The organism is Aeromonas sp. 84A, from assembly GCF_051919345.1.
Lineage (GTDB): Bacteria > Pseudomonadota > Gammaproteobacteria > Enterobacterales > Aeromonadaceae > Aeromonas > Aeromonas veronii.
In genome coordinates, this window is the sequence record NZ_JBQBEW010000001.1 from 3,384,248 (window position 1) to 3,440,830 (window position 56,583).

The following is a 56,583-nucleotide window of genomic DNA, read 5'->3' on the forward strand; positions in this document are numbered from 1 at the left end:
GTAGACCCGCTGAGCCTGAATGAGGTTCACCAGCTCTTCGGTCACGTTGACGTTGGAAGTCTCCAGCATCCCCTGCTTGATCACCCCCAAGCCATCGGCACCGGCAGTCCCCTGCGCAGCAGCGCCGCTGGATTGGGTCTCGACAAACATGTTCTCCCCCATCGGCTGCAAGCCGCTGGCATTGACGAAGTCGGAGATGTTGATCTGACCGACGACCTGAGAAGCGCCATCGCCCTTGAGCTGCACCGAGACCTGGCCATCTTCACCCACCGTAACGCTCTGGGCGTTTTCCGGGATCTGGATTTCCGGTTGCAGTGGGTAGCCATTACCCGGGGTCACTATGGTCCCTTCATCGTTGAGGGTGAACTGACCGTTACGGGTATAGGCTGCACTGCCATCCGGCAGCTGAATTTCAAAGTAGCCACGACCACTGATCATCAAATCGAGCGAGTTGTCAGTGGTTTGTACGTTACCCTGACTGTGGTTTTTCTGGGTCGCCACCACCTTGGCACCCGCCCCCAGCATCAAGCCGGAGGGGAGCTCGGTATCGGCAGAGGATCGGCCACCGGGCTGGTTGATGTTTTGATACAGCAGATCTTCAAAGATGGCCCGTGACTTTTTGAAGCCCACGGTGCTGGCGTTCGCCAGGTTGTTCGAAGTGACCGAAATATTGGTCTGCTGTGCATCCAAGCCGGTCTTGCTGATCCAGAGTGCGGGATTCATAGGTAACTCCTTGATTAGCTGATTCGCAGCAGTTGGGTTTGAGCTTCATCATTCTCTTCGGCCGTCTTCATGATTTTGACCTGGGTTTCGAACTGGCGTTGCAGCCGGATCAGGTTAGTCATCTCATCCACCACATTGACGTTGCTCCCCTCAAGGGAGCCGGCAATCAGGCCAACGTTGGCAGAGGCGGGTTCATTCTGGCCATCTTTGCGGCGAAACAGACCATCTTGCCCCTTCTCCACCGCATCGGCGGCTGGGTTGACCAACTTGATCCGCTGAAAATCTTCCGGCAAGTTGGCGGCAGCTCCCTCAGGACGACCGCTGATGGTGCCATCCCGATTGATCTCGAGTTTCTCCATCGGCATCGGCAACACGATTGGCTGACCACCGTCATCCACCACATTCAGTCCGGTCGAGGTCTGCAAGTTGCCGGTCGCATTGACCTGCAAATTCCCCATGCGGGTATAGGCCTCACCGCCCTTGGGATCCTGCACGGCAATCCAGCCCGGACCATCCACCGCCACGTCCAGATCCCGTCCGGTGGTCATCAACATGCCATGCTGCAGGTTCTGCCCCGGGCGCTCAGCCATGGCAAACACCCGGCTTGGCAAGCCCTCTCCGAACGCCTGCATGCTTCTGGCCTGCTCAAAATCGGACTTGAAGCCGGTGGTATTGGCATTGGCGAGGTTGTTGCCGCGAACAGCCAGGCTGTTCATGGTCTCTTTGGCCCCGGACATGGCGATATAAAGCAGGTGATCCATGGAATTCTCCGTCAAACAGATGACTCTGACAGGAGAAATGCAATTAGAGTGCCAATAGCAGAAATATGGGGGGGATAAGGATGGGAATGCGACAGAAACAGAGAGGGGGCCAAGCCCCCTCTCATTATCATGTATTGCGCAATTAACGGATCTGCAGGATGGTCTGCTGCAGCGAACTGTTGACCTCCAGAGAACGGGAGTTGGCTTGGAAGTTACGCTGGGCAGTGATCAAGTCCACCAGCTCCGAGGTCAAATCCACGTTGGACTGCTCCAGCGCTGATGATTTGATGGTCCCGAAAGTGCCCGAGTTCGGCGTCCCCGGCAAGGCATCGCCAGAGAGCAGGGACTGTCGCCAGGAGGTATCGCCAACCTGAGTCAATCCTTGCGAGTTGGCAAATTTTGCCATTGCCACCATGGCCACTTTGATGGTGGTTGCGTTACTGTAAGTCGCGGACACGATGCCGTCCGGAGTGATCTCCACCTTGGTCAAACGGCCGACAGTGGAACCATCCTGAGTCAACTTGTTGACTTCAAACGGTGAAGCATACTGGGTCACCGTTCCGAAGTTGATATCCACCTGCTGAGTGGGATCTGCACCATTGGTGATAATGCCAGCACCTGCCGGGGGCGCGGCTCCCAATTGCTCTGTCTTGATGGTCGCCGGTGTAGTCGGGGTAATCATCTTGCCATCAGCCCCGAAGGTCACTCTTGCACCAGCAGGCGCCTGACTCAAACCAGTTGCCATAGTGGGTGTGACACCACCGACAATATCAATAGGCTTATCACCTTGGTAGAGGTACATACGCCAAGCTGTAGGATTGGCGGGTTTGGTCAGATCTGCCGGGTCAGCCTCTTTGACAAAATATTGCGTGATGGTATGCGGCTCACCCAGTGAGTCATAAATCACCACAGAAGTTGAAGAGGAATATGTTTTCGAATCTTTGGGGTCAAAAGTAGAGGCATCACCCACCGCATTACCTGCGGGCAGGGGCGCCGCTGTCGATGGCAGGTTGAAACTGGCGTCAATCTTGGTTGTCTTGATTGGTTCACCGGCCTTGTCAGGTATCTGAATCGGCTTGGTCGCATTGATACTTACCGCCTTAGGCGTGCCATCGGCGTTGATTTCGTAACCTTGCAGATAATGGCCCTGATTGTTGACCATATAGCTGTTTTCATTGAGCTTGAAGGCACCGGCACGGGTGTAGGTGCGATCCAGATTGGTCAGACCGTCAGAGGTCACAAAGAAGCCGTTACCCTGAATAGCCAGATCCAGTGCGTTATTGGTAAATTGCAGCGCCCCTTGGTGGAACTGCTGAGCAACCGCACCTGTCGCCACACCGTTACCGACCTGGGTCTTGGCATTGACAAAAATGGAGTTGGCGTAGACATCCGCAAACTCGGCACGGGACTCTTTAAAGCCCATGGTGTTAACGTTGGCAATGTTGTTGGCGGTGACGTTCAAGTCTTTTTGTGCCGCGTTGACACCGCTCAAGGCATTGTTAAATGACATATCCAGCTCCTTAGATCGATGCTGTCGACGTGGTTTTTGACGGTGTAACCGTCTGGTTTGAATTAGTTCCTGAAATTTGCAAGATGCTACTCAACAGCGTGCTACCCAAGCCTTTCACGTTAAGCATTGTCGGATTGCTCGCATTGCCCAGCGCCACACTATCCACCTTGCCGTAAGCATAAGCAGCAATACTTTCGGATTTGCCATCCAGAGTACCGCTTGCCTTAATCACATATTTACCTGACTTGACCCGCTTTCCATCTTTGTCTGTGCCATCCCAGGCAACTTCAACGTTGCCTCGCTGCTCCCCTTCGAGAGAGAATTCCTTGATAACCTGGCCTTTTTCATCTTCGATGGTGACCTTGACGCTCGAATATTTATTCGTCGTTCCCACAGCCACAACACCGGGGAGAGAGCCCTCCTTATCCAGATAGCCGGTATTGCTCTGCAACAGCACATTTTGTCCCACCAATGCGGAGGCTTGCAGCGCCTGACTGGAGATCATCTGGTCATTAAGCTTACCCATCTGAGTGGACAAACTGCTGATCCCCTCAGATGTCGACATGGATGCCATCTGGGAGAGCATCTGGGCGTTATCAACAGGCTTGAAAGGATCCTGATACGACAGCTGCATGGTCAGCAGCTTTAGAAAGGAAGCCTGATCCAGCTCTTTCTTGGGCGTCGTGGTGGTGCCTGTCGCCTGGGTCGTGGTACGGCTTATACCGTTAGCACTGTTGGTTGTATCGACCATGCTGCATCCCTCCTATCAGGACTTGCCAAGCTGGAGCGTCTGCTGCAGCATCTTCTTGGCCGAATCTGCAACCTGTACGTTGGTCTGGTAGCTGCGCGAGGCGTTGATCATGTCGGCCATCTCTTCAACCATGTTGACGTTTGGCTTGAAGATAAAACCGTCTTTATCCGCCATCGGGTGGTTGGGATTGTACTCCTTGAGCAGTGGCGCCTTGCTCTCGACAATCCCCTTCACCTCAACCCCGACTGAGCCCTGCTTGTCAGACATCGCCTGCTCGAGCTGGGCGGCAAAGACTGGCCGCCTGGCGTGGTAAGTATTTTCCACACTGGAGCTGACGCTGTCCGCGTTGGCCATGTTGCTGGCAACCGTGTTGAGGCGCACTGACTGTGCGCTCATAGCCGAGCCTGCTATGTCAAAGACCTTGAACAAACTCATCACTGCTCTCCTTTCAGGGCCTTTAGCAGGCCACTGATCTTGCTATTCATAAATTCAAGGGAGGTTTGATACTCGAGGCTATTACGCAGAAATTCGCTGCGCTCCTGCTGCACATCGACTGTATTGCCGTCACCGGTATCCGGTTGCAGCGGGTTGCGATATTGCACGGTACCCGGGGCGTCCATATTCAAGGCAAAGTGCTTTTCGCTGGTCGTTGCCAAACCAAAACCCTGATGCGACTGAGCCTCCTGCAATGCCTGAGCAAAATTGATATCCCTGGCTTTGAAGCCCGGGGTATCTGCGTTGGCAATATTGCTGGAAAGCACCTCAGCACGCTTGGCGCGAACGCTTATGGTGTGTTGATGCACACCGAATGCCTTGTCAAATGAAAGAGCCATAGCACACCTCCTGCTTGGTTTATTTTGTCTGCAAGAGGTGTGCCATAAGCAAATCTCTCAGTTCGATGGTTTGGGTATGAGCACATTTCAGACCGAAAACAGCAGGAGCATCTCGTGCCTTGAGTCAGACGGCATCATTTGGCCACCTTAAGGTTGCAACCACTTTTACAGTGGCGAGATATGGTAGGTAAATAGAAAGACTGAGCTGTAGATTAAGAAAGAGGGAAGCTCGTAGCTTCCCTCTTTGTATGAACTGGTTAAATCCGGTAAAACCCCGAATATCGTGGCCATCAGGCCTATTTGACCTTGTAGACAATCCCCGGATTGCAGCGGATCATCTCGAACCGATCGGTTAACCCGGCCAGTGACTCCGACGCGCCCAGCATCAGATATCCACCGGGGTTGAGACTGGCAGCAAACTGGTTGAGGATCTTCGACTTCACTTCCGGCGCAAAATAGATAAGCACGTTACGGCAAAAGATAATGTCAAACTTGCCGAGCAGACTATAACTCTCCAGCAAGTTGAGTGGCCGGAAGGTGGTCAATTTTCTGACTCGCTCGGCAACCCGCATCTTGTTATCACCGTAAGGCTCAAAAAACATCTTCTTGCGCTCCGGTGACAAACCGCGCGCCAGAGCAAGGCTATCGTAAACGCCTTCCTTACACTGATTGAGCATGGTCGTCGAAATATCCGTCCCGACAATCTGCACGCCACCAGGCAAGGTCCCCGGCTTTTTCATCTGCTGTTCCAGTGCCGTCATGGCAATGGAATAGGGTTCCTGACCTGACGAGGATGCAGCCGACCAGATCTTGATGGGGCGGCCACTTTTCCCCAACTCGGGGAAAATCTTGTCGGTAAGAAGCTGAAACGGATAGGTATCACGAAACCAGAGGGTCTCGTTGGTCGTCATAGCATCCACCACGGCCATTTTCAGGTCACGCTCTCGCACACTCATTGCACGGGTAACCAGATCAGACAGACTCTCGATGCCAAACTGAGCCATCAAAGGTGAAAGACGGCTCTTCACCAGATACTGTTTGTTATCCCCCAGCACAATTCCGCTCTGTACCGCCAGAAAGTTGCTGAACTGTTTGTATAAGTCGTCCGAAAGTGTCTTCATGCAGCTGTTCTTCTTTATTAGAGTGCGTTTTGTACGGCCTTGGCCAATTCATCAGGCTGGAACTTGGCGATAAAATTGTTCGCACCAACTTTCTGCACCATTGCCTGGTTGAATACTCCACTGAGCGAGGTATGCAGAATAACATGCAAATCCTTGAGATTGGGATTATTCCGGATCTCGGCAGTGAAGGTATAGCCATCCATTTCCGGCATTTCGATATCCGAAATAACCAGCGCAACCTGATCCTTGATAGGACCATTTTTGGTCATTTCCAGCAGCATGTTCAATGCTTCGCGGCCATCTTTTGCCAACACGCACTCGACACCGATAGCCTCAAGCGCACGTTGTACCTGTTTGCGTGCCACTGAGGAGTCATCCGCAACAAGAACAGGACGCCCCAGAGTCGGGTGGTCGACGCTGGCCTGAACCAACTCCTCACTCACATCCGTTGCAACCGGCGAAATTTCGTTCAATATCCGCTCAACATCGAGGATTTCGACCAACTCGCCATCGACTTCTGTCACGGCTGTCATGTAGTTGATGCGACCCGCACCTTTAGGCGGAGGCAGGATGGATTCCCAGTTCATATTGATAATGCGCTCGACCGAATGCACCAAAAAGCCCTGAATAGAGCGGTTGTACTCGGAGATGATAATGAAGCATTTGCTCAGATCATCAATCGGGCGTTTGCCAACCGCCATGCTGAGGTCGATGACCGAGATAGTCTGGCCACGAATATGTGCGACCCCGCGGATGCAGGAGTTCAGTTTGGGCATCACGGTCAAGGGGGGACACTGCAACACTTCACGCACTTTGAATACGTTGATGCCAAATCTTTGACGTCCATTGAGACGAAACAACAACAACTCCAGCCGGTTTTGCCCCACTAGCTGGGTACGTTGGTTGACCGAGTCCAGGATACTGGCCATAAACACTCCCTAAAAACGCTTGGCATTAATCATGCATGCGTGATGGATTGCGTCAGACTATCGATGTGACAACGAACAGATTCTGAAGCAATCATAGTTAAATATGGTGATATGCGTGAACAACTTATCGACCAACGAGCGAAAATGATTAACCGACTTTTACTCATCAGCCTCTTTTTTGGCAGCATATCTTCCAGCTACGCCTCGGACGTCACTACTTATCTGCAAGAAAAGGCACAAGAGTTCGTTTACAGCCAGCTGGATATTCCGTTGGATGCCAGAGCCGAGGTTACCTCTGCCACACTGGATGAACGGCTCCCACTGACCCGCTGCGAAGACCTGCTCACTATCAGCTTACCAGCAAAAATGGAAATTCGCCGTAATACAACAGTTTACCTTAAGTGTGAGGAATACAAACCCTGGGACGTCTATCTCCCGGTGCGGGTCAGCATTCAAAAGCCCTATGTCACTGTGACCAACCCCATCGCCAAGGGGGACCTGCTGAGTGAAAGCCAGCTGGTGTTGGCCTATCAGGATCAGACCCTGATCCGCGGCGACTACCTGACTGACACAGCCCCTCTTGTCGGAGTACGCAGCAAGAGGGAGTTAAAACCGGGGCAACCCATCCGTTTGAGCCAGGTTTGTGTCGTGTGCAAAGGGGATCAGGTCACCCTGACGGCAGAAAACAGCAACTTCCAGATCAAAACCATGGCCCGAGCCTTGCAAGATGGCAGCTTCGGAGAGATCATCAAACTCGTCAATATTCGCTCCGGCAAAACCGTTGAGGGTAAAGTCAGTGCAGTAGGTGCCGTATCGGTCACTTTTTAAATCCGGATCCTTGACAACTTTTTTCTAAAGTTTTGATCTGCCGCACCGATATACAGGTAAGCAAACCTTAAAGCAGACGAAGGTAACTAAAATGGCCATCAACAATATCAACAACTTGGCGAATAATCGGTTGCAAAATACCGCTAATAGCCAGGGGACAGGCAGCAAGTCAGTCACCTCATCGCCCGAAAACAAAGCGGCTACTGTCAAGCTGGACTCCGTCTCCTTGACCAGTGAGGCGCAACAATTGCAAAAGATGCAACAAAACCTCAATACCGCCTCGACCGGCAATGAGAGCAAGGTCGAACGGCTGAAAAAAGCCGTTGCGAGTGGCGAATATCAGGTTAACAGCGACGCTGTGGCCAAGAAGATGTTCAGTTTTGAGGCCAATCTGGACAAAGTTCTGGGATGATGGACTTACCTTCGTTACTGCACACCCAAGATGATTATCTCAGCCAGATGCAAGGCATTCTGGAAGAGGAGTTCAGCTTGCTCGAACAGCATCAGGCACTGGCCCTGCCCGCACTGACCGAGCGCAAACAGCAGTTGCTTGCTGCGATAGAAACTCTGGACAAGACTCTCGCAGAGATGCCGGAACTGGCACTGCAGCTGGCAGCCTATCCCGACGAGATGGCACAGCTTCGTGCAAAACTGGATGCCTGCCAGGCACAAAATGATATCAACGGTCGCTTGCTTGAATTGAGCATCGTCTCCAACCGTCGTCTGGCAACCTTTCTGAGTCAGCTGCGCGATCGCAACAGCCTGACCTATGACGCCAAGGGTAACACTCGCTCTGGCACCCGCTCCTACGGTATCAAGGCCTGACATCTCTTATCAGGCCTTGCATTTTTGCTCTCGGTTTTAAAGCACCAGTCGCAACAACTCTCGCCCGTCCTCACACGCATTAACGCGCAGTACCCCGTCCTCATAGCTCCCGTAACTGGCAGGCAACTCGCCGCGCGGGAAACAGATCGACCCCGGGTTCATCAATACCCGCTCCCCCTGCCACTCCAGCACCGGCACATGGGTATGGCCGCTCAGGAACAGACTGCCCACAGGCAGCTGTACCTCGTCCGGGCGATAAAGATGGCCATGGCTGACAAACCAGCGCCGCTCATCGATCAGCAACTGGTTGTAGGGGGCTGTGATGGGAAAGCGCAACAGCATCTGATCCACTTCGGAATCGCAATTGCCCCGCACCGCGATGATCTGTGGCGCCAGCTCGTTGAGCCGATCGGCCACCGCGGCCGGGTTATACCCTTCCGGCAGAGGATTGCGCGGGCCATGGTTGAGCAGATCGCCGAGCAGCAGATAGTGGTCCGGCTGCCAGGGCTCAAGTTGGGTCAGCACCCGCTCCAGCGCAATGATGCTGCCGTGGATGTCGGAAATGATGGCAAGTTTCATGAAATGCTCCTCACTGCGGGCTGAAATAGAGATCCTTGGTGGCAATCGTCCCTTTCAAATTCTGGCTGGGCAGCCCTCGCAGCGCGGGATCGACCAGTCTCATCTGATTGTAATGATACACGGGGAGGATCGGCGCCTCCTCAAGCAGCAACTGTTCGGCATGCCGGTAGAGTTCAACCCGGCTCGCGCTGTCCAGCGTATTGGCTGCCTGCTCCAGCAGCAGATCAAAGTCGGGATTGCAGTAGCCGCTCTCGTTGCGCAGATCCTGACAACGGAAGCTGCCCAGCATGGCTGACGGCTCCACGTAATCGCCAAACAGGAAGCTTCTGGCCACCTGAAAATCACCGCTATCCTTGGTCACCTGATAGGCACCCCACTCCAGACTGTTGAGGGTGACCTGTACCCCCAGCTTCTGCCACATGGCGGCAATGGCCATCGCCATCTGCTTGTGGGTTTCTGCGCTGTTGTAGGTAATGCTCAGCTTGAGTGGATTGGCACTGTTATACCCTGCCGCTGACAGCAACGCTGCCGCTTTGGCCTGGCGGGTTGGCATATCTTCAAGCGCCACAGGCAATATCACCCGGGGGTAACCCGGCATCTCCGGCAACAGCGACCATGCCGCCTGTTCATCCTGCCCGCTCACCGCTCCACTGAGCTGCTGTCGATCAACCGCCATGGAGAGCGCCTGACGCACCCGCACATCCTGCAGTTCGGGGCGCTTCAGATTGAACGCATAGAGATAGGTGCCAAACAGCGGCAAGCCCCAGAGCCGCTCCGGAGATTCGCGCTTCATCTTCTGGTAATAGCCGAGGGAGACCTTGTTGGTGAGCTGGATTTCACCAGCCTCATAGCGCAGCCGTTCGGCATGTTGCGAAGTGATAGGCAGATAGGTGACCCGTCCGATACGGGTGTGAAGGTCATCCCAGTAGTGGATATTGCGCTCGGCTTCTATCCGCTCGTTTGGCGTCCAGCTTGCCAACCGATAAGCACCATTGCTCACCAGCTTGCCGGGCTTGGTCCACTGTTTGCCAAATTTGGCTATCGCCTTCTGATTGACTGGCACAAAGGGGCGCTGACTGATGAGCTGCAGGAAATAGGGAGCCGGCCGCTCCAGGGTGATTTTCAAAATCTGATCGCTTTGCGCTTCAATGCCAAGATTGCCGAGCTCCAGCGCACCGGCATAGATGGATTGCGCATTGTTGATCCCCGTGGCCAGCAGCAATCCGGCAGAAGGGGAGTTGATGGCCGGATCGAGCAGACGGCGCCATGCATAGACGAAATCAGCGGCCACCAGCGGCTCGCCATTGGACCACTTCAGTTGGGGGCGCAGGAAAAATCGCCACTCCAGCCCATCGTCACTCACCTCCCAGCGCTGGGCCTGAGCGGGGACGATATGCCCCTGACCATCTTCGCTGACCAGCCCTTCAAACAGATCGACCAGTACCGCTTCCCCCGGGAAACCGGAGCGCACCAGCGCCGGATCCAGTGACTCCGGCTCGGCACCGTTGCCCTTGACCAGGGTTTGCCGATCGGCAAGCAGAGGCTGCTGCTCAACGGTGGTGGCATGGGCCAGGGGCCCTGCCAGCACGGCAAGCAATAGCGGGGAGAGCCAGCGTTGCGCCAGCTTGGGGAAGAAACCATACCTCATGACAAAACCTCGAATAACACCACTGCAGGAGGGGAAGGCCGACGGCGCGCCTGATGAATGCCTGATGCCGCTCTTGTTATCCCCGAAAACGCCCCGTATTGTATCGGGCTTGCCCGGGAGATGGAGTCTTTCGGGTTAATTTTTTCAGGAGTTTTTATGGGTTATGAGTGGCTGGCCCTCGCGTCGGCCAGTTTATGGGCAGTTGCAGCGCTAATTTCGGTCAAACCGGCCCGTCATCTCGGCGCATTTGCCTACAGCCGCTGGCGCATGTTTCTGGTCAGCCTGATGCTCGGCACCATGAGTCTGCTCACCGGTGGCTGGCAAACCCTCACCGCAAGCGCCCTGCCCCTGCTCGCCATCTCGGGGCTGGTCGGCATCTTCGTGGGCGACACGGCGCTGTTTGCCTGCATGAACCGGTTGGGGCCAAGACGCAGTGCTCTGCTCTTCTCTTGCCATGCGCTGTTTTCCGCCCTGCTTGGGCTCTGGCTCTTTAATGAACAGCTGACAGGCTGGCGACTGCTGGGGGCCATGCTGGTCTTTGCTGGCGTGATGCTGGCGATCCTGTTTGGCAGACGCAGTAGCAGCAACGAGTGCGAGCAGATCCGTGGCAATCTGGCGCTGGGAATTGGCCTTGGCCTGACGGCGGCACTGTGTCAAAGCGTGGGAGCCATCATTGCCAAGCCGGTGATGATGAGTGGTGAGGTGGATGCGGTGAGTGCATCGGGTATCCGGATGGGCAGTGCCCTGCTGGCCCACTGCGTCCTGCGGCTGGGGCGCTTGCCGCTGGCCATGCCGCTCAAACCGGTCAATCGCCATATCCTCGCCATGATTGCCACCAACGGTTTTCTGGCGATGGGGCTGGGGATGACGCTGATCCTGATGGCGCTGCGGCAGGGCGAGGTGGGCATGGTGGCCATTCTCTCCTCTACCACGCCGGTACTGCTGCTGCCGCTGTTGTGGTGGCACTCGGGGGAGCGGCCATCCATTGCCGCCTGGGCGGGTGCACTGATTGCCACCCTGGGCACGGCGCTGGTGCTGGGTTTCAGCACTCACTGACACCCGGCACCATCCCTGATCAGAACAGGGCAATCTCCTCAGCGGTCAGCTCGCGGTATTCACCGGTGGCCAGATCTTCGTCCAGCGTCAGACCGCCCACCCGCTCGCGATGCAAGCCAACGACCTTGTTGCCGATGGAGGCAAACATCCGCTTGACCTGATGGTACTTGCCTTCGTGAATGGTCAGTCGGGCCTCGCACTCGCCGAGAATTTCCAGATGGGCAGGACGGGTTTTATCGGTCTCGTTACGCAGGTAGACCCCTTCGGCGAACAGCGCGATCGCATCCGGGCTCACCGGATCGGCCAGCCAGACGTGATAGGTCTTGGCACACTCGTGGCGCGGCGAGGTGATGCGGTGGGACCATTGACCATCGTCGGTCACCAGCACCAGCCCCGTGGTATCGAGGTCGAGGCGACCCACTACGTGCAGCTTGCCCATCGCCGGTTCATCCATCAGGAAGAAGACGGTCGGGTGATCCGGATCCTCGTTGGAGCAGACGTAACCTTCCGGCTTGTGCAGCATGAAATAGCGGTTGCGCTGCTCCAGCGTCAGCAGCACGCCGTCAAACTCGATCTGGCTCTGCTCATTGATATGAAAGGCGGGCTGCTTGACCACAATGCCATCCACCATGACCTCACCCTGACGGATCAGTTTGCCTGCCAGCGAGCGGGTCAAATCGGAACAATCGCACAGAAATTTATCAAGCCGCATTCACAACCTCGGAGTCCAACAAGTAAAGGGGCGTCATTATATCGGGCGGGGGCGACAACGCCACTGTTAAGGGGTTGCCAATTATGACGAACTGGTCATCCGATGTTACACTTCTCCGGTGTGACCCATCCGAACGATACTCATAATAATAAGAGTCAGGAAGCCCTCATGAAGTCTCAAGCATCCTATCCCGTCATTCCCGTCAACCAGCTGAAACCCGGCATGTATGTCATTGCTATCGCCAGCCAGACAGGTGGGATGGAGATCGCCCAGATGGGCTTGGTGACCAGCGTGGCGCAAATTGCCAATTTGGTGCGTCAGGGGGTGCTCACGGTACGCATCGATCTGGCCCGCAGCAAGCTGGGTAGTGCCGAAAGTGACGCCGTTACCTCCCCCGATCTCAATGCCAACAGCGCCCAGGTAGGGCGCAGGGCCAGTGCCAACGGCGAAGGACGGGAGCTCAAAATCCGCCGCCTTTATCAGGAAGCGCGCGAGCTGCAAGGCAAGTTCATTCGCCACCTCAAGGCGGGTGAACCCATCGACATCACCCCGCTGGCCGAAGTCGCCGAAGAGATGGTGGACACCATGTTCACCCACGGCGATGCCATGCTCTGTCTAGCCCGCATTCGCGCCAAGGATGCCTACCTGATGGAGCACTCCATGAACGTCGCCATTCTGCTGGCCAACTTCGGCCGCTATCTGGGGCTTGAGCGCAGCGTGCTCAAGGAGCTGACCCTGGGTGGCCTGCTGCACGACGTGGGCAAGATCATGACCCCGGACGAGGTGCTCCACAAACCGGGCAAGCTGACCGACGAGGAGTTCGCCATCATGCGCCAGCATGTGGTGCACAGTTACGAGATCCTCAGCAATACCCCTGGCATTACCCCCACCATGCTGGAGGTGGCCGCCAACCACCACGAGCGGCTCGATGGCTCCGGCTACCCGCAGCGACTCAAGGGGGAGCAGCTCTCTCTCTATACCCGGATGAGCGGCATCGTCGATGTCTATGATGCCATCACCGCGGATCGGGTCTACAAAGCAGGTATGCAGCCGACCCAGGCCTTCCGCATTCTGCTCAAGGGGATCAATCAGCACTTTGATGCCGAACTGGTCACCAAGTTCATCAAGTGCATGGGAGTCTATCCGGTGGGCACTCTGGTACAGCTCTCAAACCAGCGCCTGGCTATCGTGATGCAGCGCAACAAGCAGCAGCCGCTCAAGCCAGTGGTCAAGGTGATCTATCACGCCACCCAGCGTCACTACCTCGAGGTACAGTGGCTGGATCTGGCCAAGTCAGGGGTGCAGGAGAGCATCGAGAATACAGTCGACCCCAAAGAGTTTGGCATCAACCTCGCCAACTTCTTCTAATCCCTCACCTCAGATATTCATGATTGGCGCTGGCTGTCGAGCCAGTGCCGGATCAGAAACTCCTCGTCCAGCGGCGAGAGATCAAAACGCAGGCTGGCCTCTTCAATGGCGGCGAGATCGTGCTGGTGATGCTCGCTGAGCCAACGCACCGCACGACGCAAATCTTCACCATGGGGGAGCAGCAGATGGTCGCTCATGGGATACCTCCGGTAGACTGCAGGGCGGCCCGCGAATATAGCCACCTCTTTCCAGTCTAGTCAGTCAATCCCCATCACCCGCGCTTCTTCACCCTCCCCCCTCAATCACTGCAATCAGCTTGTCACCGGGAAGCGACCAAAGGCGCGCTGCCAATCCTGATCAAACTTCGCCAATGCCGCATCCACCGCAGGCACGTTCAGCAACTGCTCCGCCACATCGAGCGGCAAGGTGATGGACTGGCAACCGACCAGCAGGCAGTCAAGGGCCTGACGGGGAGTGCGGAATGACGCCGCCAGCACCTTGCTGTTCGGTGCGTGCAGCGCAAGCAGCTGTTGCAACTCCTGCACGGTGGCAATGCCATCGCCCCCCTGGGCATCCAGCCGGTTAACGTAGGGCGCGACATATTCCGCCCCCGCCACCGCCGCCAGCCAGCCCTGCAGCGGGGTATAGACAGCGGTGCCCAGAGTCGGCACACCGTTGGCTGTCAGGCTCTTGATGGCAGCCAGCCCTTCTGCGCACACCGGGATCTTGATCACCAGATCAGGGTCCAGCTCACGCAGGGCGAATGCCTCACGCACCATCTCGGTCTCGGTTTTGGCCATCACCTGGGCAAACAGGCGCGCCTTGGGCCCCAGCACGTCGCGCAGGGCGGGCAGCAGCTCACAGAGCGGCAATCCCCCGGCGGCGGTAATGGAAGGATTGGTAGTGACACCGGCCAACGGCAGGATCCGTGACCAGCGACGCACTGCCGCCACATCGGCGGTATCGAGATACAGCTCCATCTCTAACTCCTTAACGGGATGTTCAATATGTCGCCATTCTAGCGATAAAACATCTGCAAATTGCTTGACCGAAATCAAATCAACTTTCGAATGAAAGAAAATAGAATGCAAATACAAAAGGAGGCGGTATGATTTTCGACCTGCAACGATATTCAACTCACGATGGCCCCGGCATTCGCACCCTGGTGTTTCTCAAGGGGTGCTCGCTGGCCTGTCGCTGGTGTCAAAACCCGGAAAGCCGCTCTCCCAAGCCGGACATACTACTCGACCGGCGCCAATGCATCGAGGGATGCCGGCTCTGCAGCGATGCCTGTCCGGCAATCTTGCGTGACAGCCAGGGTGTCCAGCTCCCCCGCTCAGCCCTCGGCAATCAGGATGTGGAACGGCTGCGCGGCCTCTGCCCCAGCGAAGCGCTGCAGGTGTGCGGCCGGGAGGAGAGCCTGGACACCCTGATGGCCATCATCTTGCGGGATCGCCCCTTCTTCGAGCGCAGTGGCGGCGGAGTCACCCTCTCTGGCGGCGAACCCTTCATGCAGCCCGAATTTGCTGCCGACCTGCTGGCCCGCTGCAAGGCCGAGGGACTGCATACCGCAGTGGAAAGTTGCCTGCACGTGCCCTGGCACCAGATTGAGCCAAGCCTCCCCCATCTCGACCTGCTGCTGGCGGATCTCAAGCATGTGGATGAGAAGCGCTTCTTCGACTGGACCCGCGGCAAGGTCGCCCTGCCCTTGACCAACCTCAAGCGTCTGGCCGAGCGCGGCGTGGCCATGCAGATCCGGGTGCCGCTCATTCCCGGCTTCAATGCCGACCGCGCATCCATAGAGGCCATCACCCGAGCTGCCGCCAGCCTTGGCACTGTGCAGGAGATCCACTTTCTCCCCTACCACACACTGGGCGCAGGCAAATACGCCCTGCTCGACCAACCCTATCAGGCCCCCCGGCAGCCACTCGATGACCCGGCACTGCTCGCCTTTGCCCATGAGTGTGCCCGTGCGCAGGGGCTGACCCCGCTCACCCGGGGCTAGCAACACCCCATGACATCAGCCACTCACTGCCCAATGACCAGAGGATAAGACCATGACCCAGCTCAACCTCAATACCCTCAGCCCGCGGATCCGCGCCCACAAAGAGAGCCTGATCCACATCGTTCAGCCACCGGTCTGCACCGAGCGTGCCCGCCACTACACCGAGGCCTATCAGGCTCATCTCGCCCGGCCGCTGCCGGTGCGCCGCGCTCTGGCGTTGGCCCATCACCTCAAGGAGCGCACCATCTGGATCAAGCACGACGAGCTTATCGTCGGCAATCAGGCCAGTCAGGTGCGGGCGGCGCCACTGTTTCCTGAATACACGGTGAGCTGGATTGAGAAGGAGATCGACGAGCTGGCCGACCGTCCCGGCGCCGGTTTTGCGGTCAGCGAAACCGACAAGGAGGTCATCCACGCCCTCACCCCCTTCTGGCGCGGCCAGACGGTGCAGGATCGCTGCTTCGGCCTCTTTACCGACGAGCAGAAAGCGCTGCTGGAGAGCGGCATCATCAAGGCCGAGGGCAACATGACCTCGGGGGATGCCCACCTCGCGGTCAACTATGAGGAGCTGCTCACGCTGGGTCTAAATGGCTTCAAGGCCAAGGTGGCCGAGCGGCGCAGTCGGCTGGATCTGGCGGATTGGGCCGATCTGCAGCGCGAGCAGTTCCTGCACGCCGTCGCCATCACTCTGGATGCGGTCAGCGCTCACATCACGCGCTACGCCGCCCTTGCCCGTGACATGGCCGCGCAAGAGCCGCCCCCCGAGCGCCAAAACGAGCTTGAAACCATAGCGCTCAACTGCGCCCACATCGCCCACCAGCCCCCCGAGACCTTCTGGCAAGCGCTGCAGCTCTGCTACTTTATCCAGCTCATCCTGCAGATCGAATCCAACGGCCACTCGGTATCGTTTGGCCGGATGGATCAATACCTCTATCCCTGGTATCGCCGCGAGGTGGAATTGTCGGAATCCCTGCCTCGGACGCGCGCTATCGAACTGCTGCAAGGGTGCTGGCTCAAGTTGCTGGAGGTGAACAAGATCCGCTCCGGCACCCACTCCAAGGCCTCCGCCGGCAGCCCGCTCTACCAGAACGTCACTATCGGTGGCCAGAACTGGCGGGATGGTGCAGCCCATGACGCGGTCAATGGCCTCTCCTACGCGATTCTGGAGTCCTGCGGCCAGTTGCGATCCACCCAGCCCAACCTCTCGGTGCGCTACCATGCCGGGATGAGCGAGGATTTCCTCGACGCCTGCATTCAGGTGATCCGCTGCGGCTTTGGCATGCCCGCCTTCAACAACGACGAGGTGGTGATCCCCGAGTTCATCAAGCTCGGAGTAAGCGTGGAGGATGCCCACCATTACGCCGCCATCGGCTGCATCGAGACCGCCGTGCCCGGCAAATGGGGCTATCGCTGCACCGGCATGAGCTTTATCAACTTCGCCCGCATCCTGCTGGCCTCCCTTGACGGCGGCCGCGATGCCACCACCGGCAAGGTATTCCTGCCCCAGCCCCAGTCGCTGCGAGACGGGAGCTTTGGCAACTTTGACGAGGTGATGGCCCGCTGGGATGAGCAGGTGCGCTACTTCACCCGCAAATCCATCGAGATCGACTGCGTGGTCGACAGCGTGCTGGAGGCTCAAGCCCATGACATCCTCTGCAGCACCCTGGTGGATGACTGCATCGAGCGCGGCAAAACCATCAAGGAGGGGGGCGCCGTCTATGACTGGGTCTCAGGTCTGCAAGTGGGGATCGCCAACCTCGGTAACAGCCTGGCGGCCCTGAAGAAACTGGTGTTCGAGCAGGGGATTGTGGATCAGCAAGAGCTGGCCGCCGCACTGGAGCAAGACTTTGCCGGGCTGGCGGGGGAGCAGCTGCGCCAGCGCCTCACCAACGCCGCCCCCAAATATGGCAACGATCTGGACGAGGTAGACCTGCTGCTGGTACAGGCTTACCAGAGCTATATCGACGAGCTCAAGGGGCTGCACAACACCCGCTTCGGCCGTGGCCCCATCGGCGGTACCTACTATGCGGGCACCTCCTCCATCTCCGCCAACGTGCCGTTTGGTGCCGCCACCATGGCGACCCCGGATGGTCGCCATGCCCGCACGCCGCTGGCGGAAGGGGCCAGCCCCTCGTCGGGTTCGGATCGTCTCGGCCCGACGGCGGTGTTCAACTCCATCGGCAAGCTGCCCACGGCGGCCATCCTCGGCGGGGTGTTACTCAACCAGAAGCTGAGTCCGGCGAGCCTTGAGAACGAGCGGGACAAGGCCAAACTGATGAGCCTGCTGCGCACCTTCTTCGAGGTGCACAAGGGGTGGCACGTGCAGTACAACATCGTCTCGCGCGAGACCCTGCTGGCGGCCAAGGCCAATCCGGATCAGTACCGGGACCTGGTGGTACGGGTGGCGGGCTATTCGGCCTTCTTCACCGCCTTATCCCCCGATGCGCAAGATGATATCATCGCCCGCACCGAGCACAGTCTCTGACGGGGCGCCCCCATGGCGCCTGTGACGTCATATGATTGGCAAGCCACCCTCGGGTGGCTTGCCGCTATCCACCACCTTGCATGTGAGCGCACCATGAATCCACGCCATCAACTGATCCTCACTCTGGTCCATCAGGCTCGCAAGATGAGCGTGAGTGAACTCTCCCGACATACCGGCGTGTCTGAGGTGACGGTGCGCAACGACCTCACAGCGCTGGAGAAACAGGGACTGCTCAGACGGGTACACGGCTCGGCCATGGCGCTGGAGACCGATGACCCGGATGCCCGGATGAACATCAATTACCTGCTCAAGGAGCGCCTCGCCGAGCGTGCCGCCCAGCTGGTGGAAGATGGCGAAACAGTCTTTATCGAAGGGGGCAGCGCCAACGCCATGCTGGCGCGCCATCTGGCCCTGCACAAACGGGTCACCATCATCACCATCAGCAGCTATATCGCCCATCTGCTCAAAGACACCCCGGCTCAGGTGGTGCTGCTCGGCGGGCTGTTCCAGCATCAGAGCGAGAGCGTGGTGGGGCCGCTGACGCGCCTCTGTATCGAGCAGGTGCACTTCTCCAAAGCCTTTATCGGGGTCGACGGTTTTCATCCCGAGATGGGGTTCACCGGCCGCGACATGATGCGGGCCGACGTGGTCAACAGCGTGCTGGCCAAGGGGATGACCAATGTGGTCATCACCGACAGCAGCAAATTTGGCGCCATCCACCCGAGCCAGCTTGGCGCGCCGGGCCAGATCAACGTACTGGTTACCGACGATGCCCTTCCCGCCCCCATGCGGGCTGCCATTGCGGCCAAGGGGATCACCCTGCACTGCGTTGCGGCCTAGGCCACCCGCTAATTCACGCTATTTCATTGACCTGACAGGATAAAATTTTCATGATGAGACAGTTCCCATCGGGACTGACATCACCAGTGCGTGATCTGCAGGAAGCAGATTTTCAGGAGAGCAAGGACATGCCATCGACCATCACCGCCGGGGAGCGCCGACTCTCCCCTATCATTCGCGCCACCGCCATCACCCTGGCCCTGTGCTGGAGCCCGTTTGGCTGGAGTGCCACGCTGCCCGCTGACTTGAAGTGGGAGAGCAACAACCAGGATCCTCTCTATGCCGATCCGGCCGCCAAACGCGGCGGCACCTTTCGCACCTTTATGACCAGCTTCCCCCTGACCCTGCGCAAATATGGCCCCGACTCCAACGGCGGCTTTGCCGGTTACGTGCGGGAAACCAACCTGCCACTGCTGAGCACCCACCCTGTCACCGGCAACCCCATGCAGATGCTGGCAAATGAGTGGGCCTTTGGCGCCGACAACAAGACCCTCTATTTTCGCATCAATCCCAAGGCGCGCTGGTCAGACGGCCAGCCGGTCACCGCCGATGACTGGCTCTTTACCCTCAAGATGATGCGCAGCAAAGAGATCAACGACCCCTGGTACAACAACTACTACAGCACCCAGATAGCCGATATCACCAAGTTTGATGATCACACCCTGGCCATCACCAGCGGTACCGAAAAGAGCCGCCAGGATCTGCTCGAGTCACTGCCCATCAGCCCGGAGCCGAGCCATGCCATCAAGCTCACCGCCAACTGGGTCAAGGAGTACAACTGGAAGGTGTTGCCAGTCACCGGTCCTTATCAGATCGATCAGGTGAAAAAGGGTAAATCGGTCACCTTCAAGCGGATTGAAAACTGGTGGGGGGATGACGAGCGCTACTTCCAGCATCGCTTCAACCCCGCGCAGATCGAGATCAAGGTGCTCAGGGATCTGAACATCGCCTGGCAACACTTCCTGCGCGGCGATCTCGACAGCTTCCCGCTGGTGATGCCCAACTGGTGGCACGACAAGACCAAAACCCCGGAGTTCGAGAAGGGGTATATCGCGCGCACCTGGTTCTACAACCAGACTCCGCAATCGCCAATGGGGCTCTATCTCAACACCGCCGATCCGCTGCTGACTAATCTCGATGTGCGGCTCGGGATCCAGCATGCCCTCAACCTCGACAAGATGCTCACCACCCTGCTGCGGGGGGATTACCAGCGACTAAACAGTTATGGCTCAGGTCAGGGTGAGTTTACCAACAGCGAGATCAAGGCCCGTCCGTTCGATCCCAAACTGGCACGGGAATACTTTGCCAAGGCAGGCTTTAACAAAGTGGGGCCACAGGGGATTTTGCAAAACGACAAGGGGCAGTCACTGGCCCTCGCCATCACCTACACCACGGCGGAGCACGCCCAGCGGCTCACGCTGTTGCGGGAAGAGGCCAAGAAGGCGGGGCTTAATCTGGAGCTCAACCTGATGGATGCCTCGGCCGGTTTCAAATCGATGCTGGAGAAAAAGCACCAGAGTGCCTGGATGGCCTGGGCGGGCAGCCGCTATCCCGCCTATTGGGAATTCTTCCACAAGGTCAACGCCAACAAGCCCCAGACCAACAACATCATGAACATCGATGACGATGCCATCACGGCTCTGGTGGAGCAGTATGACAAGGAGTTCGACTTTGCCAAAAAGGCGGCCCTGTCACGGCAGATCCAGCAGCGGCTCTATGAGCTGGCAAGCTTCGTCCCCGCCTATCAGGTGCCCTACACCCGGGAAGGCGCCTGGCGCTGGATCAAACTGCCAAAAGTACCTGCAACACCCAAGAGCGAGCAACTTTACTGGCCTCTTGGGGGCGACAACAGCGGTTACAGCTATGGCGGTCTGCTGTGGATCGATGAAGAGCTAAAATCCGAGACCAGGGCAGCCATCAAGAGTGGCAAGACTTTCCCGGCCGAGCCCATTATCGACACCACTTATCGCCAGCCCTGATTGCATCAGCCCATCGGCAAAAGTCCTTAAAACAAAAGACCCCGCCAGATAGCGGGGTCTTTGTTGGCAACCGGTGTTGCGAATAGCTCGGTGATCAGCCGCGTTTGGCCTGCTTCTCGGCAATGGCGTCAGCCACGTCGGCCGGCTCCAGTACGATGCCTTCCTGATCCGGGGTCGGGAACACGGCAACACACAGCTCATCCTGCTCCATACCGTCAACCCAGCGCTCCAGCCATACCTTCAGGGTGATGGACTGCGGCTTGCAATCGGCCCACTCACCTTCGGCCCACGCCTTGGCATACTCCGGGTGCGGCCATACCGGGATGCAATCTTCATCATCGGTGGTCAGCATCATGACGCCATGCTCGTCAGTCAGGACGAACAGCTCTTCATGCTCGACCAGCTTGCTGATGAAGTGATCGTAACGGTAATCAGCGTTCAGTTGCAGCGCGGCATTGCGCTCGGTGTCGCTCAGTTCATAGCTCATTGGCCAAGTCTCTCTCTCGATAAAGGGCGCCATGTTCACATCTTGTCGTCAGCTTGTCCAGCTTGCAGCCCCTTGGCACCGGATGGGGAAGGCAATGACGCCAATAAGGATAGAGCAGCCTCCTCGATAACGAGACCGCCAGCCATCATATTGCCCCTTTACAGCGCAGGGGTGATCAGCTCCACATCAGGCTGCTCGCTCAGCTTTTGCCGCAGCCAGTAGGCGGACTCCACCTCGACAAAGCAGAGCAGATCCCGGCCATTGGCCGCCATCGCCATCAGCTGCTCAAAACGCAGCTGTTGTTGCTGCTCCCAGGCGGCAGCGAGTTTGGCACCGTGGGCCTCATCCACCACTTCGCGGCGCAACTCGAACAGGTTATCGGTGATCGGGCTGTTGATCTTGGCGGCGGTGTGCCAGTACATCAGCAGGTTATCCATCATCTCACTATCGTAGTTGGCCAGTGCATCCAGCTCGGGTATATCACCGCTGTCGCTGGCGGCAAAATCACACCAGCCCGCATCGAGTGACGCCAGCTCATGAGCCCCCTTAGCATGCTTGCGTAACAGCGCAATGTCGGCCCCCTTGCGTGCAGGCAACCATACCTCGCCCTGATGGGCATCCAGCAGGGACGTCAACGAAGCAGCGGGGTAAACCGGAAAGCGGGTACAAAGTGAATGCAGCAGGGATACCAGAGTGATCTTGACCATGAGCGATACCTTGAACAGGGTGAACAGCCACCAATAGACCGTCCGATATAAAGAAGTGCCCTATCCTACCACGTTTGGTCCGGCTCGGCCCTTGGCTAAGCTGTCAGCCAACCATCTGATTACGCCGAAAAAAACAGCATTTGAAACGCAGCATCCAGTCAAAGGTCAATAATTTGAGCCAGCGCCCACTAAAGTGGATCCGGGAATGCTAGTTTGCATACATCTTTAGCGTAAGGAGTAAATCCATGATTGGGATCGACCAGGTTTCTAACGAATTCGTGAACGATTTGAAAATACTGGCATGCTTTGATCCGGCCAACATGAGCCTGGGGATTAAATTACGCAGCGATATGTCTGAAGAGTTGTGCCAGGCGGCAGCCCGTCTGCATCAACAGGGGCTCATCAGCGCAGAAGATGGCGGCTATCTCACCCCGTTTGGCATGACCATGGTTGAACACCTGCAACATCTGCTGGTCGCACTCAAACCGCTTTGACCGGCTGTGGTGCCCAGAGTGAAAAGTTGAGTAGCTCCCAGCGCTCCCCTTGGTGAAGATGACAGGCAAACAGCAAAGGACCTTCGGGTCCTTTTACTTTGCCATCCACCAGCCACTCCCCCTCCCTTTCAGGTACCAGTCGCGCATTTACCTCATCGGGTTGCAGCGCCGCGCCCACCCGGACCTGGACAAATTGCTGGCAGATCACCTGCGCTTCCATCGCGGATTGAACCGGTACCGGCGCATCGGACGTCGAAGTCAAGGTGGCAGCAAGCAGGAGCGATAGCAGCATGATTCAGCACATGGGAGTCAGTAGCAGAAGCCAGATAAACAAAAAGCCGTGGCACCAGAGGTACCACGGCTTTCTTAAATTCTGTAAGAATTACAGAGCGGTTACGTTCTCAGCCTGCGGGCCTTTCTGACCTTGGGTCACAGAGAACTGTACGCGCTGACCTTCAGCCAGGGTACGGAAACCGTTACCTTGAATGGCGCTGAAGTGAACGAAAACGTCCGGGCCGTTTTCTTGCTGGATGAAGCCAAAACCTTTGGTTTCGTTGAAAAACTTAACGGTACCGGTGATCATGTTAGACATATCTTTTAAACCTGTATTCAAAATAATTACTTATGCTTTTCAGCGGGTAAAGCTCAAAAAACGGGATTAACTTATGAACAACAGGACAAGATGTGAAACATCGTATTCATTGACATAACTATCGCCCTTTCAAGCTGGTTTGGATTATACGTGGCTTTGTAGATTACGCAAACAAATTTGTGCCCTGCCAATGACAGGGCACAAACCGTTATAAGGTGGCCGCTTCCAACGCTTCGACCAGCGCTCTGAGAAAACGAGCCGCCTCCCCGCCAGTACAGGCTCTGTGGTCAAATGTCATCGACAGCGGCAATGCCCTGACGGGACGCGCTTCACCATGGATGAACACCACTTTTTCGAACAGTTTGCCTGCCCCTATGATGGCTACCTGCGGCGGCGTGACAATGGGGCTGGCATAGCGGCCTGCGATAGCGCCGAAGTTGGTGAGCGTAATGGTCGCCCCCTGCAACATCTCGCGCGGCACGGCGCGCGCCTTCACATCGGCGATCATCCGATCCAGCCCCTGCCGGATATCCGCCCCCTCCCGCTCGGCCACGTTCTCCATCACCGGCACATAAAGGCCATGCTTTGAATCCACCGCGATGGCTACATTGACCTCTTTGAACAGCCGCCGTGACAGGGTTTCACCATCAAACCAGGCGTTCATCGAGGGCTCGGCGCGGCACGCCACGCCAATGGCCTTGATAAGGCGCACCGTCACATCCTCATCAGGGCGCCAGTGACGCAAATCCACCTCATCGGTGATGCTGACCGGCACCACAGTCTGATGAGAGAGCTCCATCGCCTTGGCCATGGCACGCCGTGACCCTTTGAGGAATTCGTTGCCACTGCTCTGCTGGGCCTCGAATGCCTGCTGCACATCCAGCTCGGTCACCATGCCGCCGCTGCCACTTCCCTTGATCCGGTCGATATCCAGACCCAGTTTTTGTGCCAACAGTCGCACCGCAGGCATGGCTTGCACCAGCGATCCCCCCGGGGCAATGGCCCCCACCACGAAGTGATCCTCGATATGTTGCTGATGGGCGCTCACCTTGCCCACCACGGTGCCATCATCTTCGCCCCCCTCGAACTCCACCAGCGGCGCACCGATATGGAGGATATCCCCCTCGGCGCCGCAGAGACGGGCAATCACCCCGGCTACCGGAGAGGGTACATCCACCAGCGCCTTGGCCGTTTCCACCGACAAGAGCACCTGATCGACCGCAACGGTATCACCGGCACTCACCTTCCATTCGACGATCTCGGCTTCGGCCAACCCTTCACCCAGATCCGGTAATTTGAAAAATTTCATAGCCACTGGTTCTCCATCAGCTGGTGAGCGGCATCGGCGATATCCTGCTCGGTGATGAGGTAATACGCCTCGTTGCGATAGTAGGGGACGGCGGCATCCACCCCGGTCAACCGTTTGGGTGGCGCCTTGAGGCTGGGAAGTGCCTGCTCGGTCACCCGCGCCACAATTTCGGCCCCGACCCCGAAGCTGCCACACGCCTCGTGTACCACCAGTAAACGGCCGGTCTTGCGTACCGAAGTGAGAATGGTCTCAATATCCAGCGGCTTGATGGTGGCCAGATCCAGCACCTCGCACTGGATATCCTGCTCGGCCAGCAGATTCGCCGCCCGCATCACCTCCTGAATGCAGGCCCCCCAGGCCACTACCGTGATATCCCGGCCCGGGCGCAGGGTGAAGCAGACATCCAGCGGCAAGCCGACACCGTCATCCACCACCTCGGATTTCATCGAGCGATAGATGCGATCCGGTTCGAAAAACATCACGGGATCCGGATCGCGGATGGCCGAGAGCAGCAGGCCATAGGCGCGTCTCGGGCTGGAGGGGATCACTACCCGTAGCCCAGGGATATGGGCAAACAGCGCCTCGACACTCTCGCTGTGATGTTCAGGCGAATGAATGCCCGCGCCATACGGGGAGCGATAGACGAGGGGACAGGAGAGGCGGCCACGGGTGCGGTTTCGCATCCGCGCCGCCTGACAGATGATCTGCTCCATCCCGGGGAAGATAAAGCCCTGAAACTGGAACTCAGCCACCGGCTTGAGCCCCTGGGTCGCCATGCCAACCGCCACCCCGGCGATCAATCCTTCGGCCAGCGGCGTGTCGATCACCCGCTTGAAACCGAACTTGTCGCGAAGGCCCACGGTGGCGCGAAACACCCCGCCGTTGACCCCCACATCCTCGCCCAGTACCACCACATCCGAGTCGTGCTCCATCTCGTAGTGAAGGGCCATGTTGACCGCTTCCAGCAAACTGATCTCACTCATGGCCAACCTCCTGCTTCATCCCCTTGGCAATCACTCGCTCGCGCTGGGGCACGAGTTCGGCGGGCAGGCTGGCGTAGTGATAATCGAGCATCGCCTCCGGCGGCTGGGGCGCCATCGCCTCATAACGGGCGACTGCCTGTTCGACCTCTCGGGTAGCTTCCGCCAGCAGGCTCTGCTCCTGCTCTTCATCCCACCACCCCTGGCTGTGCATAAACTGGCGCAGCCGCTTGACCGGCTCTTTCGCCCAGGCGGCCTCGACCTCGGCCCCATCGCGATAGCGAGTGGCATCGTCGGCCGTGGTGTGATCGCCGAGGCGATAACTGACCGCCTCGATCAGAGTCGGCCCCTTGCCGCTGCGGGCCCGTTCGACGGCACTGCGCGCGGCATCGTAGACCGCCACCACATCGTTGCCATCCACCTGCAGACTGCGCACCCCGGCACCAATCCCTTTCTGGGCCAGTGTAGGAGCGCTCGATTGCAATTTGCGTGGCACCGAGATGGCCCACTGGTTGTTGTTGACGATGATGACCATGGGCAGGTGCCAGACACCGGCGCAGTTGAGCCCCTCCAGAAAATCCCCCTTGGAGGTGCCGCCGTCGCCGATGGTGACTACGGCAACCCGCGGTTGATTACGCAGTTTGAAGGCCGAGGCAATACCGCAGGCATGGGTGATCTGGGTAGCGATGGGGACGCAGATGGGGAGATCTTCAGAGGGAGTCCCATCGGGTTTGAGAAAATAACTGCCCCGCTCGTCACCACCCCAATATTGCAGGTTCTTCTCCATCGGCACGCCCCGCACATAGAGGGTGGGCATGTCCCGATAGTAGGGGACGTAGACATCCTGCGGCTGCATGGCGAGCCCAATGCCAATCCCCACGGCTTCTGCGCCGAGATGGGAGGGAAAAGTACCGAGCTTGCCGGTTCGTTGCAGCGCAATCGCTTTTTTGTCATAGCTGCGCACCATCACCATATTGCGGTAGAAGGTGTGCAGTATCGCCTTGTCCAGCCAGGTCGGTAAGGTGGCGACCGGGCACCCTTCCGCATCGAGGTAACGAAGGAAAGGGATGTCGACATGGGTCATAACTGGCTCCTTGCCGTTGTAGACGTCACCGATGCTGGTGACACCTAGATGTAAATACCTTGTTAAATAAAAAGCAAAGGGATTTACTCAGGTAAGACCAGTAGAAACTTCTTTAAAGTAGCGAAGGAGCTGAATTTTCGGCGATGAGTGGCAAGGTATGCCGTAAATGGTGCAACTTTGCAGCGCTGAAGACAGGATGCCAAATATTGAAAAGGGGAGCCTTGCTCCCCCTTCTGTTACTCAAGTCAGCGGTTACGCCAACCAACAGTTACGCCAGCCAGTGTTGCAGCTGGCGGGCCATGCCAGCTGGCAGCAAGTGAGCGCGACTCAACAAGCGGCTGCGCCAGGGCTCGGCCAGCAAGGTGGGGCAAATTCGCATCTCCCGTCCCCGGTCAGCCACGCGCACCAACCGATCGATGAGGGTCTCCAGCGGCGGATGCGCCGGCCAGTGGGGATAGAGGTCAGCAGTTGTGATATCGGTCAGCTCGCACACTCGCTCATCTTCCTCATCTCCCTTTCCATCAGCCATTGGCCAGGGGTGAAGCACCTGCAGCCAACCCGGCCGTGCGGCCTCCAGCAACTGGCCCAGCGTCGGCTGTGCAAAGTGGGGATCCCCTGCGGCTTTGAGCAGATGGCGCGCCCCCGCCAGCACCACCACACCGCGGGCGGGAAGTGCAAGAAGATAGTCGGCCAGCGCCTGATCCCGCCCCCTGTTGTGCTGCTGCCAGCGCTCCGCGCTCATCTCTTGCCACTCGAATAAGGGCTCGCAGAGATGCACCCGCAGCCGCACATGTTCGGGGCGCGCCAGATTACTCTGGCGCAGGGCCGCGAATAGGGCCGGAAACTCGGGGGCCATCCAAGCGGGAAAAGCACAGGAGTCGAGCCAGACCGGATAGAGCCGTGCCAGCGTCAGCGGCTCCCCCTGCCAGCTATCCTCCCCCGTCAGCCAGGCATCGAGCAAGCCCTGATGGCGACGGTTACCGCACTCCAGCACCAGATCGGTCATGATTCCCCAAAGCGCCGGATCGCAGAGCCAGGCGTGCTGGCGCCGGATAAAATCCGGGTGCCAGTGCGGCTCCCCCAACCCCACCAGCTTGCCCGCCTGCAAGGCTTCCCGGATGGCGGCAACCGGGGTCATGCGTCCCCCTCCTGCCGGATGTGCGGTTGCTGCCCGACCCCATCGACCCGCTCACAAATAAGGGCGCCGACCTTTGCCAGCCAGTCGGGATGCACCATCTCCTGATGGAGGCAGGGGAAGCGCTCATAGCGGATTTCGCCTTCTGTCAGCGGCTCCCAACCACGTCCATTCAGCCAGAGCTGGCGGGAGGCTGACGCCTCGATAAAGATCACCTCCCCGTGGTAGCAATAGTCGACCGGCTGGCGGATCAGCCGGTTGTTGTGGCCCACCAGCTCAATCATGGCGCTCACCACCTGCTCGTCGAGCATGGCCAGCGCACTCCCCTCTGCACCCAGTCGGGCCACCACCTCGCCCCGAGTAAGGGAATCGAGCGCATCGTCCGCAACCGCAATGCCTCCCATCCGCAGCAACGCATCGAGCATCCGCTGCTCGTCGGGCAAAGGCTGGGTTTGCCACTGCTGGCAGGGGTAGGCGTCGAGCAGCAGCACCATGGCTACCTCCTGTCCCTGCTCTTGCAGCATGGCGGCCATCCGGTGCACCAGCATGCCCCCGAGCGACCAGCCGAGCAACCAATAGGGCCCCTCGCTCTGCTGACGACGCAGCTCGGTCACATAATCGAGGGCCAGCTCGTCGAAACTGGCGGGCAGCGGCGCAGCCGGCTGACAGAGCGCCCGCGCCTGCAGGGCATAGACCGCCATGTCGGCCGGCAGATGGGGCACCAGCGGCGCATAACACCAGCCGAGCCCCCCTGCGGGGTGGACGCAAAAGAGAGTGCGGCCCGATGTACCCGCCTGCGCACCGGGCGCCCGCAGGGGCAACAGCATGGGCATTGCCTCCCGTTCGCCGCCAAGACGGCGCGCCAGCTGGGCGGGGCTCGGTGCTTCGAACAGACTGGCCAGAGTGAGAGCCTGTCCGAGCGACTCTTCAATGCGCACCACCAGTTGCGCCGCCAGCAGGGAGTGGCCGCCGAGGGCAAAGAAGTTATCGTCGGCGCCGACTCGCACCAGCCCCAGTATCTCGGCGAAGAGGCGACAGAGCCGCTCCTCCAGCAGGTTTTTCGGCAGTGACTGACCCACCGCCGACGCCATATCGGGCAGCGGCAGCCCCTTGCGATCCAGCTTGCCATTGGGGGTAAGCGGCAGTTCGGCCAGGTTTACCAGGAGCCCCGGCACCATGTAGTCAGGCAAGGCTGCGCCAAGGGTGGGTACCAACTCGGCCAGCGTCAACTCGCTGCTATCTGCGGCCACCACGTAGGCCACCAGACGGCGATCGCCGGGAGCAAATTCGGGGGCCAACACTACCGCCTGCGCCACTCGGGGATGGCGCAGCAGCACCTGCTCGATCTCCTCCAGTTCGATACGCTGGCCACGGATCTTCACCTGAAAATCGAGGCGCCCCAGATACTCGATGGCGCCATCCTCGCGCCAGGCGGCCAGATCGCCGCTGCGATAGAGCCGTCCCGCGCCGAAGGGGTTGGCAATAAAGCGCTCGGCGGTGAGCTCGGGCTGGCCAAAGTAGCCCTCCGCCACCTGCACGCCGCCGATCCAGAGCTCCCCCGCTACACCGGGGGGCACCGGCTGCAACCAGGGGTCGAGAATGTGGATACAGGTATTCCAGACCGGATAGCCGATGGGCACGCTGGTCACCGCCTCGTCTGCCCGGCAGGGATACCAGGTGACATCCACCGCCGCCTCGGTCGGGCCATAGAGGTTGTGCAGGGGGGCTGAAAATGCCCCATACCAGCGCTGCACCAGATCCGCGGGCAGCGCCTCGCCGGAGCAGAAGACCTGCCGCAGGGCGCGGCAACGCGCAGGCTCGGCTTGTGCGACGAAGACCTGCAGCATGGAGGGGACAAAGTGCAAGGTGGAGATCCCGGCCTGCTCAATCAGCTCGGCAAGGTAGGCGGGATCCTTGTGGCCGCCCGGTTTGGCGAGCACCAGCCGCGCCCCGGTCATAAAGGGCCAGAAAAACTCCCAGATGGAGACATCGAAACCGGCCGGGGTCTTTTGCAGCACCCGATCCGCCGGCCCGATGGGATACATGTGCTGCATCCAGAGCAGCCGGTTGACGATGGCGCCGTGGCTCACCACCACCCCTTTGGGCCGACCGGTCGAACCGGAGGTGTAGATGATGTAAGCCGCATCTTCCGGCTTGGGGGCTGGCAGCTCACAAGGTGCTGTCGTTGCCAACTCTACCGCCGCCAGCTGCTCTGCCACACCGGGGGCATCGAGGCAGACAAGTGGCGCGGCCACATCGAGCGGCATCCTCAAGGTGCGACTGGTCAGCACCAGCGCAGGGTCGCTGCTGGCGAGAATGTAGCCGATCCGCTCCGCCGGATAGTCCGGATCAACGGGTACATAGACGGCCCCCACCGCCATGATGGCCTGCTGGGCGAGAATAAGCTCGGGAGAGCGCGGGATCACCACCGCCACCCGGCAACCGGGGCCCACGCCCCTCCCCGCCAGATAGCTGGCCAGCTGGCGGGTACGCTGGCGCAGCTCGGCCACACGCCAGCGCTCGGCGCCACACTCCAGCGCGATGGCGCTCTGATCCGCCGCCGCCAGCCCTTCGGCCAGCAGTGCGCTCAGGGTAGTGGTCGGCAGCGGATGGTCGGTTTGGTTCCAGCGCGCCAGCTCAGCTTGCTCACAGGGCAGCAGCAGCGGCAAGCGCACTGCCAGGGCCTCGTCATCCGCCTCACTCCAGGCGGCGAGATAAGCTACCAGCCGGGCCAGATGACGTTCACTCTCCTGTTGGCTGAAGCGCCCCTGATGTGCTTCGAGGGTCAGGGTCATCGCGCCTGCCTCCTCGGCAAAATAGAAGGCACACTCCTCCACCGGCCCCGCCGCCAGCACCTGCACCTCGCCACGAACCTGGTTGAGCCCTTCACCAAAGCTGAGGGTTCGGGCAAAGGGCATCAGATTGACCTGAGGGCCAAACAACGGCTGGCCCGGCTGACGCTGTTGCAACCACTCCTGACGGCAGCCCTGATGACGGCGCAGGGCGACAAATTGCCGCTCGACCTGTGCCAGCAACGCCCCTACCCGGCAGGTGCCGCTCAGCTCGATACGCAGGGGCACCACATTGACCTTCATGCAGGGGGTATCGGCCGCCGCTGAGCCCAGCCTCCCCATCAGCGGAATACCCAGCACCACCTCGCCAGCGCCACTCATTCGCTGCACATAGCTGGCCACCGCCGCCAGCAGCAGGCTGTAGGGGTGGCAGGCCGAGCGACTCGCCCGCTCTACCAGTGCCTGCCACTGGTGGCCAGCCAGCCGCTGTTCAAGACGATATGTGGGGCCCTGCCCTTGCGCCGGACGGCGGGAGAGCGACGCCGGGTTCTCCACCCCGGCCAGCTGCTGCACGAAGAAATCGCGATCCCGCGCGGCGCGCGGCGAATCCTGATAGGCCACCTCCTCGGCCAGCAACTCCTGCTGGGTCGCATAGTGGCAGGGTGCTGGCTGCTCGCCGATGCAAAGCGCCTCATACCAGCTCGCCACCCGCTGGCAGAGCAGGCTCAGGCCAAAGCCGTCGATGGCGATATGGTGCACGGCGATAAACCAGGCCCACCGCCCCTCGCCAAGGCGATAAAGGGTGGTGGCAAACAGCGGCCCCCCGGCCAGATTGAAGGGGACGGCCAGCTGCGCACGCATCTCGGCCTGCGCGACTGCAAGCGGGTCGGCCTCGCTGCGCAGATCCCGCTCGGTCAGCTGCCAGCAGGCGGGGTTGGCCACCATTTGCGGGCCATCGGCAGTGGCCACAAAAGCGCAGTGCAGACCGGGGATCTCGTCGACGGTCTGACGCACCGCTCGGGTGAAGTGATGGGGAGCCAGCGCCCCCTCCAGCAGCCAGTACTCGCCGGTATTGCAGGCGGGGCTCTGCGGGTATTTTTGCTGAGCAAACCAGATGCCCGCCTGAGCAGTGGTAAGCGGCCAGCGCGGCTGCTCACCACGCTGGTGAGCGGCGCGCATCGCCATTGTCTGTTCCATGGGAATGTCCTTGCGCAAACATCGGGCGGGCAGTGGCTTGCTCCTGCCCGCATGGCTGAAAAGCGAGGAGGCCAGGCCTCCTCCATAAAGAGAGTGTCACGCCAGCCAGATCGGCAGCGCGCGGGCTAGACCCCCAGGGTGGCACCGCCATCGACCACCAGATCCTGCAAGGTGATATGGCTGGCGGCATCGGAGGCGAGAAACAGCACGCAGGCAGCCACCTCGTCGGGTGTTCCCAATTTGCCAAGGGGGATCCCCAGCTTGAACTGCCCGGGCTGACCCGCGATGGTGCGCTGTTCTCCCTCCCGCTGCTCAGCCTCCCCCTCCTGCCACATGCCGTACAGCATCGGGGTACGGGTCGAGCCCGGCGACACCAGATTGCAGCGCACGCCATAGGGGGCAAGTTCCAGCCCTGCCGTTTGAGTGAGGCTGGTCAGCGCCGCCTTGGAGGCGCCATAGATGCCCATACCCACTCGCGGCACCCGACCGGCATTGGAAGAGACATTAACGATGGCGCCCCTGCGCCGCCCCTGAAACCAGGGGATCAGGGCCCGCATCAGGTAGAAGGGGGCGAAGGTGTTGATGGCGAAAGTGCGCTGCAAGAGGGCGTCATCCACCTCATCGAGCCTGCCGGTCGCCAGTACGCCAGCGACATTGGCCAGCACATCGGGCCCCAGCCCCTCGTCCAGCAGCTGTTCGCAGCAGCGGGTCACGGCCTCGCTGTCACTCACGTCGAGCACCACGCCCTTCACGTTGCCGAGCAGCGCCTCGGCCAGTTGCAGATCGAACGCCACCACGCTGGCCCCCGCCTCGGCAAAGGTGCGCGCCACCGCATGGCCAATTCCCTGCGCCGCGCCGGTCACCCAGACGGTTCTGCCTTGCCACTCGCTCATGGGGTGCACTCCGGTTCGCTGACGTGAACTTCGTTGACCTGACGAGCCTTGGCCTGACTGACATTAAGCTGACGGGAGAGGAGCACCCACCAGTGAGCCAGAGTCGGCGTGCGGGCCAGCTCGGCCAGCTCCACCACCAGCCCCTGCTGGCGCCACTCTTCCACCAGCCCCATCACAGCCAGCGAGTCGAGACCGTAGTCGAGCAGGTTGTCATCCTCGGTGGGCTGCTCCTGCTGCATCTCGGCTGGCAGCCGCGCCAACACCTGAGCACGTAGTGACTCACGAGTCAGGGGGCGCTTGCTGGCCGCCATCACCTCGGCCACGGTAATCACCCGACCGGCATTGCGGCTGACGTAGGAGAGCGCCAGCAGATGATCTTCGCGGGAAAAGTCGGCGATGGCATCTGCCACCAGGAAGGGACGGATATCGCGCATGAAAGCATCGACCGCCGTCTGCATCACCCCGATATGGCCGTAGATGCCGCAGATCACCAGCTGATCTCGCCCCCATTCGGCCATCAGCTCGGCCAGCGGTGAGCGGCAAAAAGCGCTGTAGCGCCACTTGGTCAGCACCGTATCCTGCGGCTCTGGTGCCAGCGCCGGAACGATGGGTTGACGCTCCGGCGCTCGGGTCAACCCCGGCCCCCACATGTCGTTGAGCAGCGCCCGATCGGCCTGACTCTGCTCGGCGGGCTGGGCGGTATAGACCACCGGCATGCCAAGAGCTCGCGCCTGACGGATCAGGGTGGCGATATGGTCGATGACCTGATTGATCAGCGGATTGTCCGGCCCGTAGAAGTCGACGAAATAGTGCTGCATATCGTGGACCAGCAAGGCGGCGCGGCCCGGTTCGAAGGGCCAGTTCACCCGCCCGGTGGGCAGCTCCTCGGCGGTAGGCAGCGGATAGGCGGCAAGGGATTGAATGGTCATGCACACTCCTTGGCGAGCTGCTCGCGCAGCCTCTGTTTGTCTATCTTGCCGACCGGGGTGTGGGGCAGTTGCTCCACCAGCACCAGGCGATCGGGCAGTTTGTAATCGGCTACCCCCTGCTCGCGCAGGAAACGGCGCAAGCGGGGCAGATTGAGGGGCTCGCGGCACATCAGAAAGGCGCAGCTGCGCTCCCCGAGCATGGGATCCGGCATGGCGACCAGCGCCGCCTGCCGCACTTCCGGGTGGGTCAGCAACAGCTCTTCAATCTCGAGGGCGTCGATCTTCTCCCCGCCCCGGTTGATCTGATCCTTGTTGCGCCCCACCACCATCAGATGGCCGCCGGGCAAGCGGCAGACCAGATCGCCGGTGCAGTAGAAACCGTCCCGATCAAAAGTCCGCTGATTGTGGGCATCAGCCTTGAAGTAGCCGCGAAAGGTGTAGGGGCCACGCGTCCAGAGCTCGCCGCACTCGCCATCGGGCAAGGGGCGCCCGTCGCTATCCCTCACTTCCACCTCGTCGCCCGGGCTCATCGGGCGGCCCTGGGTATTGACGATGTGCCAGTGGTCATCCTCGATGCGGGTGTAGTTGACCAGCCCCTCGGCCATGCCAAACACCTGCTGCAAACGGCAACCAAGGCGGCTCGCCACCGCCTCGGCATGAGCCGGGCTGAGGCGCGCACCGCCCACCTGCACACACTCCAGAGAGGTCTGCGGATAGTGGCTGGCCGCCTCCAGCCAGAGCGCCAGAGCCGGTGGCACCAGTGCCGCCCAGTTGACCTGATGGCGCTGCACCAGCGGCAGACAGGTTGCAGCAGAGGGAGCCTTTGCCAGCACCACGCAGCCACCGGCATAAAACACCCCGAGTGCCCCAGGGGAGCTCAGGGGAAAGTTGTGGGGCGCTGGCAGAGCGCATAGATAGATCACCCGCTCATCCCAACCGCACACCGCTACGCTCTGGCGCACGCTATAGCCATAGTCATCGTGGGTTCGGGGGATCAGTTTGGGGGTGCCAGTGCTGCCGCCGGAGAGCTGGAAAAAAGCGACTTGATCGGCCGGGGTAGGAGTTGGCTCGATAGCCGTCAGCGGCGAACCATCAGCACGGGCTATGGGGTCAGGCTGACGCCATGCAAATCCTGACTGAAGATCGGAGCCTTCAGCCTGCTCGAACAGCAGTGTCTGGCAGGAAGGAGATACCAGCTCATCAAGGGCCACGAGGCTCCCCGCTTCACCGGCAAAGCCGGGATGGGAGGGGCTGAGTACCAGCAAGGCGGGCTCAATCTGGCGGGCAAAGGCCACCAGCTCGCGCCGCTGATGGCTGTAGAGGGCATGCACCGCCACCACGCCGCAGCGGATCAGGGCAAACCAGCAGATATAGAACTCGGCGCAGTTGGGCAACTGCACCAGCACGGTATCTCCGTGGCCCAGCCCGCGCGCGGCCAACCGCGCCGCCAGTGCATAGACCTCACGCTTTAACTGGCCATAACTGAGGGTGCGTTCGCCACAGATCAGGGCCGTGCGCTCGGGATAACGTTCGGCAGATTCATCGAGCAGGGCGGTGAGCGGTTGTCCGCGCCACCACCCTTGTGCCCGGTAGTGGGCTGCCAGCTCGGCGGGCCAGGGGGTAAAGGGCACCAACGGCTTCATGCGGTTACCTCCGGCTCCCGGCTCTCGAGGCCAAACGCCCGCAACATGGTGCCGAGCTTGGCGGCGGTCTCTTGCCACTCAGCTTCCGGCGAAGAGCCCACCACTACCCCGGCGCCGGCATAGAGCCGCAGTTGCCTGCCGGCCAGCACGCCACAGCGAATGGTGACTACCCACTCGCCATTGCCATCAGCATCCATCCAGCCGACGGCGCCGCAGTAGAAGCGGCGATCGTACCCCTCGAGCCGGGCGATGGCCTGACACGCAGCCGAGAGCGGCGTGCCGCATACCGCCGGCGTCGGGTGCAACGCCAGCGCCAGAGCCAACACGGGAGAGGGTTCATGGAGCCGCCCGGCGATGCGGGTCGAGAGGTGCCACATGGTAGGGGTCGCGATCACCTGCGGCTCCAGAGGGACGTCCAGCTCTCGGCAGAAGGGAGCGAGGGCAGCAGCGACTGCATCGGCCACCAGCGCATGTTCATAGCGATCCTTCTGGGCGCCCAGCAGGTCGGCACTGGCCGCCTGTTGATCAGGAAAAGCGTGGCGCGGACGGGAGCCCGCCAGCGGATTGCTCACCACCGCCATCTCACTGCGAGACACCAGCAGCTCGGGGCTGGCGCCAAGCAGGGTCTCCCCCTCCGGCAGCGGGATCTGGAACACATAGGCCCCCGGATTCTGGGCCAACAGAGAGCCATAGGCGTGTGCGGGGGAGGTCTGCTCTGTGCTCTGCACATCGATGGCGCGCGACAGCACCACCTTCTCGAGCAGCCCCTCGCTGAACTGCTGCAACGCTGCCCGCACCGCACCCTGATAGTGGGCAGAGCCGGTCACTTCACTCACCTCACCATTGAGCTGGCAACAGCGGGCGGGCAACAGCGCATCCCTTGCGACCCACTGCGATTGCACCGGGATCACCAGATGCCAGGGGGATTGGGTATCAAACGGAATGGCGCCGATGGCGATAGGATTGACCATCCCCTGCTGGCGCAACTGACGCAGATGGGCGAGCAGCTTCTCCGGCTGGATGCCGGTAAAACTGTCGTGGATACCGGAGGCGACCAGTACCCTGTCACCGCTGGCAAAACAGCACACTTTATCCAGCCCGACCGCTGTGGCGGGCCACTCTCCTTCCAGTGCATGGTCACACATGACGGTGCTACTCCTTGGAATGAATCACTGCCTGACACGACTTAAAGTGAGTCATTTGACTCACCAGATGTCAGGGTGAACGGCATCCTAACAAGGAGCGAAAAAACGATCAATACAAATGAGAATCAATTTCATTAACTTCTTTTTAGTCAAAAGCAGGTGACGAACGAAACTGAACTTCGCCGATAAAAAAGAGTTGCGATCGGAGCAAATTCAACTTGATAATGATAACGCTTATCATTTGTATATTATGGAAGATGTAAAAAATGAAATCCTCAACCTCCCGTTTTATTGCTCCCAGCCTGCTGGCCACCACCATCGTCACTCTGCTGACCCAGCAAGCGATCGCCGCCAGCAACGCCCCTCAAGCCGATGAGGTGATCACCGTCACCACCACGGCGCACAATACCCGCTCGGCACCGGCCTCTATCTCTGTCATCACGGCCGAACAGATCGCCGCCGCACCGGTCAATGACCTTGCCGACCTGCTGCGCCACGAAGTGGGCATTCAGGCTGAAGCTGACACCAATGGCCGCAGCGATATCGGCATTCGCGGCATGTCCGGCAAGTACACCCTGGTACTGGTGGATGGCAAACGCCTCTCCTCCTCCAATGCCCTGTGGCGCGGCGGCAACTTCGACAACACTCCCGTGCCCCTTGGCATGATCCAGCGGGTCGAGGTGATCCGTGGCCCCATGTCGGCACTTTATGGCTCCGATGCCATCGGGGGTGTCATCAACATCATCACCAAGCAGCCGGGCAAAACCTGGCAAGGGGCGGCCGATGCCGACTTCAAGGCCATTGAGGGCAAAGATGGCGGCGATCAGCACAGAACCAACCTGGGCTTTACCGGCCCGCTGACCGACAACCTGCTGATCCGGATGAATGGCGAAGTGTATGACCGTCAGGCTTGGACTCCGCCCGAAGCAGCCGACGGCATCCCCCTCATCGAAGCCAAGCAGACCCGCAACTTTGCCTCCACCCTGAGCTGGCTGGTGGATGAGCAGCAACGCTTCGAGTTTGACTATCTCTACAACCAGGATGAGCGCCCCCTCGATATCTTCCGCAAGACCGGCAACAAGGTGCACAGCCGCCAGCAGCAGAACGATCGCAACCTGTTTGGCCTGACTCACAAGGGGAACTGGAGCTGGGGTGACACCACCGTCATGGCCAACTATGAAAGCTCCCAGATCGATGATTTCAATACCAGCTACTCGGCCCCGCAGCAGCGCGAACTGGAAGAGAACACCTTCACCCTCAAGGGCTACACCAACCTGGCGCTGGCCAACCACTACCTGACCCTGGGTGGTGAATATCTGGATCGGGAGCTGGTGGATGCGGTGAGCTACAAGGATATCGGCGGCAAGGAGAGTCACTCCCAGGAGGCACTGTTTGCTCAGGACGAGATCGGCCTGACCGACAGCCTGACCCTGACTCTGGGCGGCCGTTATGATCACCACGAGATCTACGGCAGTCACTTCACCCCGCGCGGCTATCTGGTGTACGAACTGAACGATGTGGTGACTGTCAAAGGCGGGGTCAGCCAGGCCTTCAAGGCGCCGGCACCACACCAGTACTCCAACGGCTACAGCATCGAGAGCTGCGGCGGCAGTTGCCGCATCTATGGCAGCGACAAGGTCAAGCCGGAAACCAGCACCAACTACGAGCTTGGCGTTATCGCAGGACAAGGGATCTGGGAAACCAGCGCCACCCTCTTCTACTCCGATATCGACGACATGCTCACCTTCAAACAGCTGCCGAACTCCACTGACCGCACCTGGTACAACCTGGAGAAGGCCACCACCAAAGGGCTGGAGCTGACCGGCAGGCTCGATCTGACCGACGACATCAATCTGGGTGCCAACTACACCTACCTGAAAGCGGAAGGCGATCAGGGCCAGGCTCTGCCCGAGCGGCCGGAGCACAAGGCCAACGCCAAGCTGACCTGGCAGGCCACCGAGCGGGTCAACGCCTTCGTTGGCACCACCTACACCGGCACCCAATATGCGGAGCAGACCGTCAACAAGGCCGTGGTACTGCACAAGCTGCCCAGCTATCAGACCTTCGATCTTGGCACCGGCTTCAAGATCACCGAGAACTTTGATCTGCGGGTCGGTATCACCAACCTGACCGATGTGCGCCTGCAGGAGAAAGACCCCACCTTCCAGAACGTGGAGCCGGGTCGCAGCTACTACATCAGTGGCTCGGCTCGCTTCTAAAGCTCATCAAGCCAACAGCGCGGGCCCATGCCCGCGCTGTGTTGCCCGACACAATAAGGGGAAGATCCCCACTGGACAGCAATGAGCATGCAGGTTTCCATTTCCATAAGGATCGCTCATGTTCACCTCACTACTGAACGCATCACCCCTTGCCACCCTGCCCACCCCGGATGAGTTGCTGCAAAATCACCCAGTGCCTCCCCGACTCGCCCGTCAGATAGCGCGCAGCCGCCAGCAAGCCCGCCATATTCTGCAGGGAGAGGACGACCGCTTGCTGCTGGTGATCGGTCCCTGCTCCATCCACGATCCCGTCGCCGCCCGCGACTATGGTGGCCGGCTGGCCGAACTGCAGGGCCAATACGAGGATCAGCTGCAACTGGTGATGCGCACCTACTTCGAAAAGCCGCGCACGACACTCGGCTGGAAGGGATTTATCTTCGATCCGCATCTGGATGGCAGCGATCGGCTGGCGGAGGGATTGCGCCAGGCGCGCGAACTGCTGCTGGCACTCGGGCAAGAGGGGCTCGCCTGTGCCACCGAATTTCTCGATCTCACCAGCATGCTCTATCTGGGGGACCTCATCAGCTGGGGCGCCATCGGTGCCCGCACCACCGAATCCCAGCTCCACCGCCAGCTGGCCTCCGCCCTCCCCTGCCCCATCGGTTTTAAAAACGGCACCGATGGCAACGTCCGGATCGCGGTCGAGGCGATCCTTGCCAGCCGAGCCGCGCACCTCTATCCGCAGCCTTCCGGTGACGGGCGGCTGGCACTGGTGCGCAGTCATGGCAACCCCGATGGTCACCTGATCCTGCGCGGTGGCCGCCTGCCCAACTATCAGAGCAATCATGTGGCAGAGGCTGGCGAGCTGCTGCGCCAGCATCACCTCTCCCCTCGCCTGATGGTTGATTGCAGCCACGGCAACAGCCAGAAGCAGCATTCCCGCCAGCTGCTGGTTGCCCGTGACATTGCCGACCAGCTGGGTGCTGGTAGCCATGCCATCGCCGCCATCATGGTGGAAAGTTTTATCTGCGAAGGGCGTCAGGATATCGGCAGCAAACCGCTGCGCTACGGCCAGTCGATCACCGATAGCTGTATCGGCTGGGAACAGACAAGGCAGCTGCTCGATATGGTGGCAGAAGGGGTGGAGGTGCGCCGCCAGCAGCGGATCGCCCTGGCGGGATAAATAGCGGATTAGAGAGATAACGCAGAAAAGAGTGTGGCCCCGATGGGGCCACCTTGTTGTTCACTGTTTGACGCACGTCAGGCGACTGACTCACGCTCCACCAGCTGGGCTTCAAACTTGAGCGCCAAGCCGTCCACCGGCTTGTGATCGAGCAGACGCAGCGCCAGCTCGGCAGCGCGGCTGCCCATCTCCTCGATGGGGTAGCGCACCGTGGTGAGCTTGGGATAGATGTAGCGGGCGTAGGGGATATCGTCGAACCCCACCACCGACACCTGCTGCGGGATCTTGTAACCCCGCTCCAGCAGGCAAGAGATCGCCCCCGCCACCATACCGTCGTTAAAACCGAGCACGGCCGTGAACTCGACACTACGGGCCAGCAGTTCACTCATCGCCACATATCCGCCATTTTCGTCGGCATAGGCGCGGCTGACGAGTGCAGGATCAAAGGCGATCCCGGCTCTGGCCAGGGTCTGGGTGTAACCGGCCATCCGCTGCTGACCATCGACAAACTCTTCATCATCGGAGGTGATAAAGGCGATATTGCGATGACCGGCATCCAGCAAGTGCTGGCACGCGGTGGTGATCCCCGCCTGGTTATCGAGCCAGACGCAGCGATCTTCCGCGCCCGGCACCTGACGGTTGATGAACACGATGGGGGTAGAGCCTGCCGCCAGCTCGCTCAGCTCCTCGTCTGGGAGCGCCTTGCTGTGGAGGATCAGCGCATCGCACTGGCGCTGCAGCAGCGCCTGAATGGCGTGACGCTCGCGCGCGATATCGTGGTTGCCAGACATGACGATGGTGAACTTGTTGGCCTGATCGACCATAGTTTCGATGCCACGCATCATCTGGGCAAAGAAGGGGCCGCCGCAGAGGTCGCCAACCAGCACGCCAATGCAGTTGGAACGCTTGCTGACCAGTGCCTGGGCAAAACTGTTGGGTCGAAAATTCAGTTCCTTCATGGCCGCCAGTACGGCCTCACGCTTTTCCGGTGCTACCTGTGCCGTGTTGTTGATAACCCGCGACACGGTGGAGATAGACACATTTGCCAGCTGAGAAACGTCTTTAATCGTTGCCACTATCCATTCCTTTATTGTGGGGGAACCTGTCGGTGCCGACGCCCGAGTATACCCTGCGGCCTGATGCAATTCCCGGAGCCAGGTCACCAGGCATGTTTCCTTTGGTAACAAAACCTTACCCGATGATACCCGGCTGCAGGGAAATTTGAAAACAGGGGCCGGCTGGCGGCCCCCGACTCAATAGGCGTGATTGAGCTCCCGCTCCGACATGAAGCGCAGCGGCTGCTGCAGCTTGTGCTGATAGATGAGATCGAACGACAACACGTTTTGCACGTAGTTGCGGGTCTCCTTGTAGGGGATGCTCTCGACCCACACGTCCATCGGCTTGTTGTCACTCTGCTCTCGCCAGCGTTTTACCCGTCCCGGCCCGGCGTTGTAGGCGGCCGCCGCCAGGATCCGGTTGCCGTCATAGACATCCAGCAAGCGCTTGAGATAGGCGCTCCCCAGACGAATATTCATCGTCGGATCAAACAGTTGCTGCTCGTTGCGATAGGGCACCCCCAGCTTGCCGGCAGTCTCTTTGGCAGTAGCAGGCATCAGCTGCATCAGACCGCGCGCCCCCACCGGCGACTGGGCCAGCGGATAGAGGGCACTCTCCTGACGGGAGATGGCATAGAGCAAACTGGTGTTCATGGTGCGCTCTTGCGCCATCTGGGAGAAGGTGCGTTTGAGCGGCAGCGGGAAGCGCAGGTCGAGGGCATCCCACGCTTCGGCGCGAATGCTGGCGAGAATGGCCAGCTCGTGCCAGCCCTGATTGAGGGCGATATGACCAAACTCGATGCGCTGGGCCACCGGATTGCGATCCATGTTGTGGATCCACTCCGAGCGGGCCGCCGCAATCTCGTTCATCGACAGCAGCTCACGCACCCGCAACAGGAAGGGCCAGCGCTGACTGGCCGTGCGCCAGTCCGGTACATGCTTGACGCTCTGGTTCTTGATGCGATAAGGCACCCCGGTGCGCTGGGCGGCCATAAAGCCGTAGAAACCGCGCAGGTTGGCAGTCTCCAGATAGAGATCCCGCGCCGGTTTTTGCTGCCCCTGCACCTCAAGGGAGCGCGCCATCCAGTAGCGCCAGCGATCCTCTTTCTGACGGGCCATCGGCATCATCTTCACCCAGCCGGAGAGGCCACGCCAATCCTGCTCCCAGATGGCCAGTCGCGCTCGCAGCTCGGTAATGTCGGGATCCGCCAGCTTTTTCACCGTGCTGTCGACCCAACTGCGCTGGGCAATGGAGCGATCCAGCAGCAGGCGGCGGGCAATGGCACGCTCTACCGGTTTCACCTCGGCCTGGGTCAGGCCGAAACGGCTGCGAAACAGCGCAAGCTGGCGCAGCACCGACTCCGGCTCCTGATTGGCATAGCGGGTCAAGCCGAGGGAGAGCAGCTTGCGGGAATAGGGGTTGCTGCTGAAATAGGCCGGGTTCATCGCCTTGGCTGGCTGCTCGAACAGAGTCACCATCTGATCGCCATAGCTCTGCAAGCCGCTACCCAGGGTCGCGCCAAGATGGCGGATCAGATTGGGATTTTCCGCCTCGAACGCCAGCGTCATCCGCTGCCAGATCTTCTCCTGGGTACGCTGACCGGATGCCTGCCACAGCTGAAATAGCGGGGAGCAGGCATCGGGACGGGATTGACCGCTCATCCAGATCTTGCCCGCCCCCTGCAACGCCTCTTTCGGCTTGCCGGTGTAATAGAGCGCCTGATAGTGCATGCAGAGCAGATCGGTGGAGCTCGGCTTGGCCGGATAGAAGCGCAGGAACTGCGACCACTGCTGGCTCTGGGCCAGATAGGTCAGATAGCTGCGCTCCAGCCGGTTGGACTGGGGGGTATCTCCATGCTGGCGGATAAAGCGGGTCACATCGTTGTAATCGGCCGCCCCCGGACGAAAGGCGAGCTGATAGTAATCGAGGTAAGGGAGCAGGGGGTAATGGGTCAAACGGGCACGAATTTGCTGGAAACGGGCCTGATCATTGGCCCGTACGGCGTCATACGCCTGACGGTAGAGCGTCTGGTCGGCAGTCTGCGCCATCAGGGTCGGCACAAACAGCGCCGACAAAACAATTCCCCATACAGCTTTCACTGAACATCTCCATTGAGGGCAATACACCGCCCGGTGGCGGTGGGTCTACTGCCTCTCATTCTACCCGTTGCCGGGCAGCGCTACAGCGGGGAGCAGGGACTATTTTTCTGACTCGCTCAGCTGCATTTCACGCAGTTGCTCCGGTCTGGTCAGCCGCTGTACATATTTCTCCAGATAGGGCACCGGCAGCGGCTTGGAAGCGAGATAGCCCTGATAGAAACTGCACCCCTGCGCCTTGAGAAACTCCAGTTGCTGACGGGACTCCACCCCTTCCGCCGTGACGTTGAACCCCATATGTCGCGCCATGGCGATCACCGCCTCGACGATGGCCATGTTGTCGCCATCTTTCGGGATGTCCTGAATGAAGGAGCGGTCGATCTTGAGCTCATCGGCAGGCAGCCGCTTGAGGTAGCTCAGGGAGGAGTAACCGGCGCCAAAATCGTCGATGGCAAAGCTGATGCCGAGCTCCTTGAGCTCGGTCATTTTGCTGATGGTGTCCTCGGCATGGCCCAGCACCACAGATTCGGTGATCTCCAGATTGAGGCAGGCCGGGTCCATGCCAGTTTGCGCCAACACATCGTGGATCCGCTCGACAAAATCGGTGGCATGGAACTGCTTGGCACTGACGTTGACCGAGATCTGCGGAATGTGGATGCCGTTCTCCTCCCACAGCACATACTGGGCGCATGCCTCGTGCAGCACCCAGTTGCCGATATCGACAATCAGGTCCGTCTCCTCGGCGATGGGAATAAACTCGGCCGGTGAGACCAGCGAGCGACCGGCCGGCTGCCAGCGAATGAGCGCCTCGACACCAATGATATCGCCGCCATCGACCATATGCTGGGGCTGATAGTAGAGGGTCAGCTCTTGCTGGCTGAGGGCGTTGCGCAATTCGTTGTGAATGAGCAGACGGCGATCCGCCTGCTGCTGCATCGAGGCATCGAAGAAGCGACGGGTCTTGCGGCCAGCGGACTTGGCCTGATACATGGCGGTATCCGCCTGCTTGAGCAGATCATCGACCCCCTGCTCCCGATCCGGAAACAGGGTAATGCCGACGCTGGCACCGATGTGCAGCACCTGCCCCACATAGGTATAAGGAGCGGCAATCTCGGTGATGAGCCGCTCGGCAATGATATCGGCCTGCATCTCCGCCTGGGGCGGGCTGGCCGAGAGCGATGGCAGCAACAGAACAAACTCGTCACCACCGAGGCGGGCCAGACAATCCCCCTGTCGCACCAACCGTTTGAGACGGGCGGCGACCTCCTTGAGCAGCCAGTCACCGGTGGCGTGGCCGAGGGAGTCGTTGATGGTCTTGAAGTGGTCGAGATCGATAAAGAGCAGCGCGCCAATCAAGCAATCGCGGGTCGCCTCGTTGAAGGTCTGCACCAGAGTCTCGTGGAGCTGACGGCGATTGGGCAATCCGGTCAGCTCGTCGTAATAGGCGAGATCCTGAATGCGTCGCTCGGCCGCCTTGCGCTCGGAGATATCCTCGAAGCAGATGACAAAGTGGCTGATCACCCCCTTCTCGTCCTGCACCGGCGTCACTATCTCCCACTGGGGATAGGTGTGACCATCGACATGGCGACGCTGGGTCTCCCCCTGCCAGCGGCTGAGGGTATTGAGCTCGTAACCGAGCCCACCCAGATTGGGCCAGAGATCCTCTTCCAGATGCAGGCCCAGCACCGATTGGCTGTCAAAGCCGGTGATCTGGCTGAAGGCGTTGTTGACCCGCAGGATCTTGAACCCAGGATCCGTGATGATGATCCCTTCGTGGGTCTCGAATGCGACGGCAGAGAGGCGCATCTGGGCATCGGATTGCAGGCGCTCCAGCTCGGCCACCATCCGTACCGAGAAGGTATTGAGCACCGAGGTGAGGTTGCTGGTATCTGCCGGAGCCGAATAGAGCAGCGCCAGATGGCCCAGAAGTTGGCCTCTGGCATCAAACAGCGGCTGACCATAATAAGTCTGCCCGGCCGCCAGCCAGGGTTGATACTCCTGCGACTCGTCGATCACCTCGAAACAGATGGCCCCTTGCTTGTAGAGCTCCTGACAGGGGGAGCCCGCCAGCGGATAATCCTTCTGCGCCAGCCCGTCGGCGGCCAGCACTTTGACCCGGTCGGCACCGCACAACTCACCCACCCAGACCGCATCCACCTTGAGGATATGGGCCAGCTGGCTGACCAGGGTATTGAAGAAATCGAGCCCGGTGCGGGCAGAGAGCGCCTGCGCCAACTGGGTGAGCAGGGTGGTTTGCAGCAATGGCAAAGAGAGATTGAGGGAGGAGACCGCACTGTTGGCGGTATCAAGAGGGGCCAGCCAGCCACAGCAGATCTGCTGGGTGGGCACAAACTGGCCGCTCCAGAGCACATGGTTGAGCTGCCCCTGATCATCTTTCAGATGACCGATGAACTGTTCAGGCAGATGTGATTCATGAAGCCGGACAAGAAAGTCGGCAAAGCCTGCCTCATCTTCCGGTAACAGGCGAGCGGCCCAGGGATGATTGCCCTCCCCTTGCCACTGCTGGTAGGCCCCCTGATCAGAGAGACTCCACTGATCATGTTGCCGATCGAAAAACCACATGACTTGCGTGGCCTGCTGCTTCATTTACCACTCCAACACAACAACCAACCACGTTTGATGTCCAATCAGGCATAGCAACGCCCCCTGCATCCGCTCATGAGATCAGAGGTTGCGAGGGAAGAGTACAAACATGCGATATCAAGCAGTGGAAACCGGACATGAGGTCGACACGAAGTGCTGCCAAGAAGGGACAGAAACGATCCTATTCCCGTCATACTGCCTGCCAGTTTCATGGAGCTCAAGCTGTTTTTGGCACGAAACCGGAAAAGATCACAATTTATAAGTTGCTGAATAGCCAAGGGAAGGTTATGTGACATAGATCACATTTCAATCTTTACCAATGAGTAATCTGAAGGTGAAGACACAAGCAAGACGACCCGAAGGGGGCCAATATGAAAATCGAAATTACCAGCAAAATCATCGACATCACCCCGGCTATCCGCGAGCGCATCGAATCCCGTTTTGAAAAGCTCGAACGTCTTCAGGTGCCTCTCATCACACCCCATGTGATTGTTTCCAAAGAGCGTCTGATGTTCACTGTCGAAGCCAGTGCTGGCATCCCCAACGGCAAACTGTTTGCCCAGGCAGAGCATGAGGATCTCTACGCCGCCATCAACGAACTGGGGCAAAAACTGGAGCGCCAACTCAACCGTCATACCGAAAAGCCGATTGCCCGTCGTGCCAACGCAGCGCTCAAAGAGCAGCCGCAACCGGATGAAGCTGACGCTTGATAGCATGCCGCAAGGCTAAAAATTCCAAAGAGCATAAAGGCGGGGTCACCCGCCTTTTTGTTGCCTGTGATTTGCCGACAAGCACAGCATTACACCAGTAAACAGGCGCCATCAACTGAGCCAGTGCAACCGGGTATCCACCCCCTGTTGCAAACGGTCGAGGATCGGCAGCAATACCAGCGGATCCTCCTGGCGTGGCATATCGGCCAGCTTTCCTTGCAACCGCTCCCGCGCCAGCGGCGACAGGTTGTCGTAGACAGCCTCATCCAACAAGGGTTGCTTGACCGCCAGCGGCGGTGTTTGCAGCACCAGCCAGAGCCGCACATCCACCATGCTTCCCCCTTGCTGCAACCGCTCATTGATGGCACTGCAGTCACTCCCCGCTCCTTCAGCCACCAGCACCTCTGCCGGTCTCAGCGCAAAGTGCAGACGCCAGTCACGGCTCTGGGGAGTGGCCGCCGGTTTGGCATCAAACCAGGGTTGCTCCTCCACCGCGTCGGTCAGCAGGGCCAGATGCAACCGGAAATCAGCGCGATCGCCATGCTGCAGGTCACGGTTGAGGCGCTGCCCCAACTGGCCCTCATCGACGAGCAGGTGATTACGGATTGAACTGGGCAGCATGAGATAACTCTCGAAAATGGCTATTTCACTGGTTATCGGCCACAAATCCAATTCTTTTAATGGAAAAATCCTGCTTGGGGGTTCACAAAACCGGAAGATCTGTTAGTATGCGCCTCGCACTTGTGGAGGGGTTCCCGAGCGGCCAAAGGGATCAGACTGTAAATCTGACGGCTCTGCCTTCGAAGGTTCGAATCCTTCTCCCTCCACCATTTCAAGTGCGACAAGTTGAAAGCAATACCCCGTGGAGGGGTTCCCGAGCGGCCAAAGGGATCAGACTGTAAATCTGACGGCTCTGCCTTCGAAGGTTCGAATCCTTCTCCCTCCACCATCATTCAGAAAACCCGGCCTGGCGCCGGGTTTTCGCATTTATAGCCCGCCGCAATCCATTCTCCCTCTGCACTCCAGTCCCTTATCGTCATTTACCTGCAGCCGATCGCGCAATAAAAAAACGGGAGGTCTGCGCCTCCCGTTTACGTTCATATCAGCCCTGTTACGGGATGAAGCGTTACAGAGTAAAGCGATAGAAGATATCGACCGCCTGAGCCACCCCGCTCATCGCCTGCAGATAGAGCCGTGGCAATACCTCGTAGCGCAGCTTGAACTCGGCGATGGGGCTGAAGACCCCGACCCCGTACTGGAACTGCAAACCCGGCAGCAGATAGGCCGATAAAGTCACCTGGGTGTTGTCGCCACTGCCCGCCGTATCAAGGGAGACATCGCTCATCCCCAGCGACTCGCCGATACTCGACACCACGCCATTGGCCTGACTCACCGCGCCGGCCACCAGCAGACCGTTGAAACCGCCATCCTCACCGCCAGTCTGCAACCCTTTGCCACGCAGCAGATAGGAGAGCTGTTCCGACTGCGCCATCTGCGGTTCGGAATAGACAGTGATTTCAGGCTTGCTGGCAGGGCCGGTCACCCGCACCCCGACCGTCACCTGACCTTCGATGGTATCGGGATCCCGGTTGGCCTCGATGTTGAGGAAGGGCCGATCCAGCGGACCGGAGAAGAGGATCCGCCCCTCCTTGATGATGAGGTTCTGACCGTAAGCCTTGAAGCGGCCGTTGGTCAGCACCAGCTGGCCATTGCCAGCCAGCGGTTTCTCGGGATCCTGACGGATATTGAGGCCACCGGAGACATCGGTCTTGAGCCCCATGGCATCAAGCTTCACATCGTTGCCAAGGCGGATCGCCACCTTCATCGCCAGCGGCAGGCTTGCCTGCTTGGGAGCCGGGGGCAGATCGTCATAGACCACAGTCACATCGTCGGAGACCGCCACCGCCGAATCCGGCAAGCTCTTGACCAGAATGCGCGCCCAGGGAATATCCACCTGACCGGTAATCCGGGTCTCCTCACCCAGCGACACCGCGATATCGGGAGAGACTCTGACCCGGCCCATGCCCGGATATTGTGCCTCCAGATCCTTACCCTGAATGGTGAGGCTGCCGCTGACCGGCATCTTGGCCCAACTGAGCCAGCCGCCCAACGCCAGCGGCCCCTTGCCCACAAGCATGGAGCCATCGAGCTCGGCGCGGTTGCCCTCGATCTTGAGGCGGGTCACCAGCTTGGTCAGGGTCACCATATCGGAGTGGGTCTGCACTTCACCGTCACGCAGGTTGAGCTGGCCAAACAGCAGGGGTGCCGCCAGCGTGCCGTCGAAGCGGGCATCGGCGGAGATGATCCCTTGCAGGGAGCGCACCTCAGGGATGAGCGGCGCGAAGGTATTGAGCTTGAGATCGTCAAACTTGAGCTGACCACCGAGCAGACCGCGACCGGCAGGCTCCCTGATCAGCAAATCGGTATCGATATTGCCGATCTGCTTGGAGGCAAAATCGAGGCGAATGGCCGCCTGCTGCCGCTCGAAATCCAGGGCCAGAGCCAGTTGCTGATAGTCGGTCTTGAGGCCATCTGCCACAAAAGTGCCCGGCGTGGTTCGCACCACCGCATGCAGGGTCGGCTGATTGCCACGCCAGCTGGCACGCCCATCGGCGGAGAGCATCGCCTGCCAGCGGAAGTTGTCCGGCAACCAGGGGCGCAGCCGCTTGAGATCAAACTCGCTCAGGGCAAACTCCAGAGTCCCCTGTGCAGCGGAAACCTGACTCCCCTTGACGCAGAGGCTGGCCCCCTGGGAGCCGAGGCAGAGATCCCCCATCGCCAGCCGCTGACGCGGCAGATCGAGATCCAGTGCCCAAGGGGAGCTCAAGTCCCAACGGCGCAGCGGGGTTTTCAGCTGCAACTCGGAGAGCGCCCCGCGCCAGTGATCCCCGCGCACGCCGCCACCCAGTTTGAGATTGGCCGCAACAGGGTCACCCTTCATGGTCAGGGTCAACAGATGCTGACTGATATCGCCGCTGAGGTTCAGGGCCAGCTGGCTGAGCTTGGTTTCCCCCTGTTTCAGCTGCGCCACCAACAACGCGAGCTCACCGGCCGGTTTGGCGCCGATCACCGCATTGCCCTTGAGACTAATACCCTTCAGGTCGGTGCCGGCGTAGTAGAGCCGCTCGGAGGCGAGATCCGCATCGATTTTTGGCGTCTGCTGATTGCCACTGACCTTCACCTGTCCCTTGATATCCCCTTTCAGGCCGGGATAGATGCCCCCCAGCTGGGGAGCCTGCAGGTTGGCATCGAGCTTCCACTGGGCGCTGCTGATACTGCCCTTGGCCTGCAACTGGTTGGGGCCACTTTGCAGCGAGAGCGCCGGGATCAGCCACTCCATCTTGTCGTTGCCGCTAAGCTCCCCCTTGAGGGCCAGCGGGTACTGGTTGAGCTTGCCATCCACCTTGAGCTTGGGCAGTTTCAGCTCCCAGTGGCCCGCTTCGTTCATCACGAAATGGCTCTCCAGCTCACCGGCCAGCGTCCCTTTCAGCTCGGGCAGCAGCTCGGCCGGATTGATCCCCTTGAACAGTGTGGTCCCCTGCCACTCAACCCCCTTGTTCCAGGCGAGCTTGCCATCGAGCTTGAGCTCCCCCTTGAGGGCATTGAGCTGCAAGGCGATCTTGCTGAGCCGCTCCAGATTCCCCTTCCCGTCCAGCGCAAGCTTGAAGGGGGGAACATCGGTCCCCTTGCCGGAGGTATTGAGGGCAAACTGGTAGCCGGAGAGCTTGCCCTTGGCAGTCAGGCTCCCTTTGTCCAGCCGATAGCTTGCCTCTTCCTTGGCAGGCTTGTGCAACGGCCAGCCTAGGCTCTTCCAGTCAAGGGCCAAATCGAAAGGGAGATCCGGGTCGAGCGAGGCCAGAGAGCCCTTGAGATTGGCGGCGATCGGCCCTTTGGCCGACAACGCCAACCCCAGCTTGCCGACCGAACCGCTCAGCGCCAGCGTGGCCTGCTCCCCTTGCAGCTCGCCATCCAGCAGCCCCTTGCGGGCCTTGGCATCCAGCGTCACCGCCAGCGGGTAGTCGTCACTGAGCTGGATGTGGCCCTTGAGCGCCAGGTCGGCCATGGCGTGGCGCAGCGAGAGCTCGCGCACCTCGATGCGATCGTCGACGGCAGTGGCCGACAGCAGCAGCTTGTCGAGCCCGTCAATCAGCTCGCCCTGCTTATATTGCACCCGGGTCGCGCTGACCCCTTCCAGCTGGATTGGGAAAGGAAGATGAATGGCGGGCAGGAGAATGGGGGCAGCCTTTGCCGTATTTGCAGCTGGCGTCCCTTTGCCCTGTTTGACGGTCTTGACGCTGGCCTTGTCATTGCGCGCCACCGCAGCTCCGGCTTGTTTCTCGTTAGCGGCCGGCTGCTTGGCAGATTTGGCTGCGCTGGCGGGTGCCGCGTCGTCCAGCGTCACCTTCAAGTTATCGAGCACTGGGCCGCGTACAATCAGCCCCTTGCGATTGAGGGTGGCGCCGATATCGAGGGACCCCAAGGTCACAGCCACACCGGGCACCGCCAGATCGAGATCGGCTACCTTGAGGTTATCGACCTGGATCTTGAGTGGCAGCGGGTGCCAGACAAAGGGTTCGGAAGGCTCTTCCGGCGCAGGTTCAGAGTCGGCTACCTTGACCACCGGATGGGTCACTTCAAGCGATTTGATCCAGAGTTTGCCCTGCAGCAACTTGCCGAGATCCCAGTCGAGCACGGCGCGATCCACAGTGACATCCACCAGCTCATCCTGCCAACCCGCCCCTTCCAGAGTCCAGCCATAGCCAAGCTGACCGGCCACCAGCTCCCCCTTGAGAGAAGGCAGCGCCCCCTTGGCCTGTTGCCACAACCACTTGTTGCCCTGATGGGTAAAGCCCAGCAGGCTGACGCCGATGAGCAGCAGGAACACCAGCCCCATCAGCCAGAGAAAAATGCGTTTTAGCCAGATCACAATGCAGACCCCCGCGCAAGATACAGCCGCAGCGGCCAAAGAAAAAAGCGTTTAGACAACATCATAATTCAGGCCCCAATGCGAAATGCAGCCGCAAGGGCTTGTCCTCTTCCGATACCCCGACCGCCAGATCCAACCTGACCTGACCGATGGGGGTGACCCAGCGTACACCGACGCCGGTACCTATTTTCCAGGGTTCGCTGTAATCGGTGGTGGAGGTGCCGCCATCCACAAACATGGCCCCCAGCCACTTCTCGCTGAAGCGGTAGTTGTATTCCAGACTGGCCACGCTGGTGTAGCGGCCACCGGTCAGCTTGCCATCCGGCCCGGTGGGGGAGATGCTCTCGTAACCAAAGCCGCGCACCGTCTGATCGCCACCGGTAAAGAAGCGCAAAGACGGCGGCACCAACGAGAAGCTGTCACCTATGATGGCCCCCTGCTCGGCCCGCATCAGGAATCTGTGGTTATCGCCAAGAGTTCGCAGCCACTTGCTGCGCCCCCACACCCGCATAAAGCTGATGTCGGAGCCCCATCTGGGATCGGAGAACTCCAGCGTCAGCTGCTGGCGATCCCCCCAGTCGGGCACCAGAGTGCCGCGCACCCGCAGTCGGGACCAGGAGACCCCGGGGATCAGCAACAAGCTGTTCCCCTCGTCGGCGCCCTGGGTATAGATCTCGTTCTCCAGCCGGATAAAGACGTCCCGATCCCAGCTCTCCGGCCGCCGCGTCCAGCGGTGCACACCGATAGTGGTGAGATCAGAGCGGGTATCGTTGTTGTCCTTGTACTGGTAGCCGGTCTGGATGGAGTAGTAGTCCCGCAGCGGGTTACCCACCGGGATCTGATAGTCGAAGCTGAGCTCTGCCTCCGGCGCCGACACCTTGGCGGTGGCAAACAGACGGTGGCCATAGCGGTTGACCCAGGGCTTCTCCCAGGTGGCACTCATCCGCGGCCCTACGTCGGTGGCGTAACCGATACCTGTCTCGATTTCGTGATCGACCCGGTTATCCAGCGTCACCGCGATGGGTACCCGATAGTTGCTCGCCTCGCTCAATACCGGCTTGATATCGACCTGACGGAACAGCTTGGTGGAGGAGACATCCTGCGACATCTCGGCCAGACGGATGGCGAGATAGGGATCGCCACTCTTGATGTTGATAAGCGGGCGAATAAGGTGAAGCGCTTCGGGAGTGGCATCGTAGCGGATCTCGCCAAAACGGTAGCGATGGCCCGATTCGAACAGAATAAAGATCTCCGCCGTCCCCTTGTCCGGGAACACCTTGACCTGACTCTTGCTCAGCTTGGCATCAAAGTAACCGCGGGCCAGCCCGAGGCTGCCCAGATCCGCCTTGATGGATTCATATTTGGCGTGATTGAGGGGCTCGCCTTCTTTGAGGGGCAACTTGTCCAGCAGGGCGCTGTAGAGCTCGTCGCTGCCCGCATCCCCCTCCAGCAGAATATCGAGGCGGGAGACGATGACCGGCTCCCCCTTGTCCACCTCAATCACCACTTTGGACGGAGTCTTCTTGTCGCGGCTCAGGGTGATTTTCGGCTGGTAGTAGCCATAAACCTGCAGCGCCTTTTGCACGCTTTCGGTGATTTTGGCTCGAGCCGGGCGGTATTGCCGCTCCTGATAGACTGGCAGGGCATTGAGATAGGCTTCGACGTTATCCTTGTTCTCCCCTTTCAGCCCCTTGACCTGATAGGTGAGCTTGGCGGCAAACGCGGGCGAAGCCAGCAGCGACAGCAACAGGCCCACCCCCAGTACCCGCAGGCCGCGGCGAAACGCAGGGCCGGACAGTGAACGCCCTGCCAGCAGGGATGAAATGCATCCTGTCAAAGGTCAATATTCCTGAATCTGTGGTGAAGGAAACCAGCGCCCTTTCGGGCCAACCCCGAATGCGGCGCAGCACGCCATGCCGTGCATGGCCGTGACACAAAAATGCGCGCCAGAAAAATGGCGAACCTTATCCTAACATAGGCATCCGCCAGCGACAGCGCAGCACCATTGGCAAATTCGCCATATCTTTTAAGAGGTTGACCACAAATCACACATTTTGGTGACAATGACGCCGCCCACTTTCCCGATGGACGCGAGTTGACCCGCCCTGAACAAGGCTCACTTCGTCGTCAGGCCGCCTTTGTCACCTTTCCCCCCTCTCATTACCACCAGAAACCCACCACGACAGAGTTTGTCGGCATCACCCCACCCTCACCGTTTAACAGGCCCGGTACGCGCCAAAGCCCGCCGTAGCGGATGATTAAGAATTGCTCGTTCAGCACAATCGAATTATCCCACTGCCTTTGCGAACGTCCCTCCCTCACACTTGAACCATCAACTGAAGGAGACACATCATGCATGCACGTAGCGAACAGATGGCTGACTATATTGCCGATCGTCTCGAGTTCATCACCTTTCTCGCCTGTTGCAGCGCCCTGCTGGCCCTGCTGACTGGCATGAGTGGCCAACAGGCGCTGGCCTTTACAGCCCTGAACCTGCCGTTTGGTCTCGGCATTCTGCTGGCGATGGCGCTGCTGGCCCCCCTGCCCGTCCACTGGCGGCTGCCGGGGATCACCTTGCTGCTGGCAGGTTGCGCCCTGATGACCCTGCAACTGGGGGGGGAGTGGCTCAATCCGCTGGCCATCTGGAGCCTCTACGCCCTGCTCGGGCTGGAGATCATCTGGCAAGCGCGTCCCCGCGCCATGCTGGCCACCCGCGCTCGCCAATAATACGGCCGATAAAGGGCGGGCTGTGATGGCTGACGCCGGTGGCAAATTGGGGTACTCTTGCGCCCCGATTTGCTACCACCCTTGGCGTTAACAACCTTCGCCATCACTCCCAGGAGCGCCCCGATGAAAAAAGCCTGTGCCCAGCACATTCTGGTCAAGACCGAAAAACAGTGTCTGGAGATCAAGGAGAAGATCGAGAAGGGAGCCGACTTCGGCCAGATGGCCAAGCGCTTCTCCACCTGCGCCTCCTCAAAACGCAGCGGCGATCTGGGGGAGTTCAATAAAGGGGATATGGTCAAGCCCTTCGACGATGCCGTCTTCAAGGGGGAACTGCTCAAGGTGCTGGGGCCGGTGCGCACCAAGTTCGGCTTCCATCTGATCAAAGTTTTGTACAGAATCTAGACAGGCTTGTTTTTTTGCATTAAGAACACAACTCTATGGAAGAGCCTTACCCGTTGCTGAAATTACTTGAGCCCTTTAAGGGCTCATAATTACTTCTGTGATCATAGGTGATTCAAATCAACATTCAAACCTGAGCGCTTCATTTCTTTAGCTAACTCAAGTTGCCATCCACTCTGATACTGGTGATATACGACTCCACTTATATCGCCTTGGATTTCCACTGTCCCTTTAACAACAGCAGCTACATTTTCACGTCCTAGACGACCGATAAAGTAACCATGCTCGAACACTACATTTTGTCTGGCTCGAGGATTAACTTCCGGAGTACCAATTTTTCGACCTTCATCGCAAGCGGTATAAAGAATGACCGCGTATCGAACATCCCCATATTTTTCTAATTTTTCGATAATCGTCTTGCCACCACTATGCTGATCGCGAAGAACTATAGGCTCCAGATTGAGCTTGCGGAGTAAATTTTCTGTTTCACTCAACAAGTGCTCATCATGCCCATGAACAATAAAGATTTTTTCTTTTTCTGGTATCGAGGGTGTAGTCATAGAAGGGGCAGATTGAGAATATTTCGGTTTAGAGGGTGTACAACTCGAAGCTACGAATAATGGTTTAGTTGGTATGGCTGCGCTGAATATTTCATTTATGGCACGAGCTTGTTGTGATTTAAACGGGTTCACTAACGGATTATGTTGAGTTGGTGCAGATGTAGTAGCCGAATTAATCAATCGATTTGCAATATCAATGCAACGCTGGCGCAGTTCCTGATTTTTGGGAGGTGAATTTAAATTTTGTTCGATATCGTTATCTTCGATTAATGCGAGTATAACTTTGCCTATGATTTCATCGTCATGCTGATTAAAAAACGAACGAAGGCGCTTAGCTTTCGAATCGCCAATATCGCAATATCGGTCATTGTAAATCTCAATATCAAACTGTTCGAAAAAATCTGCAAACGTGCGGTTGCTATGATGTAGGACATAGCCCGTCCTCATATCAAAGTACTGCTCGACTATCTTTTGCTCTACCTTATCTAGCGCCATGTGAACCCCCACCAAAGTCAGTATTTGATATATGGGTTAATCACCATAATTTCAAGAGGTTTAGTTAATAGTCACAGTAAAGGCCCCTTCGTTTGGAACAAATATTGAACAGCTCAACATTTATCTTAAGAACACAAGACTAAAGTGCTCTATCGCAACTAAGTCATCGCAACTGACCATTTTCTCGGTGAAGCTCCCGTCAGGCGGGCTTCACCGACCTCTGCATCTCCCTCGCAAAACTGACCAAAACCACGCCAAACTCTCATCAATTTACTAACGTTATCAGGCAATTAAGTTTATCCTTCTCGGCATTGTCCACATTCGACGATGGATCCCGTGCTATGCCCCGCTCTTGCTTGTGGCCCCTGCTGGCCTGGTTACTCCCGCTCGCTGGCGCCCTCGGCAGCCGCTTTCATCTCTGGCCCTGGTGGATCGGTTTTGCGAGCTGTCTCATCGGAGCCCTTGTCTCCCTGATCTTGCTGGTACGCCTGCCCTGGAGCCGCAACCGCTACGCCTGCGGCCTTGGCGCCTTGCCGCTACTGCTGCCGCTGACATTTGTGGCACAGGCGCTGCGGATGCCGCTGATCAACGATGTGAGCACAGATCCCTACAATCCCCCCCAGCTACGCTGGGCGGCAGAGCTCAGAACGGCGCAGGATCTGCCAATAAATAGCGCACCGCTGAAAGCAGTTGAGGCAAAACCTGGTCCTCTCTTTACCAGGGCCTCTCCTGCCGAAGTGGTGATTGAAGCCAACGAACTGATGCAGGAGCTGGGCTGGCAGGTACGACCCAGCCCGGATGGTCTGGATGCGGTGGTTACCACCGGCTGGTTCGGCTTTCAGGATGATGTGGCGCTGCGGGTCTTTGCTGGCCCCAAAGAGACCCGCATCGATATGCGATCAGCCTCCCGTCAGGGGCAAAGCGATCTGGGCACCAACCGGGCACGGATCGAGGATTTTCTGATCCGCCTCAACGAGCGGCTGGGTCAGGCCTACAAACCCAATTTGAAGCTATAAGAAGGTCATCAATGCGCGTCGAGGTGAAACCCGACCGGGAATATGCCTGGTTTATCCGCCCCTTTTTCTGGCTGCAACAGCGCAACTACGGTCAGGTGCTCATTCCGGGCAAGTGCTGGGGCCGCTCGCCGCGCCTGTTTGCCGCCGTCGCCACCCTTTATGGCGTCATCAACCGCAAGCGCTCCCCCATCGATCCCGTGCTGCGCTCTCTGGTGACGGTGCGGGTCTCCCAGCTCAACTGGTGCCGCTTC

General features: G+C 59.3%; 50 protein-coding genes and 2 tRNA genes (2 of these 52 only partly in view). 19 read left to right on the top strand and 33 right to left on the bottom strand.

Annotated elements, in window-relative coordinates; genetic code table 11:
• The 8 genes from flgG to ACTG20_RS15335 form a co-directional block, all read right to left on the bottom strand.
• Positions 1 to 723: the 5' portion of a flagellar basal-body rod protein FlgG gene (gene flgG, locus ACTG20_RS15300; RefSeq protein WP_005334158.1), read on the bottom strand. The gene continues 66 nt to the left of window position 1, outside the view; the window shows 723 of its 789 coding nt (coding positions 1-723); it begins with the start codon at positions 721 to 723; its stop codon lies beyond the left edge, outside the window.
• A gap of 14 nt (positions 724 to 737) precedes the next feature.
• The gene (gene flgF / locus ACTG20_RS15305) at positions 738 to 1,484 is read right to left on the bottom strand and encodes a flagellar basal-body rod protein FlgF (RefSeq protein WP_005334159.1); all 747 of its coding nucleotides are present in this window, start codon (positions 1,482 to 1,484) and stop codon (positions 738 to 740) included.
• A 142-nt stretch (positions 1,485 to 1,626) separates the two neighbouring features.
• A complete protein-coding gene (gene flgE / locus ACTG20_RS15310; protein ID WP_100654063.1) occupies positions 1,627 to 2,994 on the bottom strand; it encodes a flagellar hook protein FlgE in 1,368 nt (455 codons plus the stop codon).
• 10 nt (positions 2,995 to 3,004) lie between these two features.
• The gene (locus ACTG20_RS15315; protein WP_110302906.1) at positions 3,005 to 3,745 is read right to left on the bottom strand and encodes a flagellar hook assembly protein FlgD; all 741 of its coding nucleotides are present in this window, start codon (positions 3,743 to 3,745) and stop codon (positions 3,005 to 3,007) included.
• A 15-nt stretch (positions 3,746 to 3,760) separates the two neighbouring features.
• Complete coding sequence (gene flgC, locus ACTG20_RS15320) at positions 3,761 to 4,180, bottom strand: flagellar basal body rod protein FlgC (RefSeq protein ID WP_194496725.1); 420 nt, start codon at positions 4,178 to 4,180, stop codon at positions 3,761 to 3,763.
• Positions 4,180 to 4,578: a flagellar basal body rod protein FlgB gene (gene flgB, locus ACTG20_RS15325; protein WP_005334169.1), complete on the bottom strand. Its 399-nt coding sequence runs from the start codon at positions 4,576 to 4,578 to the stop codon at positions 4,180 to 4,182. The genes flgC and flgB overlap by 1 nt, the downstream gene beginning before the upstream one ends.
• Before the next feature lie 296 nt (positions 4,579 to 4,874).
• Positions 4,875 to 5,699 (bottom strand): CheR family methyltransferase, encoded by an 825-nt coding sequence (locus ACTG20_RS15330; RefSeq protein WP_005350656.1) that lies wholly within the window; start codon positions 5,697 to 5,699, stop codon positions 4,875 to 4,877.
• A gap of 17 nt (positions 5,700 to 5,716) precedes the next feature.
• Positions 5,717 to 6,628, bottom strand: coding sequence for a chemotaxis protein CheV (locus ACTG20_RS15335; protein WP_005334174.1), 912 nt, complete (start codon positions 6,626 to 6,628; stop codon positions 5,717 to 5,719).
• A gap of 144 nt (positions 6,629 to 6,772) precedes the next feature.
• On the opposite strand from ACTG20_RS15335, the gene flgA reads away from it, so the two are divergent.
• From flgA to ACTG20_RS15350, 3 genes are all read left to right on the top strand, one after another.
• Positions 6,773 to 7,456: a flagellar basal body P-ring formation chaperone FlgA gene (gene flgA / locus ACTG20_RS15340; protein WP_194496774.1), complete on the top strand. Its 684-nt coding sequence runs from the start codon at positions 6,773 to 6,775 to the stop codon at positions 7,454 to 7,456.
• A gap of 91 nt (positions 7,457 to 7,547) precedes the next feature.
• The gene (gene flgM, locus ACTG20_RS15345; RefSeq protein ID WP_005334177.1) at positions 7,548 to 7,868 is read left to right on the top strand and encodes a flagellar biosynthesis anti-sigma factor FlgM; all 321 of its coding nucleotides are present in this window, start codon (positions 7,548 to 7,550) and stop codon (positions 7,866 to 7,868) included.
• Positions 7,865 to 8,281, top strand: a complete 417-nt coding sequence (locus ACTG20_RS15350) for a flagella synthesis protein FlgN (protein WP_040066163.1) — start codon at positions 7,865 to 7,867, stop codon at positions 8,279 to 8,281. Before flgM ends, ACTG20_RS15350 begins: the two co-directional genes overlap by 4 nt.
• A 36-nt stretch (positions 8,282 to 8,317) precedes the next feature.
• Here the strand turns inward: ACTG20_RS15350 and yfcE are convergent, their stop codons facing one another.
• Both yfcE and ACTG20_RS15360 read right to left on the bottom strand, forming a co-directional pair.
• Positions 8,318 to 8,860, bottom strand: coding sequence for a phosphodiesterase (yfcE, locus tag ACTG20_RS15355; RefSeq protein ID WP_158111119.1), 543 nt, complete (start codon positions 8,858 to 8,860; stop codon positions 8,318 to 8,320).
• A 10-nt stretch (positions 8,861 to 8,870) separates the two neighbouring features.
• Positions 8,871 to 10,508, bottom strand: coding sequence for a peptide ABC transporter substrate-binding protein (locus ACTG20_RS15360; RefSeq protein WP_194496726.1), 1,638 nt, complete (start codon positions 10,506 to 10,508; stop codon positions 8,871 to 8,873).
• Positions 10,509 to 10,664: 156 nt separating this feature from the next.
• On the opposite strand from ACTG20_RS15360, the gene ACTG20_RS15365 reads away from it, so the two are divergent.
• Positions 10,665 to 11,564 carry a DMT family transporter gene (locus tag ACTG20_RS15365; protein ID WP_194496727.1) on the top strand — a complete coding sequence of 300 codons (900 nt, stop codon included), beginning with the start codon at positions 10,665 to 10,667 and terminating at the stop codon, positions 11,562 to 11,564.
• 19 nt (positions 11,565 to 11,583) lie between these two features.
• On the opposite strand, the gene rsuA is transcribed toward ACTG20_RS15365, so the two are convergent.
• Positions 11,584 to 12,276: a 16S rRNA pseudouridine(516) synthase RsuA gene (gene rsuA / locus ACTG20_RS15370; RefSeq protein WP_194496728.1), complete on the bottom strand. Its 693-nt coding sequence runs from the start codon at positions 12,274 to 12,276 to the stop codon at positions 11,584 to 11,586.
• Between the two features lie 168 nt (positions 12,277 to 12,444).
• On the opposite strand from rsuA, the gene ACTG20_RS15375 reads away from it, so the two are divergent.
• On the top strand, positions 12,445 to 13,644 hold the full coding sequence (locus ACTG20_RS15375) for an HD-GYP domain-containing protein (RefSeq protein WP_194496729.1): 1,200 nt from the start codon (positions 12,445 to 12,447) through the stop codon (positions 13,642 to 13,644).
• 17 nt (positions 13,645 to 13,661) lie between these two features.
• Here ACTG20_RS15375 and ACTG20_RS15380 read toward each other — a convergent pair whose 3' ends face one another.
• Both ACTG20_RS15380 and fsa read right to left on the bottom strand, forming a co-directional pair.
• Entirely contained in the window at positions 13,662 to 13,841 is a 180-nt protein-coding gene (locus tag ACTG20_RS15380) for a hypothetical protein (RefSeq protein ID WP_042080202.1), read from the bottom strand.
• Between the two features lie 114 nt (positions 13,842 to 13,955).
• Positions 13,956 to 14,624 (bottom strand): fructose-6-phosphate aldolase, encoded by a 669-nt coding sequence (gene fsa, locus ACTG20_RS15385; RefSeq protein ID WP_194496730.1) that lies wholly within the window; start codon positions 14,622 to 14,624, stop codon positions 13,956 to 13,958.
• Positions 14,625 to 14,752: 128 nt separating this feature from the next.
• Between fsa and ACTG20_RS15390 the strand changes: the two genes are divergently transcribed.
• The 4 genes from ACTG20_RS15390 to ACTG20_RS15405 all read left to right on the top strand — a co-directional run bounded on the left by ACTG20_RS15390 (position 14,753) and on the right by ACTG20_RS15405 (position 20,953).
• Positions 14,753 to 15,649 carry a glycyl-radical enzyme activating protein gene (locus tag ACTG20_RS15390; RefSeq protein WP_194496731.1) on the top strand — a complete coding sequence of 299 codons (897 nt, stop codon included), beginning with the start codon at positions 14,753 to 14,755 and terminating at the stop codon, positions 15,647 to 15,649.
• Positions 15,650 to 15,701: 52 nt separating this feature from the next.
• Positions 15,702 to 18,134: a formate C-acetyltransferase/glycerol dehydratase family glycyl radical enzyme gene (locus ACTG20_RS15395; protein WP_194496732.1), complete on the top strand. Its 2,433-nt coding sequence runs from the start codon at positions 15,702 to 15,704 to the stop codon at positions 18,132 to 18,134.
• A gap of 93 nt (positions 18,135 to 18,227) precedes the next feature.
• Complete coding sequence (locus tag ACTG20_RS15400; protein WP_005350628.1) at positions 18,228 to 18,974, top strand: DeoR/GlpR family DNA-binding transcription regulator; 747 nt, start codon at positions 18,228 to 18,230, stop codon at positions 18,972 to 18,974.
• A 128-nt stretch (positions 18,975 to 19,102) separates the two neighbouring features.
• Positions 19,103 to 20,953, top strand: a complete 1,851-nt coding sequence (locus tag ACTG20_RS15405) for an extracellular solute-binding protein (protein WP_194496775.1) — start codon at positions 19,103 to 19,105, stop codon at positions 20,951 to 20,953.
• Positions 20,954 to 21,047: 94 nt separating this feature from the next.
• Here ACTG20_RS15405 and ACTG20_RS15410 read toward each other — a convergent pair whose 3' ends face one another.
• Complete coding sequence (locus ACTG20_RS15410; RefSeq protein ID WP_005334204.1) at positions 21,048 to 21,440, bottom strand: DUF2750 domain-containing protein; 393 nt, start codon at positions 21,438 to 21,440, stop codon at positions 21,048 to 21,050.
• 158 nt (positions 21,441 to 21,598) lie between these two features.
• Complete coding sequence (locus ACTG20_RS15415) at positions 21,599 to 22,147, bottom strand: hypothetical protein (RefSeq protein WP_194496733.1); 549 nt, start codon at positions 22,145 to 22,147, stop codon at positions 21,599 to 21,601.
• Positions 22,148 to 22,392: 245 nt separating this feature from the next.
• Here ACTG20_RS15415 and ACTG20_RS15420 point away from each other — a divergent pair, with 245 nt between their 5' ends.
• Positions 22,393 to 22,641: a TIGR02647 family protein gene (locus ACTG20_RS15420; RefSeq protein ID WP_005334209.1), complete on the top strand. Its 249-nt coding sequence runs from the start codon at positions 22,393 to 22,395 to the stop codon at positions 22,639 to 22,641.
• On the opposite strand, the gene ACTG20_RS15425 is transcribed toward ACTG20_RS15420, so the two are convergent.
• From ACTG20_RS15425 to ACTG20_RS15475, 11 genes are all read right to left on the bottom strand, one after another.
• Positions 22,628 to 22,933, bottom strand: a complete 306-nt coding sequence (locus tag ACTG20_RS15425) for a hypothetical protein (protein WP_101529470.1) — start codon at positions 22,931 to 22,933, stop codon at positions 22,628 to 22,630. The genes ACTG20_RS15420 and ACTG20_RS15425 overlap by 14 nt on opposite strands.
• Before the next feature lie 90 nt (positions 22,934 to 23,023).
• Positions 23,024 to 23,233: a cold-shock protein gene (locus ACTG20_RS15430; protein ID WP_005302803.1), complete on the bottom strand. Its 210-nt coding sequence runs from the start codon at positions 23,231 to 23,233 to the stop codon at positions 23,024 to 23,026.
• A 208-nt stretch (positions 23,234 to 23,441) separates the two neighbouring features.
• The gene (locus ACTG20_RS15435; RefSeq protein WP_101529471.1) at positions 23,442 to 24,542 is read right to left on the bottom strand and encodes a dihydrolipoamide acetyltransferase family protein; all 1,101 of its coding nucleotides are present in this window, start codon (positions 24,540 to 24,542) and stop codon (positions 23,442 to 23,444) included.
• Positions 24,539 to 25,525: an alpha-ketoacid dehydrogenase subunit beta gene (locus ACTG20_RS15440; protein ID WP_194496734.1), complete on the bottom strand. Its 987-nt coding sequence runs from the start codon at positions 25,523 to 25,525 to the stop codon at positions 24,539 to 24,541. The genes ACTG20_RS15435 and ACTG20_RS15440 overlap by 4 nt, the downstream gene beginning before the upstream one ends.
• Positions 25,518 to 26,606, bottom strand: coding sequence for a pyruvate dehydrogenase (acetyl-transferring) E1 component subunit alpha (gene pdhA / locus ACTG20_RS15445; protein WP_194496735.1), 1,089 nt, complete (start codon positions 26,604 to 26,606; stop codon positions 25,518 to 25,520). Before pdhA ends, ACTG20_RS15440 begins: the two co-directional genes overlap by 8 nt.
• 268 nt (positions 26,607 to 26,874) lie before the next feature.
• Positions 26,875 to 27,744 (bottom strand): hypothetical protein, encoded by an 870-nt coding sequence (locus tag ACTG20_RS15450; protein WP_194496736.1) that lies wholly within the window; start codon positions 27,742 to 27,744, stop codon positions 26,875 to 26,877.
• The gene (locus ACTG20_RS15455; RefSeq protein WP_194496737.1) at positions 27,741 to 31,730 is read right to left on the bottom strand and encodes a non-ribosomal peptide synthetase; all 3,990 of its coding nucleotides are present in this window, start codon (positions 31,728 to 31,730) and stop codon (positions 27,741 to 27,743) included. Before ACTG20_RS15455 ends, ACTG20_RS15450 begins: the two co-directional genes overlap by 4 nt.
• A gap of 125 nt (positions 31,731 to 31,855) precedes the next feature.
• Positions 31,856 to 32,623 carry a 2,3-dihydro-2,3-dihydroxybenzoate dehydrogenase gene (gene dhbA / locus ACTG20_RS15460; protein ID WP_194496738.1) on the bottom strand — a complete coding sequence of 256 codons (768 nt, stop codon included), beginning with the start codon at positions 32,621 to 32,623 and terminating at the stop codon, positions 31,856 to 31,858.
• Positions 32,620 to 33,552, bottom strand: a complete 933-nt coding sequence (locus ACTG20_RS15465; RefSeq protein ID WP_194496739.1) for an isochorismatase family protein — start codon at positions 33,550 to 33,552, stop codon at positions 32,620 to 32,622. Before ACTG20_RS15465 ends, dhbA begins: the two co-directional genes overlap by 4 nt.
• Positions 33,549 to 35,195 carry a (2,3-dihydroxybenzoyl)adenylate synthase gene (locus ACTG20_RS15470; protein WP_194496740.1) on the bottom strand — a complete coding sequence of 549 codons (1,647 nt, stop codon included), beginning with the start codon at positions 35,193 to 35,195 and terminating at the stop codon, positions 33,549 to 33,551. The genes ACTG20_RS15465 and ACTG20_RS15470 overlap by 4 nt, the downstream gene beginning before the upstream one ends.
• Entirely contained in the window at positions 35,192 to 36,340 is a 1,149-nt protein-coding gene (locus tag ACTG20_RS15475) for an isochorismate synthase (RefSeq protein WP_194496741.1), read from the bottom strand. The genes ACTG20_RS15470 and ACTG20_RS15475 overlap by 4 nt, the downstream gene beginning before the upstream one ends.
• 266 nt (positions 36,341 to 36,606) lie before the next feature.
• Here ACTG20_RS15475 and ACTG20_RS15480 point away from each other — a divergent pair, with 266 nt between their 5' ends.
• Both ACTG20_RS15480 and ACTG20_RS15485 read left to right on the top strand, forming a co-directional pair.
• Positions 36,607 to 38,559: a TonB-dependent receptor domain-containing protein gene (locus ACTG20_RS15480; protein ID WP_194496742.1), complete on the top strand. Its 1,953-nt coding sequence runs from the start codon at positions 36,607 to 36,609 to the stop codon at positions 38,557 to 38,559.
• A 118-nt stretch (positions 38,560 to 38,677) separates the two neighbouring features.
• Positions 38,678 to 39,742: a 3-deoxy-7-phosphoheptulonate synthase gene (locus tag ACTG20_RS15485; protein WP_194496743.1), complete on the top strand. Its 1,065-nt coding sequence runs from the start codon at positions 38,678 to 38,680 to the stop codon at positions 39,740 to 39,742.
• 77 nt (positions 39,743 to 39,819) lie between these two features.
• Here ACTG20_RS15485 and ACTG20_RS15490 read toward each other — a convergent pair whose 3' ends face one another.
• From ACTG20_RS15490 to ACTG20_RS15500, 3 genes are all read right to left on the bottom strand, one after another.
• Complete coding sequence (locus ACTG20_RS15490; RefSeq protein WP_194496744.1) at positions 39,820 to 40,818, bottom strand: LacI family DNA-binding transcriptional regulator; 999 nt, start codon at positions 40,816 to 40,818, stop codon at positions 39,820 to 39,822.
• A gap of 177 nt (positions 40,819 to 40,995) precedes the next feature.
• Positions 40,996 to 42,897, bottom strand: a complete 1,902-nt coding sequence (locus ACTG20_RS15495) for a transglycosylase SLT domain-containing protein (RefSeq protein ID WP_040066126.1) — start codon at positions 42,895 to 42,897, stop codon at positions 40,996 to 40,998.
• A gap of 99 nt (positions 42,898 to 42,996) precedes the next feature.
• Positions 42,997 to 45,501 (bottom strand): putative bifunctional diguanylate cyclase/phosphodiesterase, encoded by a 2,505-nt coding sequence (locus tag ACTG20_RS15500; protein ID WP_194496745.1) that lies wholly within the window; start codon positions 45,499 to 45,501, stop codon positions 42,997 to 42,999.
• 368 nt (positions 45,502 to 45,869) lie between these two features.
• On the opposite strand from ACTG20_RS15500, the gene hpf reads away from it, so the two are divergent.
• Positions 45,870 to 46,208 carry a ribosome hibernation-promoting factor, HPF/YfiA family gene (hpf, locus tag ACTG20_RS15505; protein ID WP_005334257.1) on the top strand — a complete coding sequence of 113 codons (339 nt, stop codon included), beginning with the start codon at positions 45,870 to 45,872 and terminating at the stop codon, positions 46,206 to 46,208.
• A gap of 111 nt (positions 46,209 to 46,319) precedes the next feature.
• Here hpf and ACTG20_RS15510 read toward each other — a convergent pair whose 3' ends face one another.
• Positions 46,320 to 46,829: a VC2046/SO_2500 family protein gene (locus ACTG20_RS15510; RefSeq protein WP_157161075.1), complete on the bottom strand. Its 510-nt coding sequence runs from the start codon at positions 46,827 to 46,829 to the stop codon at positions 46,320 to 46,322.
• A gap of 124 nt (positions 46,830 to 46,953) precedes the next feature.
• Here ACTG20_RS15510 and ACTG20_RS15515 point away from each other — a divergent pair.
• Together ACTG20_RS15515 and ACTG20_RS15520 are read left to right on the top strand one after the other, a co-directional pair.
• Positions 46,954 to 47,038: transfer RNA gene (locus ACTG20_RS15515), tRNA-Tyr, on the top strand.
• A gap of 34 nt (positions 47,039 to 47,072) precedes the next feature.
• Positions 47,073 to 47,157: transfer RNA gene (locus tag ACTG20_RS15520), tRNA-Tyr, on the top strand.
• A gap of 177 nt (positions 47,158 to 47,334) precedes the next feature.
• Here ACTG20_RS15520 and tamB read toward each other — a convergent pair.
• Positions 47,335 to 51,135, bottom strand: coding sequence for an autotransporter assembly complex protein TamB (gene tamB, locus ACTG20_RS15525; RefSeq protein WP_440008037.1), 3,801 nt, complete (start codon positions 51,133 to 51,135; stop codon positions 47,335 to 47,337).
• 61 nt (positions 51,136 to 51,196) lie between these two features.
• Positions 51,197 to 52,972, bottom strand: a complete 1,776-nt coding sequence (gene tamA, locus ACTG20_RS15530) for an autotransporter assembly complex protein TamA (protein WP_005334265.1) — start codon at positions 52,970 to 52,972, stop codon at positions 51,197 to 51,199.
• Positions 52,973 to 53,487: 515 nt separating this feature from the next.
• Here tamA and ACTG20_RS15535 point away from each other — a divergent pair.
• A complete protein-coding gene (locus ACTG20_RS15535) occupies positions 53,488 to 53,862 on the top strand; it encodes a hypothetical protein (RefSeq protein WP_005334267.1) in 375 nt (124 codons plus the stop codon).
• A 123-nt stretch (positions 53,863 to 53,985) separates the two neighbouring features.
• Complete coding sequence (locus ACTG20_RS15540) at positions 53,986 to 54,264, top strand: peptidylprolyl isomerase (protein WP_182932597.1); 279 nt, start codon at positions 53,986 to 53,988, stop codon at positions 54,262 to 54,264.
• Positions 54,265 to 54,365: 101 nt separating this feature from the next.
• Here ACTG20_RS15540 and ACTG20_RS15545 read toward each other — a convergent pair whose 3' ends face one another.
• Entirely contained in the window at positions 54,366 to 55,316 is a 951-nt protein-coding gene (locus tag ACTG20_RS15545) for a TIR domain-containing protein (RefSeq protein ID WP_194495963.1), read from the bottom strand.
• Positions 55,317 to 55,657: 341 nt separating this feature from the next.
• Between ACTG20_RS15545 and ACTG20_RS15550 the strand changes: the two genes are divergently transcribed.
• Positions 55,658 to 56,332, top strand: coding sequence for a DUF1499 domain-containing protein (locus ACTG20_RS15550; RefSeq protein ID WP_439987786.1), 675 nt, complete (start codon positions 55,658 to 55,660; stop codon positions 56,330 to 56,332).
• 11 nt (positions 56,333 to 56,343) lie between these two features.
• On the top strand, positions 56,344 to 56,583 hold the 5' end (the start) of the coding sequence (locus ACTG20_RS15555) for a carboxymuconolactone decarboxylase family protein (protein ID WP_101614179.1). Its footprint extends 342 nt past the window's final position; 240 of the gene's 582 nt are visible here — the first part of the coding sequence; the start codon lies at positions 56,344 to 56,346; its stop codon lies off the right edge, out of view.

What these genes read in the sequence shown, in the direction of transcription:
- dhbA (WP_194496738.1), bottom strand. Translation starts at nt 32,623, where the DNA reads ATGAGCGAGTGGCAAGGCAGAACCGTCTGGGTGACCGGCGCGGCGCAG.
- ACTG20_RS15455 (WP_194496737.1), bottom strand. Translation starts at nt 31,730, where the DNA reads ATGGAACAGACAATGGCGATGCGCGCCGCTCACCAGCGTGGTGAGCAG.
- ACTG20_RS15420 (WP_005334209.1), top strand. Translation starts at nt 22,393, where the DNA reads ATGATTGGGATCGACCAGGTTTCTAACGAATTCGTGAACGATTTGAAA.
- ACTG20_RS15350 (WP_040066163.1), top strand. Translation starts at nt 7,865, where the DNA reads ATGATGGACTTACCTTCGTTACTGCACACCCAAGATGATTATCTCAGC.
- ACTG20_RS15375 (WP_194496729.1), top strand. Translation starts at nt 12,445, where the DNA reads ATGAAGTCTCAAGCATCCTATCCCGTCATTCCCGTCAACCAGCTGAAA.
- ACTG20_RS15335 (WP_005334174.1), bottom strand. Translation starts at nt 6,628, where the DNA reads ATGGCCAGTATCCTGGACTCGGTCAACCAACGTACCCAGCTAGTGGGG.
- ACTG20_RS15410 (WP_005334204.1), bottom strand. Translation starts at nt 21,440, where the DNA reads ATGAGCTATGAACTGAGCGACACCGAGCGCAATGCCGCGCTGCAACTG.
- ACTG20_RS15380 (WP_042080202.1), bottom strand. Translation starts at nt 13,841, where the DNA reads ATGAGCGACCATCTGCTGCTCCCCCATGGTGAAGATTTGCGTCGTGCG.
- yfcE (WP_158111119.1), bottom strand. Translation starts at nt 8,860, where the DNA reads ATGAAACTTGCCATCATTTCCGACATCCACGGCAGCATCATTGCGCTG.
- ACTG20_RS15510 (WP_157161075.1), bottom strand. Translation starts at nt 46,829, where the DNA reads ATGCTGCCCAGTTCAATCCGTAATCACCTGCTCGTCGATGAGGGCCAG.
- fsa (WP_194496730.1), bottom strand. Translation starts at nt 14,624, where the DNA reads ATGGAGCTGTATCTCGATACCGCCGATGTGGCGGCAGTGCGTCGCTGG.
- ACTG20_RS15475 (WP_194496741.1), bottom strand. Translation starts at nt 36,340, where the DNA reads ATGTGTGACCATGCACTGGAAGGAGAGTGGCCCGCCACAGCGGTCGGG.
- ACTG20_RS15330 (WP_005350656.1), bottom strand. Translation starts at nt 5,699, where the DNA reads ATGAAGACACTTTCGGACGACTTATACAAACAGTTCAGCAACTTTCTG.
- flgM (WP_005334177.1), top strand. Translation starts at nt 7,548, where the DNA reads ATGGCCATCAACAATATCAACAACTTGGCGAATAATCGGTTGCAAAAT.
- ACTG20_RS15390 (WP_194496731.1), top strand. Translation starts at nt 14,753, where the DNA reads ATGATTTTCGACCTGCAACGATATTCAACTCACGATGGCCCCGGCATT.
- pdhA (WP_194496735.1), bottom strand. Translation starts at nt 26,606, where the DNA reads ATGACCCATGTCGACATCCCTTTCCTTCGTTACCTCGATGCGGAAGGG.
- ACTG20_RS15470 (WP_194496740.1), bottom strand. Translation starts at nt 35,195, where the DNA reads ATGAAGCCGTTGGTGCCCTTTACCCCCTGGCCCGCCGAGCTGGCAGCC.
- flgB (WP_005334169.1), bottom strand. Translation starts at nt 4,578, where the DNA reads ATGGCTCTTTCATTTGACAAGGCATTCGGTGTGCATCAACACACCATA.
- ACTG20_RS15400 (WP_005350628.1), top strand. Translation starts at nt 18,228, where the DNA reads ATGAATCCACGCCATCAACTGATCCTCACTCTGGTCCATCAGGCTCGC.
- ACTG20_RS15360 (WP_194496726.1), bottom strand. Translation starts at nt 10,508, where the DNA reads ATGAGGTATGGTTTCTTCCCCAAGCTGGCGCAACGCTGGCTCTCCCCG.
- rsuA (WP_194496728.1), bottom strand. Translation starts at nt 12,276, where the DNA reads ATGCGGCTTGATAAATTTCTGTGCGATTGTTCCGATTTGACCCGCTCG.
- ACTG20_RS15365 (WP_194496727.1), top strand. Translation starts at nt 10,665, where the DNA reads ATGGGTTATGAGTGGCTGGCCCTCGCGTCGGCCAGTTTATGGGCAGTT.
- ACTG20_RS15415 (WP_194496733.1), bottom strand. Translation starts at nt 22,147, where the DNA reads ATGGTCAAGATCACTCTGGTATCCCTGCTGCATTCACTTTGTACCCGC.
- ACTG20_RS15315 (WP_110302906.1), bottom strand. Translation starts at nt 3,745, where the DNA reads ATGGTCGATACAACCAACAGTGCTAACGGTATAAGCCGTACCACGACC.
- ACTG20_RS15550 (WP_439987786.1), top strand. Translation starts at nt 55,658, where the DNA reads ATGCCCCGCTCTTGCTTGTGGCCCCTGCTGGCCTGGTTACTCCCGCTC.
- ACTG20_RS15430 (WP_005302803.1), bottom strand. Translation starts at nt 23,233, where the DNA reads ATGTCTAACATGATCACCGGTACCGTTAAGTTTTTCAACGAAACCAAA.
- ACTG20_RS15450 (WP_194496736.1), bottom strand. Translation starts at nt 27,744, where the DNA reads ATGACCCCGGTTGCCGCCATCCGGGAAGCCTTGCAGGCGGGCAAGCTG.
- ACTG20_RS15425 (WP_101529470.1), bottom strand. Translation starts at nt 22,933, where the DNA reads ATGCTGCTATCGCTCCTGCTTGCTGCCACCTTGACTTCGACGTCCGAT.
- ACTG20_RS15395 (WP_194496732.1), top strand. Translation starts at nt 15,702, where the DNA reads ATGACCCAGCTCAACCTCAATACCCTCAGCCCGCGGATCCGCGCCCAC.
- flgA (WP_194496774.1), top strand. Translation starts at nt 6,773, where the DNA reads ATGATTAACCGACTTTTACTCATCAGCCTCTTTTTTGGCAGCATATCT.
- ACTG20_RS15405 (WP_194496775.1), top strand. Translation starts at nt 19,103, where the DNA reads ATGCCATCGACCATCACCGCCGGGGAGCGCCGACTCTCCCCTATCATT.
- ACTG20_RS15480 (WP_194496742.1), top strand. Translation starts at nt 36,607, where the DNA reads ATGAAATCCTCAACCTCCCGTTTTATTGCTCCCAGCCTGCTGGCCACC.
- flgF (WP_005334159.1), bottom strand. Translation starts at nt 1,484, where the DNA reads ATGGATCACCTGCTTTATATCGCCATGTCCGGGGCCAAAGAGACCATG.
- flgE (WP_100654063.1), bottom strand. Translation starts at nt 2,994, where the DNA reads ATGTCATTTAACAATGCCTTGAGCGGTGTCAACGCGGCACAAAAAGAC.
- ACTG20_RS15540 (WP_182932597.1), top strand. Translation starts at nt 53,986, where the DNA reads ATGAAAAAAGCCTGTGCCCAGCACATTCTGGTCAAGACCGAAAAACAG.
- hpf (WP_005334257.1), top strand. Translation starts at nt 45,870, where the DNA reads ATGAAAATCGAAATTACCAGCAAAATCATCGACATCACCCCGGCTATC.
- ACTG20_RS15440 (WP_194496734.1), bottom strand. Translation starts at nt 25,525, where the DNA reads ATGAGTGAGATCAGTTTGCTGGAAGCGGTCAACATGGCCCTTCACTAC.
- ACTG20_RS15535 (WP_005334267.1), top strand. Translation starts at nt 53,488, where the DNA reads ATGCATGCACGTAGCGAACAGATGGCTGACTATATTGCCGATCGTCTC.
- flgC (WP_194496725.1), bottom strand. Translation starts at nt 4,180, where the DNA reads ATGAGTTTGTTCAAGGTCTTTGACATAGCAGGCTCGGCTATGAGCGCA.
- ACTG20_RS15435 (WP_101529471.1), bottom strand. Translation starts at nt 24,542, where the DNA reads ATGAAATTTTTCAAATTACCGGATCTGGGTGAAGGGTTGGCCGAAGCC.
- ACTG20_RS15465 (WP_194496739.1), bottom strand. Translation starts at nt 33,552, where the DNA reads ATGACCATTCAATCCCTTGCCGCCTATCCGCTGCCTACCGCCGAGGAG.
- ACTG20_RS15545 (WP_194495963.1), bottom strand. Translation starts at nt 55,316, where the DNA reads ATGGCGCTAGATAAGGTAGAGCAAAAGATAGTCGAGCAGTACTTTGAT.
- ACTG20_RS15485 (WP_194496743.1), top strand. Translation starts at nt 38,678, where the DNA reads ATGTTCACCTCACTACTGAACGCATCACCCCTTGCCACCCTGCCCACC.
- ACTG20_RS15500 (WP_194496745.1), bottom strand. Translation starts at nt 45,501, where the DNA reads ATGAAGCAGCAGGCCACGCAAGTCATGTGGTTTTTCGATCGGCAACAT.